This is a genomic window from Olsenella urininfantis (genome assembly GCF_900155635.1).
In the GTDB taxonomy this organism is placed as follows: domain Bacteria; phylum Actinomycetota; class Coriobacteriia; order Coriobacteriales; family Atopobiaceae; genus Olsenella_G; species Olsenella_G urininfantis.
Genome location: NZ_LT732540.1, coordinates 1,180,005 through 1,236,106, shown reverse-complemented (window position 1 = coordinate 1,236,106; position 56,102 = coordinate 1,180,005). Strand labels below are relative to the sequence as shown.

Below are 56,102 nucleotides of genomic sequence, written 5' to 3'. Positions count from 1 at the left end.
ACCGTGAGCTCATCTCCAACCTCTCCACCAAGACCCGGCCGGAGGGCGGGGCGCTCGCGCTCATCCTGGACCGCTGGATCTCAAACGTACAGGCAGAGGTTGCCTCCGCCGGCATGCTGCCCCAAGACCCAGGCTTTGCCCAGGAGGTCGAGCGGCGCATCTACGCCCTCATGCAGGAGCTGCACGAGATGGTCCACGGCTTCGACTTCGCTCGCCTGCTGGCGGCCTACTACCGCGCCCACCTTGAGGCGGACGACGAGACTAAGGCAAACGTGCTCAGGTGGTTTCGCGGGGAGTACCGCACCAAGAGCGAGGTCAAGGCAGAGTTGGGCGTGTCCGTCATCGTCACCGACGAGGACTGGTACGACTACGTGAAGCTCCTCGCCCGCTTCCTGCGCGGGGCGGGATACGAGGGCCTGGTTCTGTTGGTGGACGAGCTGGTTAACCTCTACAAGATCCCCAACGCGGTGTCGCGCCAGTACAACTACGAGAAGCTCCTCGCCATGTACAACGACACCCTCCAAGGAAGGGCTTCCTACCTGGGTGTCATCATGAGCGGCACCCCCCAGTGCGTGGAGGACAGGCGACGCGGCCTCTACTCCTACGAGGCGCTGCGCTCGCGCCTCACCCAGGGGCGCTTCGGCAGGGAGGGCATGCAGGACCTGCTCGCCCCCGTCATCCGGCTGCAGCCGCTCACGCCCGAGGAGCTGCTGGTGTTGGTGGAGAAGCTCGCGGACATCCATGCGGGCCTCTTTGGCTATGGTCGCCGTCTGGGCGAGGATGACCTGGCGCGCTTCCTTGAGCTGGAGCTCTCTCGCGTGGGGGCGGACACCCTGGTGACGCCGCGAGAGGTGATCCGGGACTTCATCGAGCTCTTGGACGTCCTCTTCCAGGACCCCTCGCTGGGGGTGGCGGAGCTGCTGTCATCAGGCTCGCTCGCGCACGCCCGGGCCGACCAGGGTGCAGGCGAGAGGGGAGACGTTGCCCCCGGCTATGCGGAATTCTCGATATAGGGTCCGGGACGCTGTCAAACTGGTTTTTTCGCTCGTCTGGGAGGGGATGCGTCCGTGACAGGGCAAGGGGTATTCGATAGGTTCGCTCCCTTCGTGCGCGACTTCGTCTACGAGCACGACTGGGAGGCCCTGCGCGCCATCCAGGTCGCCGCGGCCGACGCCATCCTCAATTCCGAGGCCAACGTGCTGCTGAGCTCCTCCACTGCGTCCGGCAAGACCGAGGCCGCCTTCTTCCCCGTGCTCACCCAGCTCTGGGAGGACCCTCCCACGTCCGTGGGCTGCCTCTACGTCGCACCGCTCAAGTCCCTGATCAACGACCAGTTCTACCGCCTGGAGGACCTCTGCGAGGAGGGTGGGATTCCTGTGTGGCACTGGCACGGGGACGTGTCGGCCTCGCACAAGGCAAGGCTCATGAAGCGGCCCTCCGGCATCCTGCAGATTACGCCCGAGTCGCTCGAGGCCATGCTGATTCACCGTCACGCGGCCATTCCCAGGCTCTTCGGCGACCTGCGCTTCGTGGTCATAGACGAGGTGCACTCGCTCATCCGTGGGGACCGCGGCGCCCAGACCTTCTGCCTCATCGAGCGCCTCTCCCGCATGGCGCAGGTGAGTCCGCGCAGGATAGGCCTCTCGGCCACCATTGGGGACCTTGACGCCTGCGCTCGCATCCTGGGAGCCCACTCTGGCAGGGACACGTTCGTCCCCAGGGTTGACGAGGGCAGGTCAGGACGCTGGCGCCTGTCTATGCAGCACTTCTTCACCTCTGGTGAGCAGGCTGCGGGCGAGATGCCGCACTCCGCCGGAAAAGAGGGCCCTCTCGCCAACGCCGACCCAGGCCTCGCCTATGTCTTCGAGCATACGCACGGCCGCAAGTGCCTGGTGTTCTCGAACTCGCGCGAGGAGTGCGAGGAGGTCACCTCGACGCTGCGTGCCTACTGCGAGCGTGCCGGCGAGCCTGACCGCTTCCTCATCCACCACGGCAACCTCTCCGCCAGCCTGCGCGAGTCGGCGGAAGAGCTCATGCGCGAGGAGGAGCTTCCCCTCACCACCTGCACCACCTCAACCCTTGAGCTTGGCATAGACATCGGGAGGCTCGAGCGGGCCTTCCAGATGGACGCCCCCTTCACGGTCTCCGGCTTTCTGCAGCGCATGGGGCGCACGGGTCGCCGCGGCCAGCCGCCCGAGATGTGGTTCGTGATGAGGGAGGACCAGCCGGAGCCACGCAGCCTCCTGCCCGAGACTATACCTTGGAAGCTGCTGCAGGGCATCGCCCTGGTGCAGCTTTACCTCGAGGAGCGCTGGGTGGAGCCGCCCCGGGAGGGACGCCTGCCATACAGCCTGCTCTACCACCAGACCATGTCAACCTTGGCGTCATGCGGGGAGCAGAGTCCCGCGGAGTTGGCGGGTCGTGTCCTCTCGCTTGCCCCCTTCGCAAACGTGAGCTGGGATGACTATCGTCTGCTCCTGAGGCACCTTGTGGAGGGCGATCACATAGAACGCACCGAGGGGGGTGGGCTCATCGTGGGGCTGGCGGGGGAGCGCATAACCAGCAACTACCGCTTCTACGGCGTGTTCGTGGAGAGCGAGGAGTATGCCGTGCGCTGCGAGGGCCAGGAGCTGGGCACCGTGGTGCAGCCGCCGCCTGCGGGAGAGAGGCTGGCCATTGCCGGCGGCGTGTGGATTGTGGAAGAGGTGGACCACAGGAGGCGCCAGGTCTACGTCACCCAGGTGAGGGGCCGGGTCCCCGCCTACTTCGGGGAGTGTGCCGGCGACATCCACACACGCGTGCTTGAGCGCATGCGCGTTGTGCTGTCCGAGGGCTGCGGGTACCCCTACCTGCGGGGCAACGCTGCCGTACGGCTCTCTTCGGCAAGGGCCGCCGCTGCTGCGGCGGGCGTGTGCACCTCTTCCTTCGTGAGCCTGGGAGGGGACTCCTGGGCGCTCTTCCCCTGGCTGGGGAGCTACGCCTTCCTGGCGCTGGAGCGCGCCATCAAGCTGCGCATGCCAGCGAGCCTGGGCATCAAGGGGGTGGACGTCTCCCGCCCGTACTTCATGCAGTTCCGCATGGCGGCAGAGCCGGGGGAGCTGGTCGCTGCGTTGCAGGGGCTCTTCTCGTCGGAGCTTGACCCCATGAGCCTGCTCTTTGCGGGAGAGGTGCCCACCTTCGACAAGTACGACGAGTACCTGCCCCCCGAGCTGGTGCGCAAGGGCTTCGCCCAGGGCGTGCTGGACGTTGCCGGCGCGCGTGAGCGCGTGCTCCAGTGGGCAGAAGGGACCGTCTCGCCGACGTAGGGCGCTGCGGCATCGCATTCGTCCACCCGCGAGTGGCGTTTTGGTGGGCCAACACGCCATCGAGAGTCCCTCCCAGCCCAAAACCTGCGCTTTGGCCCGCCTGCGCCCGGGCGCCGTCCCTGCCGCACACGAAGAAGGGGCATCGCCACCAGCGGCGATGCCCCAACGAGACGGCGAGTGCGGCGCAGGTCCCTACTTGGCCTTGCCCTGGTTTGCCACGGCGTTGATCTTGGCCTCGATGGTGGCGGGGTCGCCGATGTAGTGCTTGTCCACGACGTTCCAGCCCTTGTCAAAGGTGTAGGAGCAGGGGATGCCGGTGGGGATGTTGACCTCGAGGATCTGCTCGGGCGTAAGGTGCTCGAGCTGCATCACCAGGGCGCGCAGGCTGTTGCCGTGGGCGGCGATGAGGACGCGCTTGCCGGCCTCAAGCTGAGGCTTGACCTCCTCCTCGAAGTACGGCCAGGCGCGGGCGATGGTGTCCTTGAGGCACTCGGTGTAGGGCAGGTCCTCCTGGGGCACGTCGCGGAACTGGTCCTGGACGTGGGGGTCGCGCTCGTCACCGGCTGCCAGGGCGGGAGGCTGCACGTCAAAGGACCGCCTCCAGATCTTCACCTGGTCCTCGCCGTGCTCGGCTGCGGCATCGGCCTTGTTCAGGCCCTGCAGGGCGCCATAGTGACGCTCGTTGAGGCGCCAGGTCTTGTAGACGGGCAGCCAGGCGCGGTCCATCTCGTCCAGCACGATGTTGAGGGTGTGGATGGCGCGCTTGAGCAGGGAGGTGTAGCAGACGTCGAAGTCGAAGCCCTGCTCCTTGAGGGCCTTGCCGCCGGCAGCGGCCTCGTTGCGGCCGGTGTCGGTGAGGTCGACGTCGGTCCAGCCGGTGAAGAGGTTCTTCAGGTTCCACTCGCTCTCGCCGTGGCGCACGATGACCAGATGCATGAGCTCGTCGTTCTCGGCCATGTTGGCTCCTCTCGTTTGTCCTTGCGGACGTACGCAAAATTGCTGATTGCACATCGAGACGAGATGATTGTACCGCGAGCGGCTCAGATTGTGCCGCAGACGGCAGTTCCCGCCCCGGCACACCGCGCTTGCCTCGTCGGCCGAGAAAGGCCTAGCCCACGTCCTTGGGAGGGGCGACCACATGCACGGTCACGGTGTCGCCGGGCGTGACGGTGGCGCCGATGCCAGGCTCGACCCCGCGCACCGTGCCGTTGGTGAGCTCGTCGCTGATCACGTCCTCGCCCCTGAAGACCTGCAGGCCCATCCCCTCGAGAAGGTCCTGGGCATCCTTGATCGGCATGCCCGCAACGTCGGGCACGGTCAGGGTGGTGACGGCCTCGCGCTCGTTTCCCTCGTCGGCGGCCATGGTGCCTGCGTTGGGGTTGGGCCCGTCGGAGATCACGAGGTCAATCTTGCTTCCCTTGGTCTTTTGCGAGCCCGCGGCAGGTCCCTGGCTTATCACGCAGCCCTCTGGAACGGAGTCGGAGTGGGCGTGGGTTATGTCGTCCTTCACGAACCAGTTGCTTGACGCGATGACGTCAAGCGCCTCCTGCTCGTCGAGTCCGTGCAGGTCGGGGATGGTCTTGGTCTCTCCGGAGCTGCGTCCCACCTTGATGACCACGTTTGCGCCCTTCGCGACCCTGGACCCTGCCTTGGGCTTGGTGGCAATGACCATGCCCACGTCACCCTCCACCTCCGTGGGCTGCTCCTCCACCACCACCACATACCCCAGGTCCTCCAGGCTCGCGCGGGCCTCGTCCTCGCTCTCCCAAACCACGTTCACCAGCTCGGGGTCCGCAAAGAGGCCAAATCCGCGCGTCAGGATCAGCAGGGACAGCACGCAGGCAAGCCCTACGGCCGCAAGGGACGCATGGAACCAGTGGGGGAGGCGCTCCCAGATGCTCCGGGCGTCCTGCGCGCACTCCTCGTAGCTCAGGCTGGGCGCATAGAAGCCCTGTGGGCCTATGCCGTCTTCCGCCGGCCCCTCAGGCGTCTTTGCCTTGGCGGACGCCTCCCCGAAGTCGGGAATCCGCTCTTCAGGTGTGCCGGCCGAGGCGTCAGCCGAGGGGGTGGTCTCCCCAGGAGCAGCTATGCCCTCATCGGCGAGAGAGTCATCACCTGTCCTGGGCCAGGGGCAGGACGGCGCGAGATGCCGCGGCCTCTCGCTTGCCTGCGGCTCGGTTTCCTCGATCGGCGTTTGCGTCTCGTTGTCGTGCGTGTCGCTCACCAGGGTCCTCTCGATGTCCTGCGGGCACGTGCAGGCGAACATTCTATCTTCATGTGCCGCGCCAGGTCCAGCCGCCCCGTCTGTGGCTACATGCAGCGGCAGATGGCGCCCCTCCAGCCGTCCAGGAGCCCCTCGGCCCGCTTCGGGTCCATCTGGGGCAGGAACTCCGCCCCTGAGGCATCAAGCGCGCGCAGCTCCTCCGTGCCGGACCAAAAGCCAGAGGTGAGCCCCGCCAGGTAGGCCGCGCCCAGCGAGGTGGTCTCTATGTTGCGAGGCCGGCAGATGGGGCGGCGCAGCACGTCTGCCTGGAACTGCAGGAGGAAGTCGTTGCGAGAGGCTCCCCCATCCACCTTCAGCGCCTGCAGGGCCACCCTGGAGTCGGCCTCCATGGCCCGCACGAGGTCGTGGCACTGGTAGGCGAGGGCCTCCAGCGCGGCACGCGCTATGTGCTCTGTCGTGGTCCCGCGCGTCAGGCCATAGATGAGGCCGCGCGCGTCGCTCTTCCAGTAGGGGGCGCCCAGGCCGGTGAAGGCGGGGACTATGTACACGCCTCCCGTGTCCGGCACGCTTCGCGCCATCCACTCGGTCTCCTCGGCAGACCTCAGGAGCCCCAGGCCGTCGCGCAGCCACTGGATGAGGGCGCCTGCCACGAACACGGAGCCCTCCAGGGCGTACTCCGTATGCCCCACGTTGGGAGGGGAGGCCACGATGGTGGTCACCAGGTTGTTCTCGGACACGGCGGGCGTGGCCCCGGTGTGCATGAGCAGGAAGCAGCCCGTGCCATAGGTGCTCTTGGCCTGGCCAGCCTCGAAGCAGCACTGGCCGAAGAGGGCGGCCTGCTGGTCCCCGGCGACGCCCGCGAGGGGGATGCCCGCCGGGATGCCGGGGTAGCTCGTCTCGCCGAACACGCTTGCCGAGGGCAGGACCTGGGGCATCATCTGGGCGGGGATGTCAAAGAGGTCCAGGAGCACCTGGTCCCAGTGGCCCTCGTGGATGTTGTAGAGCATGGTGCGGCTGGCGTTGGTGACGTCCGTCGCATGGACCAGCCCACCCGAGAGCACCCACAGGAGCCAGGTGTCAACGGTGCCAAAGACCAGCTCGCCCGCCTCGGCCCTCTCCCGCGCACCGTCCACGTTCTCCAGCAGCCAGCGGATCTTGGAGGCGGAGAAGTACGCATCGGGCAGCAGGCCCGTCTTGGCCTGGATCATGGCGCGCGTCTCGGGGCTCCCGCAGAGCTCCTCCACCATGCCGGCGGTGCGCCGGCACTGCCAGACGATGGCGTTGGCGATGGGCTCGCCCGTGGTGGGATCCCACACCATGGTGGTCTCTCGCTGGTTGTCTATGCCAATGGCGCTTACGTTCTCGTACGAGAGGGAATGCCGGCTCACCAGCTCGGTGAGGGCACCCAGCTGCGAGAGCAGGATTTCCTGCGGGTTGTGCTCGACCCAGCCGGGCTGGGGGTAGATCTGCTGGTAGCTGCGCTGCACGCAGTCAACCATCCTGCCCTGGCGGTCGATGAGCACGGCGCGTGACGAGGTTGTGCCCTGGTCCAGGGCAATGACGTACTTCTTGTCCATGCTTGGCTACCCTTCCCTAGGCCTCTGCCGCAGGGGTTGCCTGCGCCAGTGAGCACCTTCTTGCGGCCCAGGCTATGACGTCGGCGAAGACCTGGGCGCGCCCGTCCTCGTTGAGGATCTCATGTCGCATGCGCGCGTAGATCTTGCAGCTCACATCCCTGGAGCCCGCCCTCGTGGCGAGCTCTGCCGCCTGCTCAACCCCCACGCCCATGCCGCCCACCGCGTCCTCTCCTCCGGCTATGTAGTAGAGGGGCAGATCGGCCGGCACGCGCTGGGCGCACTTTAGGTCGCACACCTCGGCCGTGAGCTCGGTGAGGGTCGCGTACCCGCCTGCCGAGAAGGCAAAGCCGCAGGCTTCGTCGGCAATGTAGCGGTCCACGTTCTCTTGGTTGCGAGAGAGCCAGTCGAACTCCGTGCGTGCGTTGGGGATGGTGCTGGCGTATCCGCCGTCCGCCATGCCCCTGAGAAGCTTGCTCTTGTGTCGCTGACCGCGCAGGCGCGCTATGGCCCGCGCCAGGGCGTTGCCCGCCCGTGACACGGAGACGTCAACGCTGCCGGTGCCGCAGATGATGGCACCCGCCAGCCCCCCTGCGTGCTGGGAGATGTAGGCGCGCGTCACGAAGCTGCCCATGGAGTGGCCAAACACTATGTAAGGGGTACCCTTGCGCAGGTGGCTGGTCATAAGGGCGCGCAGGCGATGGACGTCCTCGACCAGGATGTCGCGACCACCGTGGGCGGGCAGGCACCCCCAGCGCTCGGGCGCGCAGCTCTGCCCATGGCCTATCTGGTCGTGGGCGCACACCACGAAGCCCGCATGCACCAGCGCGCGGGCGAACTCGTCGTAGCGCTCCTTGTGCTCGCACATGCCATGGACGACCTGTATTACCCCACGCGGCGCCAGGCGTGGCCCCACGTCGCCAGGAAGGGCGGACGACGACCACACGCAGGCATGTATCGTGCTGGTCTCGTCGCTTGAGGCAAAGCGCAGGGGCGTGAGGAGCACCTGATCCTGATTCACCTGCATCCCTCCAACCGGGCTGGGGCGGGCGCTGCCCGCAGAACCATGACGTAGATGGAGTATATGGATGCTGCAGACCCTCCAGGGCATCGGCTCCGTGGGCCGTGGCTTGCGGGCGGTGGGCGGACGCCCCCGTCCCGCCGCAAGATGCGAGGGCATGGCCTAGGAAGGAAGCCTACTCGTCGAAGAGGGGGTAGCTGCCCGGGAGCTCAAGCGGGGAGTCCGTTGCCACCACCACGTTGTTGTCCTGGTCGTAGGGCTCATCCGTACCGCAGGGCAGCACGTACACATGCGAGAATACCTCGCCCAGGTTGCCGCACACCTCGCGCAGCAGCGCAGATTCCGGCCCCTCGAGCGCGGAGACCACGTTGGAGAGGTAGCATCCGCCCTGATCCTCAAGGAGCCTGTGAACGCGCCGCGCCGCGTCCGGCCCCAAAAGCGACATCACCGGTTCCTGTCCCGAGAAGCAGTCGTTGCAGATGAGGTCGTAGCGGCCCGACCCCTCCTTCTCCAGGAACTTGCGGGCGTCCATGGCAAGGCTCCGCAGCCTGCCACCGGCATCTGGGCCACCGCAGCGCTCGTCGAGAAGGTCCAGGCCAAAGTAGTCGCGCGCGATCTTGGTGATCTGGGGGTCCACCTCCACCACGTCCACCCTGCAGTCTCCAAGGTGCGTGAGCAGCCAGATCGGCCAGGAGTAGGCGCCCCCTCCAAGCATGAGGACATGGCGGGGAGGCGAGAGAAGAGAGGTGACGTAGCGGTAGATGCGGTGGTATCCAAAGACGAGCTCGCCCCAGCCATCGCCGCGGTAGCAGGCGCTTTGCCAGCCCCCGCCAACCTCGAGAACCCGGATCGGGAGGCCCTCCTCGTCGCGGGTGTCGATCACCCGCGCGCGCCCAAACATTGTGTGTGGGAATTGTGCAGCGTATCGCTGGGATTTCAGCTTACGCAAGGTTCTGAGCAGCAAATCTACCAGCACGTATTCGCTCCCACGGGTCAAAATCATTCAAACAAATTTTTCATTTTATATCCGAGACGTGATTGTCGAGAAAGATATTGCAAGTCTTTTCTGCGAGTGGCATATTCTCCTCTGCGACGCGCAAGGGGCACGCCGTGTCGAAAGGATTGTCATGGCTGGACTGCATTGCGTTGACTGTGTCTTTGCAACTATCGCTCACGATGGGACCACCGGTCTGTGCCAGGGTCGTTGTAGCCGCGGCTACACGCTTGCTGACCCCCACGTGCACACCGCCCCCGACATGTTCTTCGCCGCCAACCCCGAGGTCCTCGTCCCTGTGGTCGACCCTCTGGGAAGGGAGTACTTCAGGACCAAGAACGTCTGCGAGTCCTATATGACCCCGCAGGACGCGATTGCCATCTCCGAGGCGGGCGAGGTCACTGCGAGCAAGACGTCTGCCGTGGCGCAGTTCCGCAGGGCCGCGAGCCGAGTGGCCGCCTCCTTCATCTAGGCAAGCGGAACCACCGGGAGCCACACAAGAGAAGGGCGGGCAACCCCAAAGGTTGCCCGCCCTTTGCATGCGTGCGTCGATGGGCCTAGGCCTTGGCGCCGCCGGGAATCTCGCCTGCGCAGTGGGGGCAGCGGGTTGCGCCCTCCTTGACCTCCTCGAGGCAGTGCGGGCAGACGGGGACGGCGGGGGCCGCCTTCTCCTGCTTTCCCCTGCCAAACCTGCTGGCCTGCTCCTGGAGCTTGTTGAGCGCCTTGACCATGCTGAAGACCACGAGGGCGATGATCAGGAAGTTGATGATGGCGGAGATGAACGCGCCGAAGTCGATGACCGTGTCTGCGTTCACGGGAATCTGCAGGCCAGAGACGCCTGAGGCGCCGCCCGTGATCAGGGTGATGAGTGGGTTGATGATGTTGGTCACGAGGGACGTGACGATGGCGGTGAAGGCGCCGCCGATGATGATGCCTACGGCCATGTCCATCACGTTGCCGCGCGCGATGAACTCCTTGAACTCGCTCATGAACTTCTTCATAGGTCCCCTCCATGGATCGGGCACAAAAAGCCCAAACATCAATGCAAGACAACTATAGCCCCATGGACGGGGCTATAGAGTCGGTGAAAGGCACATTTGATGCAATTTTGCTTACATATGGATGTCATCTTTCCTGACGTCTGGGACGGGTGAGCTCGACGGTGTCCAGGCAGACCGTGAAGGGGCCGTCGTTGACGAGAGACACCTGCATGTCGGCTCCGAAGACCCCCCTGCCCACGTGGAAGGAGTCCCCTTCGGCGAGCAGGCAGAACTGCTCGTAGAGGGAGCTTGCGAGCTCTGGGGCCGCGGCGGAGGTGAAGGACGGCCGTCTGCCCCTCCTGCAGTCCGCAAAGAGGGTGAACTGGCTCACCACCAGGAGCTCTCCCCCCACGTCCCCGAGCGAAAGGTTCACCTTGCCCTGCTCGTCATCGAAGATGCGCAGATGGGAGATCTTGTCCCAGAGCAGCTGCGCCTCTGCCGGCCCATCGCCCGGGGCCACGCCCAGAAGCACCAGGTAGCCGCGGCCGCAGCTGCCAACCTCCCTGCCCTCGACCTCCACCTTGGCCTGGCGCACGCGCTGTATGACCGCCCGCATGCCTAGCCCCTGAGACCGTAGATGTCGGAGAACTTCTCGCTGAGGTAGCTCGTGTAGTGTCGCGCCGAGAAGGGCTCCCCGCAGCTGTCCTGGATGAGCTCGCCGGAGTCCTTGGAGCGGCCGAAGCGCCAGATGCGGCTGCGCAGCCACTCGCGCACGGGGGAGAGATCCCCGCTTGCGAGCACGCCCTCCCAGTCCATCCCCTCCAGGATCATCTGGTGGCGCAGCTGCGCTCCGATGGCGCCGCCCAGGGCGTAGGTGGGGAAGTAGCCAAAGAGGCCGTCAGCCCAGTGTGTGTCCTGGAGGGCGCCCTCTGAGTCGCTCCTGACGTCAACCCCCAGGTACTCCTTGTACTTGGCGTTCCAGATGCCCGGGACGTCCTTGGCCCTGCACTCGCCCGAGAAGAGCATCTGCTCTATCTCGTAGCGGATGAGGATGTGCAGGGGGTAGGTGAGCTCGTCGGCCTCCGTGCGGATGGCCGACCCCTCGGCGCGGTTGCAGGCGAGGTAGAGCTGGTTGGGAGTCACGCGGCCCAGCTGCCCGCGGAAGTGCTTGGCCATGGCAGCCAGCAGGTGAGGGGCAAATGCGCGGTCGCGGCCCACGTAGTTCTCGAAGAAGCGCGACTGTGCCTCGTGCATGCCGGAGGAGGTGCCTCCCTTCAGCGAGGTGTAGCTGTAGCTGGGCTCCACCCCCAGCTCGTAGAGGGCGTGCCCGCCTTCGTGCAGCATGCTGTAGACGTTGGAGACCACGTCGTCCTCGTGCACGTGGGAGGCGATGATGCCGTAGTTCGAGGTCAGCGCATCCGAGTAGGGGTGCTCCGTCGAGGTGAGGAACATCTTCGAGGCGGGCAGGCCCTCCAGCTCCATGAGGTCGCGCGCAAGCTCCCACTGGCGTCTCTCGTCGAAGCGCCCCTCCACCACGGTGCGGGACGGCTGCCACCCCCGAGCGCGTACCTCGGCGAAGAGGGGAACCACGGTGTCCTTGACCTCCGAGAAGAAGCTATCGTAGAGCTTGCGGTCGCTGCCGTGCTCGAAGTCGTCGAGCCAGACGTCGTAGGGGTCGAGCTCGGGGCGCCGCAGCTTGGCCACCTTCACCATGCCGTCCACCACGCGGTCCAGGTAGGGCTCGAAGCTCGCCCAGTCGCCTGACGCCTTGGCGCGCCTCCACACGTCGTCGGACTCCGCCAGAAGGCGCGTGAGGCGGCCCTGCACCTCGCTGGGAACGTCAAGCAGGCGCGCGCGGTCGCGCTTGAGGATCCTCACCTGCGCCTCCTGGGTCTCGCTCAGGATGTGTCCCATGCCCGAGAGGCGCTCGAGCAGAGATCCCGTCTCCGGCGAGCAGAGCAGAGCCTGGTCCTCCTCCTCGAGTATGGCAAGCGCCTCCCCGCGGTCGCGCGTGGCGTCTGCGGGGTCTATGGAGGGACCGTAGCAGGAGATGCCGACCTGTGCGTAGCGGTGCGCGAAGAGGTGGCGCTCAAGCTCGTCCAGGGCGGCGATGTCGGCCTTGGGGTTGGCGATGGCCGCCGGCGCGGGGCGCTCGGGCATGCCGGAAGAGGGCTGCCTGGAGGCCGCCTCGCCGCCCGTGCCCTCGGGAGCTCCCTGCAAGGGCTCGCTGGGGTCCTGCGTGGTCTTGCCGTCTTCCATGGACGTCCGCCCTTCTTCCGGCCGCCGCGTGGCGGCTCTGCTGTTCATGCTGGCACACAGTCTAGCGCGGACGTGTGCCGGACCTCAGAAGCTCCAGCGTTTCTACGGCCGCTTTTGTCGGGGCCGTGGCGCCGGAGGGGGCCGCCAGGAGAGATACTAGAGGCCAGTATCCAAGCGACGAGAGGAGAGGTCTCATGGCTGCACTGGAGCCGGTGTGCGCCGCCTGCGCCAAGAGGGAGAACGCCTGCGCGCTGGGCATCGACGTGGGGGGCACTTCCATCAAGGCGGGTCTTTTGACCTGCACGGGGGAGGTCCTTGCCACGGCAAAGGTCCCCACGGGGAGAATCGTGGGCCAGGAGGCCTTCAAGAAGATCGCCCAGGGTCTTTCTGGGCTGGTGGAACGCGCGGGAAGGGTTGCCGAGGACGTGGTGGCGGTGGGGCTCGACGTGCCTGGGCCCGTGGACGACCGGGGCAACGTGGGCATGCTCGCCAACATAGAGCTTGACCCAGACGGCCTCTGCATGGCCCTCAGGGACGCCTTCCCCGAGGCAACCCTCGCCTTCGTGAACGACGCCAACGCGGCCGCCCTGGGCGAGCTCTGGCGTGGGTCTGCCAAGGGCGTCGACAGCTTCGTGATGGTCACGCTGGGGACGGGCGTGGGCGGCGGCGTGGTCGTGGGCGGACGGCTCGTCCCGGGCGCCTTTGGCGCCGGCGGCGAGATCGGCCACATGACCGTGGTGAAGGAGGGTGAGGGGCGCACCTGCGGTTGCGGCAGGCACGGTTGCCTGGAGCAGTATGCCTCCGCAAAGGGCCTGGTGTGGCTCTACCGCGACGAGTGCGCAAGGCGCTCCTGCGCTCCCGTTGCGCTTGCCCACGAGACGGACGCCCTGGCGGTCTTCGACGCCCTGCGCGCCGGCGACGCCTGCGCGGACGCCGCGGTCTCTCGCATGTGCGAGCATCTGGGCTACGCCCTCGCGCAGGTCTCCACCATCATCGACCCCGCGGTCTATCTCGTAGGCGGCGGCGTCGCGGGCGCCTTCGACCTGTACGCCGAGCGCCTCTCTGCAAGCTTCCGGGCGCACTGCCTGGCCCCCTCCTCCGCCACCCGCATCCTGCCCTGCAGCCTGGGCAACGACGCGGGAATGTATGGCGTGGCATACGAGGCGCTGAGACAGGCGGGCCTCGCCTAGGGCCCGGTCGTTGGTGGTATCCTGTCCCCATGGCTTGCGTTTGGCGAGCAGTCGAGATGCACGGAAGGCGGCCCGGATACCTGGCGGCCCGGCAGCAAAGGAGCAGCCCATGAGAGATTTCGTCAAGGCGTCCCACGTCTTTTTGGACAATCCCGCCAAGAGCGTGGACGAGGCCCTGGAGTTCCTGTCCCAGAAGTCCGTCGAGCTGGGCATCGCGGATGACGCGCAGTCCGTCCTGGATGCCTTCAGGGCCCGCGAGGCCGAGGGCACCACGGGCATGATGGAGGGCTTCGCCATCCCGCACGCAAAGACCGACGCCATCAAGGAGGCCGCGGTCCTCGTCGCCAAGTTCGCTGGCGACATCGAGTGGGAGTCCATGGACAACAAGCCCATCAAAGTGGCCATCGCCCTGTGCGTTCCCGGGGGAGAGGCGGGCACCACGCATCTCCAGCTGCTGTCCAAGGTGGCCATCATGCTCATGGACGAGGGCTTCCGCGCCAGCGCCCTTGCCGGCACGGACGAGGCCTCCATCGCGGAGCTCATCAACGGCGGCCTGGACTAGGCTCCTTCACATGGTCTGACCTCAGGACCCTGCGGCCTTGGCCGTGGGGTCCTTCTCGTGCGAGAGGCCCGCTCGCCTATACTGGGGTACATCAAACAAGACGTCCGCCGCCAAGGAGGCAGCCATGGCACAGGAGCAGGAGACGCTCTACGTCAAGTCAGGCCACATCGTCCTTCCGGGGGGCGTCGTCGCCTCGGGCTACCTTCCCGTCGCCGATGGCGTGTTTCGCCCCGTGACGCAGGAGGCGAAGGCCGGCGCTCGGGTGCTCGACCGCAGCGACCGCTGGATCGCCCCAGGCTTTGTGGACACGCACGTGCATGGCTTTGCGGGCCACGACGTCATGGACTGCGACCCCGAGGGCATCAACGCCGCCAGCCTCGAGCTTGCCCGTCACGGCACCACCTCCTGGACGCCCACGACGCTGACCCAGTCCGCGGATGAGATCGAGCGTGCCTGCGCCAGCGTGCACGAGGCCGCCGACTCGCGCGACGAGGACTTCCTCGGGGCGCGCATAGAGGGCATCTTCCTCGAGGGGCCCTTCTTCACCTGCGAGCATGCCGGCGCCCAGAATCCCGACCACATGTGCGACCCCTCCGTGGAGCTCTTCCGTCGCTGGCAGGAGGCGGCCCATGGCCTCATATGCAGGAGCTCCATCGCCCCTGAGCGCGAGGGGAGCGCAGAGTACTGCGCGCGCATGCGCGAGATGGGCGTGGCCGTGGCGCTGGGGCATTCGTCGGCGAGCTTCGAGGAAGGCATGGCCGCCGTCGCTGCTGGCGCCAACTCCTTCGTTCACGCCTACAATGCCATGAGCGGCCTTGCCCACAGGGCCCCTGGCCTGGTGGGATGCGCCATGGCAGCGGGCGACACCTTCGCGGAGCTCATCTGTGATGGCATGCACGTGCATCCCGGCGCCGTGCGCGCGCTGACCAACGCCAAGGGCTGGCGGCACATCTCGCTCGTCTCCGACTGCCTGCGCTGCGGCGGCATGCCCGACGGCGACTACATGCTGGGAGACTTCCCCATCCGCCTCGCAGAGGGCATCGCGCGCCTGCTGAGGGAGGATGGGGGCGCCGGCAACATCGCGGGGTCCGTGCTTACGCTGGCGGCCGCGGTCAAGAACGTGGTCGACTGGGGCGTCGCCTCTCCTGATCAGGCCATGCGCATGGCAAGCGAGATTCCCGCCCGGATGTCCGGCATAGACGACTGCTGCGGCAGCATCCTCGCCGGACGCTGCGCCGACTTCAACGTGCTCTCGCCCTCCATGGAGCTCGAGGAGACCTACCTGGGCGGCGTACTGGTCAGGTAGTCTCGGGCCGGACGGCTTCGGGGGCGGCCCCGCGCGCCCCCTGCCGGCGCGGCGCGCAGCCCTTTGGGCCTAGCGTCTCTTGGCTAGCCATTCGCAGAGAAGGTCCAGGTAGCGGGTCCTGTCCTCGGCAAAGCACATGTGACGGCAGTTCGCGAAGAGCTCCCAGCGTGAGTCCGCGATGCCATCTGCCAGCTGCTTCGCCACCAGGGGGGAGCAGAGGTCCTGGGTCCCGCTGATGACGAGGGCGGGGCAGGAGACCTCGTCCAGCCTGCCCGCGTACTCGTATCCCGCAAGGGTCCCCGAGGGCATAAGCTCGTTGTCGCCCCAGGCGCACACGTAGGCCTCGCGCCCCGACCTCTTGGGCCTGCGCAGGCACTCGGGGCTGTCCCCGTCGGGCTCCCCGGCGCTGAAGAGCTCCATGAGGCGTGCCTCTGCCGCGCGAAACTCGGGGTCATCGAAGCGGCCGCTCGCCTCGGCCCTCGCGTAGGCCTCCTGCTCCTGCGCGCTCAGGTAGCGCAGCCTTCGGTGGCCCTCCGCAGACCAGAGCGAGGCCGAGGCGAGGGTGCTCGAGAGGATCACGGACTCCACGCCTCGCGCCTTGCGGTCGCAGAGGTACATGATGGCCAGCATGCCTCCCCAGGACTGCCCCAGGAGGTGCACGTGCGCAAGGCCAAGGTCCTCCCGCAGCCGGGCCAGCTCGTCCAGCCAGGTGCCCGCCTGCCAGAGCTCGGGCATGCCCGCCATGCGATCGTCCCACGAGAGGCCGCATCCTAGCTGGTCGTACATCACTATGCTGCGACCGCTCGCCTCGGCAAGCTCGTCGAGCAGCTCGAAGTAGTTATGGGTGGAGCCGGGGCCGCCGTGCAGCAGGACGAGGCTCGCCTTGTCCCGCGCGGCAGACTCCGGCTCCACGATGCGGTAGTAGGTCTCGAACCCCTGCCAAGCCATCTTCCCCTCGCGCACGCGCATGTCTGCTCCTCTCCGGGCGCCTCTGTCTTGAGAGGATTATGCGGCATGTGCGAGGGGCGGCGCCATTCCCGGCTAGCTCCTGAGAGACTGCTCCCTGAGGAAGCCGCCCGTCTCCAGCTCGTGGAAGGCGTCCACGAGCTCCTCGCGTTGGCGGGCCGTCCCAGGCGACGGGCTGGCAGGCCCTTTTCCCATCTCGGACCACCTTCTGCCTACTTGGCCGTCAGTTGGTGGCCTACAGACGAGAGGCCGGCGGAGCCCATCGCACGGTCTTCTCCCAATTCCATGTGACGTCGGCGTGTTGATTCGGCAGACGTTAGCAAAGTTCCTGTCGAGCGGGTATCAGCCCATAAAATGGAATCTAAGTTCATTTTATGGATGAGCGGAGGCCGGGCAGAGGGCCCGACGCAGGCAGGAGATGAGCTGTGGTGGGCGAGAAGCACCCCTACAAGACCAGGCAGCGCCAGGCGGTCTCGGATTTCCTCTCAGCACACAGGGACAGGTACCTCAGCGTGGACGACGTGTTTGGCCTCATGCGCGCCGAGGGCCAGGGCGTGGGTCGCACCACTGCCTACCGCACCCTCGAGTCTCTGGCTACCGAGGGCTGCGTGGCCAAGGTGGTAGCCCCTGGGGGAGGGGAGTCGCGCTATCGCCTGATCGATCCCGAGAGAAGGGACGAGGGCCAGCTCGTCTGCCTGAGCTGCGGTCGAGCGATTCCCCTTGACTGCGAGATGCTTCCCGAGTTCTACCAGCACGTCGAGGGCGAGCACGGCTTCAAGATCGACTTCTCTCGCACGGTCCTCTACGGCCTCTGCGAGAGCTGCCGCAAAGGCGACTAGGCGCCTGCGCCTGTTGCCGGGTTCCCAAGCCAACCCATTCCTAAGGAGGAATTTCATGCACAGCACCCGTAGCACTCGTTTCTTTGGTCCCGTCATGTCCCGTCGCGGTGCGCTTGCCTTTGCCGCCGCCACCGCGCCTGCGCTGCTTGCCGGCTGCGCCGCCTCGCAGCCAGGAGACGGCAAGACCGAGGGCAAGGACGCAGGATCGAAGAAGATCAAGGTGATCGCCAGCTTCTACTCCATGTATGACTTCGCCAGCAAGATTGCCGGAGATCGCGCCGAGGTCAGCTGCCTTGTCCCCTCGGGTACCGAGCCTCACGACTGGGAGCCCTCCACCACTGACCTCAAGTCCCTGGAGGAGGCGGACGTGCTGGTGTACAACGGCGCCGGCATGGAGCACTGGGTGGAGGACACCCTCAAGGGCCTGAGCAACGACAAGCTCGTGGTGGTCGAGGCAAGCCAGGACGTCAAGCTGCTGGAGCTCAGCGCCGAGGCCATGGAGCATGAGGAGCACGAGCACGAGGGCCATGACCACGACCACGACCACGGGTCCACCGACCCGCACTGCTGGCTGGCTCCCTCCAATGCGGCCATCGAGATGAAGAACATCTGCGAGGGCCTCATCAAGGCAGACCCAGAGGGCAAGGAGACCTATCAGGCCAACTTCGAGAAGTGGGAGAAGGAGTGCGTCTCCCTCGACGGCGAGTACTTCAAGAGGCTCGAGGCCCTGCCCGGGAGGACCATCGTGGTGAGCCACGAGGCCTTCGGCTACCTCTGCAGCCAGTATGGCCTCACGCAGATGGCCATCGAGGGCATCGAGGCGGACAGCGAGCCCGACGCCCAGAAGATGGCCGAGATAGTCGAGTTCGTCAAGAAGAACAACGTGAAGGTCATCTTTACCGAGGAGCTTGTCAGCCCCAAGGTCGCGCAGTCGATCGCCGAGGCATCCGGTGCCACCGTCGAGGAGCTCAACCCTCTGGAGGGCCTCTCCGAGGAGGACATCGCCGCCGGCAAGGACTACTTCTCCGTCATGCGCTCAAACCTCGACGCGCTCGAAAAGGCGCTTGCCTAATGCCTGACGGCACCGCGAAGCCGGTGAGCCTGCGCGGCGTCTCGTTCTCCTATCGGGGAACCGAGGTGCTGCGCGGGCTTGACCTGGAGCTCTCCGAGGGCCAGGTCTGTGCCCTGGTGGGGGACAACGGGGCGGGCAAGTCCACCATCGCGCGGCTGGTGGTGGGCGAGCTCGCTCCCGCCTCGGGATCGGTTCTGCTCTTCGGCCAGAACGCCCAGCGCTTTCGCAACTGGGCGCTGGTGGGGTATGTGCCCCAGCTGCCGCCCGAGGCGGTCTCGCGCTTCCCCGCGAGCGTCTTCGAGCTGGTCGACGCGAGCCAGTACGCCAGCGGACGCGGCCTGAGAGCCAGGCAGAGGCGCGAGCGCAGCCTGGAGGCCCTGGGGCGCGTGGGCATGGATGGCTATGGGAGGCGCCTGGTCAGGGAGCTCTCCGGCGGTCAGCTCCAGCGTGTGCGGCTGGCCTGCGCTCTGGTGGGCGACCCGCGCCTGCTGGTGCTCGACGAGCCTGCCAACGGCTTGGACAAGGAGAGCCGCGAGGTCTTCTACCGTCTGGTGAGCCAGGCGCATGCCGAGAGGGGCATGGCGGTCCTTCTCGTCACCCATGACCTGGCCCCCCTCGAGCAGCTGGGCTGCCAGGTGGTGGAGGTCGCGGGCGGCCTTGCGCACAAGAGCCACGGCGCCGCCCTGGGGGTGGTCTAGTTGCTGGGGTACGTCTTCATGCAGAGGAGCCTGCTGGTGGGCGTGCTCCTGGGCATCGTGATCCCCCTCGTGGGCGTGACCGTGGTGCTGAAGCGCCTCTCCATGATCGGTGACGCGCTCTCGCACACCTCGCTTGCCGGCGTTGCGGGCGGCATGGTGGCGGGCGTCAACCCCGTGGCCGGCGCGGTCACGGCCTGCCTGGCGGGAGCGCTTTGCATCGAGGCCATCCGTCGGCGCTTCCGCGAGCAGTCCGAGCTTGCCGTGGCGATCGTGATGGCAACGGGCATCGGGCTTGCGGGCGTGCTGTCTGGGTTCGTGCCCAACGCGTCCAGCTTCAACAGCTTCATGTTCGGCAGCATCCTCACGGTGAGCCCCGAGGAGACCCTCTCCATAGTGGCCATCTCCGCACTCGCGTTGCTGCTCTGCGCCCTGGGGCATCGGGAGCTCTTCCTCATGTCCTTCGACGAGAGGCACGCCCGCGCGGCCGGCGTGCCCACCGATGTTGCCAACGTGGCGTTCGTGGTGGTGGTCGCGCTGGTGGTCGCCGTGGCCTCTCGCACGGTCGGCTCGCTCATCGTGTCCTCGATGATGGTGGTGCCCGTTGCCTGCGCGCTGCAGCTGGCGCGCAGCTGGAGGCAGACCTGCGTCATCGCCAGCCTCGTGGGCGTGCTGACCACCGTGCTTGGCCTGGTGGTCTCGTTCTACGCCGGGCTCAAGCCCGGTGGCACCATCGTCCTGATGGCTGTCGCCCTGCTTCTGCTGGTCTTCCTGGGGAAGAAGCTGGCTTCTCTCGCACGATAGCCGCAGCGCGCGGGCCTGCCTATCGTTGACCTGCCGCCAGGGGCGTCCCCGCAACAGAGAACGCGCCGTGCCAGGCTGGTGGCACGGCGCGCATTCCTCTCCACGGCCAGGCCCCCACCTGGTCGTCCTACCTACCGGCAGCGCCAACGCGTGACGCTGCCGGGTAGAAGGCGAGGGGGTGTGCCGGAGGGCGGGCGCGTGGCCCGGGGAATCCTCCGGCGGGGGCTGCCCTATGGCATGCTACCCAAGTTGGCGGCCGAAAAACCTCCGGGCGTTGTCAAAGAAGATCTTCTGGCAGGTCTCTTGCCCAAAGCGTGCGCGCATGAGCTGCCAGAAGCCTCCCATGGTCTGGGAGCCGTCCAGCCACGTCGGCACCGTTGAGCCGTCGTAGTCGCTGCCCAGCGCCAGAACGTCCTCCCCTCCCAGGTCAAGAAAGTGCTCGACGTGCGCTGCCAGCTCGTCGAAGCTCACCTCGTCCTGGGCGCCGACCGCCTCATGGCCATGGCCAAGCCGCTCGGTGATGAAGCCGCGGTAGTAGTTGAGACCCACCAGCCCACCGCGTGCCACGATGGCCCTGAACTGGTCGTCCGTGAGGTTGCGTGGGTGTCCGCAGACGCTGCGGCTGTTGGAGTGCGATGCCACGAACGGGGCGTCCGTCAGGGCAAGAAGGTCCGAGAAGCCCTGGTCGTTGAGGTGGCTCACGTCCACGACCATGCCTAGCTCGAGCATGTGCCGTACTGCCTCTCTCCCAAAGGCGGAGATGCCGTCTGTGGTGTCGTTCCCGCTGGCGATGGAGTTCTTCCCGTTCCAGCAGAGCGTGACCATGCGCACGCCGTCCTCGTGCATGCGGTCCAGGTAGGAGAGGTCCTCCTGCACGGGGCTTGCGCCCTCCACCGCAAGGAGCGCGGCCACGCGTCCCGCCCCGAGCGCCTTGTCGATGTCCGTCGCGCTGAGCACCTGGCTCACATCATGGGGATGCGCCTCCATCTGGCCCTTGAAGTACGCGCAGGCGCGCTCATAGAAGGCCCGTTGGCTCAGGCCCAGGCCCATGAGGTCGTCGGGCACCCAGATTGCGTAGCACTGGCACCAGCCGCCTTGCGCCGCTGCCGACATGCGCTCCGTTGCAAGCGCCAGGTTGTTCGAGCGGATGTCCCCGCTTGGCCGCTCGGACAGGTAGGGGAGAAACCTCGCCTCGTCAGCCATGCAGAGGCTGTCTATGGTGTCGCAGTGAAGGTCGAACACGCGCATGGGGTCTCCTCTCGTGGGGCATGCTCTATGGCGTCAAACTATAGTCATGCCGTCCCCCCCGGCGCGCCGGCCGCGGGGGACGGACATGCGCTTGCAAACATCTGGAGGAGATTCCATGCCCGAGCTTCCAAGGCCCAAACTGATCCTGACCGACATCGACGGGACCATCCTGCCCTATGGCCAGAAGGCGGTCGGTCAAGAGGTGTTGAGGTCCTTTCACCGGGCGCTGGACGCAGACATCCTCATTGGCCCTGCCAGCGGTCGCGGCAGGCAGTGGGTGGAGCCGCTCCTCTGCCATGACAGCGCCTGCTACGACACGGCCCTCGCGTCCAACGGCATGGAGCTCTACCTGGGTGGTGAGAGGTTCCACGAGGAGCTCCTGCCAACCGAGGCGCTCGGCCAGCTTGCTGAGGAGCTGCGCCATGTGGACGGTGCCGGCCTGCTCTACTTCAGAGGCGCAGACCCGCTGCTGGTGGAAGGCTCCCTCTGTGAGCTTGAGAAGTGCTTCCCAGCCTACGCGAGCCGCGCCGCGCGCGTGGAGAGCCTGCCGCGGGAGCCCACCATCAAGGCCAACGTCTTCCTGAATGCCGGCGTGGACGAGATGCGACGCCTGGCAGACCGTCTGGAGCAGGCCGTCCCCGCACTCAGCTTTGACGTGCCCCAGCCAGGTTGGCTCAACGTCATGACCCGGGGCTGGGGCAAGGCCGCGGCCATCGACCTCATGTGCCAGCGACTGCAGATCGGCCTGGACGAGGTGGTGGCCTTTGGTGACGGCGGCAACGACGTGTCCATGCTGTCCCATGTGCCCAACTCCTTTGCGGTTGCCGGCGCCGTGGCCGAGGCAAGGGAGGCTGCCCGCTGGGTGATCGGTCCCGTCGAGGAGGATGCCGTGCCGGCGGCGATCGAGGCCCTCGTTTGCGGGGAGCTGCCAGACGTCCTCGCCTAGGCATGCCCATGGAACCCTGTTGCGGCTGACGCCCCTTTCCCGCCGCTCACCCCCCCCCTCTGCCGTCAGGCCACCTTCTCGCATGGGCGCTTGGTTGACGTGTGCATTAATTGGTGCACGTTTGGTTGGGAAGGAGACGGGGCGAGGCATGGAAAAGGCGTATTCCCGCAACATTTTTGCCGTGGCATGGAACTTGCTTGCGCTTGCCTGCGGCGTCATCCTCGCCTTCCTCGTGCTGGGACGCTTCTTCGGCATGGTCGCCGGCCTGCTGGGCTCCGGCCTCTTGGCCGTGGCCATGCTTGCGGACATGCTGAGCCACCTGAGAATGCGCGTGGTGGTCAGGGACACGAGCCTCTCCATCTTCAAGGGCAGGGAAGAGTGGCATTTCGACCTTGGCCAGGTTGCCCTGCGCGCGGAGAGCTCGGATGGCCAGTACCTGACGCTCAAGGTTGTGGAGGCGGACGGGGCGGCGCACGACTTCGACCTGACGCTCTTGGGCGTGTCCCAGTACCAAGAGCTCCTGGAGGACCTTGGCGTCACGGGCGAGAGAAGTGCGGTCACGCGGCTCGAGGCCGAGAAGAAGCAGTAGACACACGGGCAGTCATACGGAAAGAGGAGATCAATGCAGGAGTACATCGACGCGTTTTTCGGGATGGGCGTATACGCATACGTCGTCATCGCCATGTTCGTCCTTGCCGCCATCTTCGCGGTGGTGTCCGCAAAGATGAACAAGGGCTCCATCACGAAGTGGAAGGCAGCTCACCCTGGCTGCGTGAAAGTGTGCCTCAAGGCCAACAACAACGTAATCACCCAGCAGGACCTGCGAGCCCAGGTCCTCAGCGGAGAGGCCGCCGTCTTCATGGAGAGCATGGGCTGGGTCGTCTACGCCATGCCGGGCGATGTGGTGCTCGAGGTGACGTATTCCTATACGAGGCCTGGCGTCCTGCACAAGACGGTGACCACCACCTGGGGCCCCTCTAAGGTCGAGCTCCATCTTGAGGCAGGCAAGGACTACACCCTGGCGTTCGACAAGGACGAGGAGCGCTTCAATCTCGTAGAGGACTAACGCGCGTCTTCTCGGCCGAGAGCTACGCCTCTTCCCGTGTTGACCCACCTGTGGCTGCCCCGCAGGTGGGTCAATACTTGGCTTTCTCGCGTGTGGAGCCAAGAATGGCGGATTCGCCCGTCCACAGGTGCCCTACCAGCACGCCTTGGGCCAGCCGTCGTGCTATGATGCTTCGCAGGCAATGACGGAGAGGTTCGCCCGTCGCGTCGCCAGCGGATGAGAGAGGGGGCCCGTGGCTGAGAGGCCCCTCCAAGGCTGACGGACGAAGTTCACTCCAGCAGCCGCAACCTGAACGTGCGCCCGCGCCCGGCTTGGCGCGCCAGTAGGGAAGCCGTCCGCCTCACGGCACGAGGCGCAAGAGCGGCCATCCGCGAGAGACAGCGCGGCGGGCAATCAAGGTGGTACCGCGGAATATTCCGTCCTTGGGCAGCTGGCCCGGGGGCGGTTTTTTATCGAGAGGGGATTTGCGACATGGCGATGTCCGATGAGCTGAGGTCGATTCAGGAGATGGTGGAGAGGGGCGTGCGAGAGGCATCCTCCCTCGAGGAGCTTGAGCAGCTGCGCATCTCTGCGACAGGCAAGAAGGGCTCGCTCACGGCCATCATGCGCTCCATGGGCAAGCTCGCCCCCGAGGAGCGCCCGGCAATGGGCCAGCTGGCCAACAGCGTGCGCTCCGGCGTGGAGGAGGCCATCGCCCGGCGCAAGGCGGAGCTGTCCCGGGCTGCGCTCGAGGCGCGCATCCAGGCGGACGCAGTTGACGTCACCCTGCCGGGACGCAGGCTCTCGCAGGGTACCCAACACCTCATCTCGCAGATTCGCGAGGAGATAGAGGACATCTTCGTGGGGCTGGGCTACACCGTGGAGGACGGTCCCTACGTGGAGACCACCTACTACAACTTCACTGCCCTGAATGCCCCCGAGGACCACCCCAGCCGCTCGGCCAAGGACACCTTCTACGTGGAGGACCGCGCACCCGAGGGCAAGGCGACTCACGTCCTGGGCGAGTCCGACGTGCTCCTGCGCACCCAGACCTCGGGCGTGCAGGTGCACGTGATGGAGGAGAAGGAGCCTCCCATCTACATGATCTGCCCGGGCACGGTCTTTCGTCCGGACACCGCAGACGCCAACCACCTACCCCAGTTCACGCAGGTGGAGGGCCTGGTGGTGGACGAGGGCATCACCTTCGGCGACCTCAAGGGCACCCTCGACTACTTCTGCCGCGAGATCTTCGGCAAGGACCGCGCAACCCGCTACCGCCCACACTTCTTCCCCTTCACGGAGCCCAGCTGCGAGGTGGACGTCTCCTGCGGCGTCTGCCACGGCAAGGGCTGCCGCTTCTGCAAGAACACGGGCTGGCTCGAGATCTTGGGCTGCGGCATGGTCGACCCAAACGTCTTCAGCTACGTGGGCATCAACCCCGAGAAGTACTCCGGCTTCGCCTTCGGCATCGGCGTGGAGCGCGTGGCCGCCCTGCGCTACGACCTGCCCGACCTGCGCATGCTCATGACCGGTGACATGCGCTTCCTGAGGCAGTTCTAGCGGCAGCGCCCCAACCCAAGAAGACCTCTTCGCGCGAGAAGAAAGCGAGACACAGATGCGCGTTTCATACGAGTGGCTCAAGAGCATGGTTGACGTTCCTGAGGACCCCCAGAGCCTGGTTGACGAGTTCGTCCGCACCGGCACCGAGGTGGAGTCCGTCGAGCGCCTTGGCTCCGACATCACGGGCGTAGTGACCTCCCAGGTCTTGGAGAAGGTCCCCCACCCCGACTCTGACCACATGTTCGTCTGCAAGATGGACGTGGGGGAGCACAACGTGGACGAGGGCGGCAGGCCCGTTCCCCTGCAGGTGGTCTGCGGAGCCCAGAACTTCAGCCAGGGCGACAAGACCGTGACGGCCCTGGTCGGCGCAACCCTTCCGGGAGGCATCACGATCAAGAAGGGCAAGCTTCGCGGCATCGAGTCGCGTGGCATGAACTGCTCCAGCCGCGAGCTGGGGCTTGACGGCGACCACGCCGGCATCATGATCCTGCCTCCCGAGACCCCCGTGGGCCTGGAGTTCACGGACTATGCCGGCACGAGCGACACCGTGATCGACTGCGAGATAACCCCCAACCGTCCCGACTGCCTCTCCATGCTGGGCATGGCGCGCGAGGTCGCCGCCATGCTCGACGAGGACGTCCACGTTGACCTGCCTGCCATCAAGGACGAGTCGGCGGCGCACGGCCGCACGGAGGACCTGGTGGACGTGCGCATCGAGGACGACAGGCTCTGCCCGCGCTACACCGCACGCGTGGTGCGTAACGTGAAGATCGGCCCAAGCCCCGAGTGGCTGGCTCGTCGCATCGTTGCCGCGGGCAGCCGCCCCATCAACAACGTGGTGGACGTCACCAACTACGTCATGTACCTCACTGGTCAGCCCCTGCATGCCTTCGACCTGGGCAAGCTCTCCGAGCGAGACGGAAGGCGCCACATCGTGGTGCGCGCGGCCAGGGACGGGGAGACCATCACCACCCTGGATGGCCAGCGGCGCGCCCTCACGGACGACATGGTGGTCATCACCGACGACGGCAAGACGCCCGTTGCCCTCGCCGGCGTCATGGGCGGGCTCGACTCGGAGATCGACGAGACCAGCGTGGACGTCCTTCTCGAGAGCGCCAGCTTCGAGCCTGGCCACATCTCCCGCGCCAGCCGCAACCTCGACCTCATGAGCGAGGCCTCCATCCGCTACGAGCGCCAGGTTGATCCCATGGGCTGTGCCATGGTCTCGGACATCGCAGCCGCCCTGTTCGAGGAGTGCTGCGCGGCCGAGGTCTGCGAGGGCATGGTGGACGCCTGTCCCGTCGAGCCCGAGCCCGTGGAGCTGACCCTGCGCCCCCAGCGCGTGCGCGGCCTCTGCGGGGCGCCCATCACGACGGAGTTCATGGCAGGCCGGCTCTCCAGGCTTGGCTGCGAGGTGACGCGTGGTGCGGGCGAGGACGAGGCGCTTGCGGTGCGCGTGCCCAGCAACCGCCCTGACCTCAGCCGAGAGATCGATCTGGTGGAGGAGGTCCTGCGCCTCTGGGGCGAGGGGGACGTGAGGCCCACGCTCCCGGCCGCCCGCAACCATGCCGGCGGACTCAGGCCAGACCAGCGGCTCCTGCGCAAGATCGGCTCTACGCTGCGCGCGGCGGGCCTCTCTGAGACCAGCACCTACAACTTCGCCGACCCACGCGACCTCGAGAGGCTGGGAATGCCAGGCGTCGGTCGCGGCGTGCCCGTGAGGATCTTGCGCCCCCTGGTGGCGGACCAGTCCGAGATGAGGCGCGACCTCCTGCCGGGCCTCCTGCGCTCCGTTGCCTACAACAAGGATCACGGCGTGAAGAACGTGCAGCTCTACGAGCTGGGCCGCGTGTTCTTCGGTCACGAGCACGCAAGCCAGCCCGAGGAGCCCAGCTACGTGGCCGCGGTCCTCTCGGGTGCCTGGGACGATGACCAGTGGTCCTCCAAACCTGCCGGCCTGGACTTCTTCGACGCCAAGGGCGTGGTCGAGACCCTGCTCGACGCCCTGCGCATCACCAAGGTGCGCTTCCGCGTGGCCGAGAGGGAGAGCTACCCCTGGCTGCAGCCCGGGCGTGCCGCCGAGGTGCTCGCTCAGGGAGAGCTCCTGGGCTGGGTGGGCAACGTCCACCCCAACGCCCTTGCCAACTTCGACCTCGAGGACGACGTGGTTGCCTTCGAGCTCAGCGTCGCCGCGCTCATGCGCCTGGCCCAGCGCGAGCTGCCCTTCGAGGACGTGCCCACGCTTCCCGGCGTCTCCATCGACCTCGCCCTGGTGGTGGACGAGGAGCTGCCCTTCGAGCAGGTGCTCCAGCGCATCAGGAGCGCGGGGGGCAAGCTCCTGGCGGACGTGCGCCTCTTTGACGTGTACCGTGACGAGCGGCGCGTTGGCGCGGGCAAGAAGTCCCTGGCCTTCTCGCTGACCTACCGTGCCGAGGGCCGTACGCTCACCTCGGAGGAGGTTGAGAGGGCGCATAGCAAGCTCGTCGGCAAGGTCACCAAGTCAACGGGTGGCGAGGTGCGCGGCTAGAGGCCAAGAGATGCCCAGCTGGAACATACATCTTGCCCAGGCAGAGGCGGCCCTTCGCGAGGCGGCCGCTTCTGATTTGGGGATCGAGGACGAGAACGCCTTCCTCTTCGGCAACCTGGTGCCCGACGTCTACGTTGGCTACATGGTGCTGCCCCTGCCGTACCGCATCGGCTACTGCGAGACGCACTTCGCCGATCCGGGCCACGTCCCCGAGCCGCGCTACTGGGAGTTCTGGGGGCACTTCGGCCTGCCCAGCGCCGACGAGCACGGCAGGGTGTCCGACGTGGTCCTGGGCGCGTGGTGCCACCTTCTGGCCGACAACGTCTACAACCACAACGTGAACGTCTTCCGCCAGGCCCATGGCATTCCCCGCGGGGAGGAGACCCGCATTCGCAAGCAGGCGGACTTCGAGCTCTTTGGGCGCACCCTCGAGCTCTCGCGGACCTGCCACGAGACGGAGTGGCTCAAGGAGGAGGCCCTGGCCTTTCCCCAGTACGGCATCTACCCGGACGAGCTGCGCCTGAGCATTCAGGTGGCAAATCAGATGGTGCTCGACAACCAGCTGGGGCGGCCTCAGGGGAGGCCCAGCTACAGCATGCTGACGGCCGAGCTTTTCGACCAGACATTCGACGAGGTGCTGAGCCGCATGGTGGCAGGCCTCAAGGCGTATGCGCGCGAGGGAGCATCAGCTCCTGAGCTCAGGGAGGAGAGGCCCCATGCCTAGGGCAAGGATGTCCGCACGCTTCGACAGGACGGAAGGGGAGCTCCTCTACGTCCAGGTCTCTGACTTCGTGCGCGAGAAGATCTACTCGAAGGACTGGGGCGTGAACGAGCCCATCCCCTCCGAGCACGAGCTCATGGGCATGCTTGACCTCTCGCGTGGCACCGTGCAGAAGGGAATCCGCCAGCTGGTGGACGAGGGCCTCCTGGTGCAGCAGCGCGGCCGCGGCACCTTCGTGGTTCAGCCGGTGATGGCCCGACCCAGCTCCAACCGCCTTCTCTCCTTTGGCGAGTCCATGTCCAGCCAGGGGATAGACTACGAGACGCGCGTGGTGGAGAAGAGCGTGCGCACGGCCAACGACGCCTGCGCGGAGAACCTCCAGATCGCCCCGGGCGACGGCTACCTCTACCTCTGCCGCGTTCGCTACGTGCGCCGCCGCGCGGTCATGTTCATCGAGAGCCACCTCAACCTCTCCGTCTGCCCCGGGCTGGCCGAGGTCGACTTCGAGGCGGAGGCGCTCTTCGCCGCCGTCGAGCGCACGAGCGGACGTGGGATCGGCCGCAGCGAGATGGTCTACACGGCCCGCGTCGCGGGCAAGGAGCGCGGGCGCTACCTTGAGTGCGACGAGCACGCCCCGGTGCTGGAGCTTGACCAGCTGGTCCGCCTGGACGACGGCACGCCCTTCGAGTGGGGCAGCGTCTGGCTGCCGGCCAACCGCTGCGTGATCAGCAGCGAGACGCGCCGCGGCTAGCCGTCCACCACATCCAGGAGCGACTCTATGAGCAGGCCCTGGCAGGGGTCGAACTGGCTGCGGCTGAGCCTGACCATCTCGCGCACGGCGTCGAGCGCCGCCTGGGCTGCAGACTCCAGCGTCTCCTCCTGCAGGAGGTGCCCTAGGAGCACGGCGCTGAAGGCGTCACCGGTCCCGGGGAAGCTCACTCCTATGCGGTCGAAGGGAAGCTCGAAGAAGTCGTCCAGCTCGTAGTCGTGGCCAATGACGCAGTCGCGTCCCTCCACCTTGCAGCCGGTGATCACGACGGACTGCGCCCCCAGCGCGTGCAGGCGCTCAACCAGGGTGCGCGCGTCGCCCTCGCTCAACGGGCCCTCCTGTGCGGGGGTTCCCGTAAGCAGGCATGCCTCCTGGTAGTTGGGCCTGATGATGGACGAGCGTGGGACCAGGCTGCGCATCCCCTCCAGGCGCAGCTCGTCGATGAGCCCGTCAGGTCCCCAGGGGTCTTTCAGGATGGGATCCACCAGCACGCAGGCGTCCTCCCGCATGAGCCTGCCGCAGAAGCCCCGCATGACGCGAATCTGCTCCAGGGAGTGCAGGTTGCCGGTGATGACGGCATCAAACTCCAGGCCGAGCGTGTCCCAGGCATCAAGGGTCCGCTGGAGGTGCTCGGTGGTGTCCATGGTGACGTTGCAACCGTAGCAGGAGGGGTTGGAAACCAGCGACGTAGGCAGCGTGTGCAGGGCGTAGCCCATGTACGAGAGGATGGGGACCATGGCCCCCAGGGCCACCTTTCCCGACTCGACCAGATCGTGTACGAGCAGTATCTGCCTGTCCATGGGCCCCCCTCGGCCGCCTGCGTTGCGGCCGGTCAGTCAGCGTCCTCCAAGAGAGTGCCCCCTAGCATAGCCACATGCCTGGCATTCCTGAAAGCTCCGACGCCCCGCCTTCGGTGAGCGGGCAAGGGACTCGCGCTGCCGTCCGCCTCCTCTTGCCAGGACGAGGGGCCCGCAAGAGGAGGTCTTGCGGGCCCCTCGGGAGGTGCCTTCTGAAGGGGAGGTCCCCCTTGGAGGGGCGCTCCTCGCCCTACTGAATCTGGGACACCATCGTCATGTTGGTGGACGTGATGTAGTCGCCCTGGGAGGGCGAGGTCTGCGGGTCTCCTGCGGTGATGACCACCAGGTCCCCGGTGTCCACCAGGCCCTGCTCCTTGGCCACCGTCAGGGCGTTGTAGCAGGTTGAGGAGAGCGAGCCCTGCTCGGTGGTCTTGTAGGCGTAGACGCCCCACATGAAGCAGGTCTTGCGGACGGCGTGGTTGGAGGGAGACATCGCATAGATGGGAAGCTTGGGACGGTAGTTAGAGATCAGGCGGGCGGTGCGGCCGGAGTGCGTGGGGCAGATGATGCACTTGGCGCCCACGCGGTCCGCCACCTCGACGGCGGCGGCGCCGATGGCGGAGTTCACGTTGCGCAGGCCGCCGCGGTCGTAATACTCGAGCACGCGCTCGTCCAGGTAGTTCTCGGACTCGCGGGCGATAGAGGCCATCATCTTGACGGCCTCGATGGGATACTTGCCCGCCGCGGTCTCGCCAGAGAGCATGACGCAGTCGGTGCCGTCGTAGACCGCGTTGGCAACGTCGGCGACCTCGGCTCGGGTCGGGCGGGGGTTGCGAATCATGGAGTCAAGCATCTGGGTTGCGGTGATGACGGGCTTGTAGGCAGCGTTGCACTTCTTGATGATGGTCTTCTGCACGTGGGGGACCTGAGAGGGGGGAATCTCCACGCCCAGGTCGCCTCGGGCGACCATGATGCCGTCGGAGTGCTCCAGGATCTCGTCGAAGTTCTTGACGCCCATGGCGCTCTCGATCTTCGGCAGGATGTAGATGTTGCGCATGCCGCTGTCGGCGCAGATCTTGCGGATCTCGTCCACGGCGGCGCCGTTGCGGATGAAGGAGGCGGCGATGGCGTCGATGCCCAGCTCGCAGCCGAACATGATGTCCGCGCGGTCCTGCTCGGTGACGGAGGGCAGGCTCACGTCCACGTTGGGGATGTTGACGCCCTTGTGCTCGCCCAGCTCGCCGCCATTGATGATGTTGCAGTGCATGTCGTTGCCCTCGACGTGGTCGACCTCCAGGCCGATCAGGCCGTCGTCGATCAGGATGATGGAGCCCTTCTCCACCTCCTGGGGCAGCGCCTTGTAGTCAAGCGAGAAGCGCTCCGCGGTGCCCACCACGCCCTCGTCGGTGGTGACGATGGTGGTCTCGCCGGTGGTGAGGGTCACCTTACCGTGGTTGGCGAGCTCGCCGGTGCGCACCTCGGGGCCCTTGGTGTCGAGCATGATGGCAACGGGGATGTGCAGCTCGTCGGAGATGCGACGGACGCGCTCGATGTTGTTGCGGTGGTAGTCGTGGCTGCCATGGCTGAAGTTGAAGCGGGCGACGTTCATGCCGCTCTTGATCAGCTCGCGCAGAACCTCGTCGCTCTCGGTCGCGGGACCCATGGTGCAGACGATCTTCGTCCTCTTGATTGGCATGTGCTTCCTCTCGTTCTCTTGCCTCGTGACCGCCGGCACGCGCACCGGCGGGTTAGTCTCTCCTGGTGCCATCGATGCTCCTGGCAAAAAGGCACAACTGTCTAGAATAGGCCCTTGGCTAGCACACCACGCTGCGCTCGACGAAATCCGTCCCATTTTCAAATGCCAGGGCGTTGTCCAGGGTCACGCGGGCAATCTGCGAGAGGGCCTCGTGCGTGAAGAACGCCTGGTGAGAGGTGAGGACCACGTTGGGGAAGGAGCAGAGGCGAGCCGTGGGGGAATCGATGACCTCGCCCGCGCGGTCCTGGTAGACGTTGGGATTCTCCTCCTCGTAGACGTCCAGGCCGGCGGCCCCGATCTTGCCCGAGAGGATGCCGCGGATGAGGGCCTCGGTGTCCACCAGGCCTCCGCGGCCGGTGTTCACGAAGATCACGCCATCCTTCATCTGGGCTATGGTCTCGTCGTTGATCATGTGATAGCTGTCCTCGTTGAGGAAGGCGTGCAGGCTGATGAGGTCGGCGCGACGGTAGAGCTCGTCGTACTCCACGTACTCGTCCACCACGTGCTCGACGTCAACGAGGGCCTGGTTGGGGTAGAGGTCGGCGCCCAGGACGGTCATGCCGAAGCCCTTGCAGATGCGGCACAGGGCCGCCCCGATGCGTCCCGTGCCCACGATGCCCGCAGTCTTGCCGTGCAGGGTCTCTCCGACCAGCCCGGCAAGGGAGAAGTTGTTCTCGCGGACGCGGTTGTAGCCCTTGTGGATGCGGCGGTTCGCCGTGAGGGCAAGGCCCATGGCGTGCTCGGCTATGGCCTCGGGGGAGTAGGCGGGAACGCGGGTGACGCGCATGCCCAGGGACTTCGCGAAGTCCACGTTGACGGCGTCGAAGCCGGCGCAGCGCATGAGCACCAGGCCCACGCCCAGGCCGCGCAGTACCTCGAGCGTCATGGCTGAGATGTCGGCGTTCACGAAGGCGCAGACCGCGTCGTAGCCCCTGGCCAGGGCGGCGGTCATGGGGGTGAGGTTTGTCTCGGTGAAGTCAACCTTGATGCTGGGGTAGTCCTTCAGTTCCTGCTCGAAGGACTTGCGGTCATAGCTCTTGGTGCCAAAAAAGAGAAGCTTCATGGGAGCCCTTTCTTCCGGGGGCAGCCTCGCGGCGGCTCCAACCAATGCGCTTGGACAGCTCTGATTCTATCGCAGCCGGTGGGCGTGCTGGATGTGCTGCGCGGGCGTGCGGCCAACATGCGAGCCGCGCGCCGCCAGTTTGGGGCGGTTTCTCCGTGCGATTCCGGTGCGAAACGCCCCAACTGCGATTCCGCGACGGAAACACCACCCCGACCTTGCCTCCCGCGGTGCCGAGAGGGTCGGCTGCTCTACACGCGGGGCCTCTCTTGTAGAGCGCCCTCTCGCCACCTGGGGTTTTGTGGCCCCGCTCTACACGGGAGCGCCGTGCTGTAGAGCCCGCAAGTCGTCGAGCGAGAGAAGCCAGGCCATCTTTGCTTGTGGCTTATCACCTTTAGGACCCTTGTGCCAATTGTTTGGACTGCATAGTCCTAGAGCATACCAAGGGGAAGGTGTTCCTACTTGCGACGAGTAGGCGCCTCATACGGCGAGAGCTTCAATAAGGCCGTCCGGCAGTCTCCAAAGATCTTTATGCCAAAGTATCGCTCGAATTTTATAGCGCTTTGTGACAGGTGTTAATTCAAATAGCAACCATTCAGTTGAATTATCGGCATGCTTACCGCAAAAGTATGGTCGAAGCCCATCCGGTGTTGCATTCTAAGAAAAAGCCTCTGTTAGACCACAATTGACATGATCTGAAAAATGAAAGGGGTGTACGCCCCTTTCATTGATTTATTGCTTTGATGCGGATGTCTCCCGATCTCAGATCCTGGAACGGGCTTCCGTGGCCCTGCCTGACACTCAGCCAACCAAGGTCCTTAAGCTCGCCCAGGCTCATGAGCTGGCAGTTGGGCAACCTCTCGGAAGTCCAGGCGCGAAGAGCCCTTTGAATCGAGGGGTCGCAGTACTGCGGTACGCCGATGAACGACTCGGTGAGTGGCGTGCTGGTGACAAATGAGGCCGTGCTGGTCTCCCCGTCATCACAGAGGAGGCAGTCCACATCGGAAGCGGCGACGTCATCGACCTCGCCCGTCCTCGTCATGGACAAGGAATCGATGCGATACAGGGTCTCGCCGTCCTTGTTGATGCCGATTGTGAGCGCATTGGAGATCCAGGTTTTTCCGCCGCACGACCAGTAAGCCTGTTTCTCGATTGGCGGCTCCTTCCCGCCGCGCTTCTTCGAAAATACGTAGAAGTTGGTTTTCGCCCGGCAGAACCCCTGGAAGGCCTCCATGGGCATATTGAGAACGCCCTTTAGCACGAAGCGCTCGTCTAGCCATTTCCTGAACCAGGAGTAGCTCTTGGAGAAGAAGTACGTCTCGGGAAGGACTATCCCAAGCCTTCCTCCCTCGTGAAGGAGCCTGTGTGCGCGCTCGACGAACACGATGCCTATCTCCGTCTGCATGTACTCGTCTGCTCTCTTGCCTGATTTGGTGCGCTTGCAGATGGAGTATCCTCATGCGCTCGCCTCGGCCGTGTTTACGGTCAGATTCTGCCCGAACAGAGGATTGGTGAGGACCACGTCGTAGCCATCGTCATCGATGGCATCTTCAAGACCGCGCCTGTTGCTTTGCCATTTCGATTGCCTGATGGAGTTGCCCAGCTTGATATGGGTTGACCCATCGCCCATTCCGACCATCAAAGCCCCCGCGAGCTTCACGTTGATGTCGTCGAGGTCGACGCCGTAAAGCCTCGCATTCGCCCATCTGGCCGCATCCGCCTCATTTATCTGGGAGGAGACCTGGAGGTAGGCCTCTCCGAGAAATCCGCCGGTCCCGCAGGCGGGGTCGAACTGGACTCCGAAAATGATAAATGCTGGGTTGCGTTAGCGAGTACCTACCGAGGGGTCTGCTCACTGAGTTGCGTTGGCGCGCATATGGGTAAGAAAAAGCCCGCACGCAAGGCGGGCAAGATTTCTCGAAAACCTTAAAGGCTGTCGACGATGTCGCTTCCGGTTTTGAAGGTCATCCACCGCGCCCTCAAGACGTCCTGCGTCCTTTGCCGCACCCTTGGCATTATCCCCAGCACCGTCAGCCTCGTTCCCGAAATCCGAGAGGGCATCGTTGTTGGCTTTCAGCTCGCCTTCGAGCCGGTTGAGTTCAGCACCTGCGTTGTTGAGCTTGATCTGCCAATTCTTTGTACGGCTATCGTTCTCATCAAACGATGAGGCAGAGTTTTCGAGCGCGGCACGCAGAGTCTCGATCTTGGCTTTCTGAGCCTTGATCTCTTTGCCCTGCACCTGGTTACGGGCGGTGAGTGCTTCGGCGGACTTATCGTTATTATCGAACGAGGAGGCTACGAGCTTCATCTCACTGCCGAGCACCCGCATCTCACGGTTAATATCCGTGATCGTGCGTTTGAACTCCCGCTCGCCCTCAAGCCCGATCTTCAAACCAAAAGTAGAATCAGACATGACAAGGTCACCTCCTCGAAGGGATAATGAAAAGGGATCAAATTGCTAAGCGAAGGGGGAAGCTATGGACATGAGCTCGGAAGATTTCGGTGCAGTTCTTGGCGAACTAATCGTTCCAACACCCTTATCTGACATATTCGAAGCTCGTTATCCTCAAAACGAAAACGACCGCTGGTGGTTTACCACCCGGATGCATTGCGCTGGATTTTTTGTTTCTAAACCCGTTCAAGTAGATGCCTGCGATAAGCGCAATAAGCACTTGCTAATTGCAAGTAAGACTTGGAGGGGAATGAAACGGCCAGAGATGTATCTTTGGATTCTTGAAGCTTTAGGCCTACAAGAGGAAGCAAAGGCACTCTCTGATCTCATGCATGCGGAGCTTGATAAAGGCGAATGCGACTTGAATACCCTTGTGGAAATAGCGAAGGGCGTATTTAACTGGGACAAGGTCGAAAAGGCTGCACGTAAGGAATTTGATCGTCTCGTGAACGAATCGCCCATGTCACATCGACCCATTTAGATCCTTGCGGGGATGACGTCGTCGATGAACCATTGACGCAGCGGCTGGGCGCGCCCGGTTTCTAGCTGCCAGCAGTCGACGAGGTCGAGGAGTTCTCCGAATACGGTCAGGCCCACCTCCACACGCGTTAGGTGAAGGTGGGCCATGCCGATATAGGTCAGCCGCGTGAACACAGCCTGATTGTTGTCGACTACGCGTCCGCTGCCGGTGCTTTTGGGGCTGGCTCGGTGAGGATGTCTCGGCGTGTGCCGCGCTGGAGGGCTTCGGCGATCGTGCCACGATAGTCCGCCAGATCAGCAGGCACGGTCAGCAACTCGACCTCATCCTCGCCCAACTCTGGGCGCTTATCGTCTGGGTGGCGGTGGTTATGGATCTGGACTGACTGGTTGGCCAGCAACGTGATCAGCCAAATCACCTCACCGAGCGTCTTGCCCAGATCCTCGGAGGATTCAAGTGCGTTACTCAGGTGTTCGAGCCCACCGTAACGCTCAGCAATTAGACGGGTTGCTTTCGTAGTGAGAACCCGCTCGTAGTCCTCCCCGCCGATGCTGACGGTGGTGGAGCGCCCTGGTTCCACTGGGGGACGGCCATGAGATCGCGTTCATGCACAACCACCCCGGGAGCTCGATTCCGTCCGCCACCGACTTCGAGAGCCTGAGGAGAAGCGGTGCGTCGTTCGGCGTAATCGCCTGCCATGACGGGTCGATGTGCCGGCACTCCGTTTTAGGGAAGCCTATGCCAGGGTATGATGCCAGCGACCAGGCCCTTTGGAGGGCGATTTGGCAGAGGATGTCCAATGGCAAGAGCGAGGCGGAGGCTCTGAAGTTTATCGAGGACGGATGGGGGGTCAGGATTGAGCATATTGGCAAGGATTGACGCTGAGTTCAACAAGGAAAAGCTCTTGCACAACGACGACCTCGACATGAGGCCGCTGCTCGATGCGCTCTCTCCGGACGAGCTGAGAACGTGGACGAAGGAGGCCGAGCTGTGCGAGAGCCTGTACCCCGAGTTCGGTGGGCGTCCAGACTTCTACGACATCGTGGAGCGTGAGATCTACGCAAGAGGCATAGAGACCGCCTAGCCAGGAAATTCAAGAACGCCGTACAGCCAAGCCGCCCCAGGGCGGCTTTTTTCATGCCCAGACGCCGAATCTCACGCCCGCCGGACAATCACCCCGAGGCGCCGCACGGCGCACCAGCGAACGTGGCGTCCCGCACGGGACGCCGATGGCCGCGAAGGCTGGAAGGGGGACGTGGCATGGAAGACGACCAGGGGCTTGCGCCCGATGGGTCGCAGGGCGCCGAGGAGGAGCCCGACTACAAGGAGCTGTACGAGAGGGCCAAGGCGAACTCCCGCAAGTGGGAGTTGGAAAGGTGCGCTAGCGGTTGTTTGTGCTCCCGCTGATTGACTGCCCCTAGAACAAGGGCGGGGAGATGCACCTAACTAGTTCTTTCTCGCATGCGAAGACGGGCGCCTGCCCTACACGCGGGCGCTCCTCTGTAGAGCGCTCCTCTCGCTAACTGGGGTTTTGTGAGCCTGCTCTACACGGGAGCGCCCACGTGTAGGGCAGCCCCTTCCCCAGCGGCGCACCACTCTTCCAAGACGAAACCCATGTACAATAAAAAGATTAAGGTGCCTGGCACGGCAGCCTTGGTGAGCCCTTGCCCCTCCTGGGGAATTATGATCGGGCATCAATCTGCCAGGCGCGCAGTGGCGGCAGCGGGGGCTGCCGCATGACCCAGGAGGGAAGGAACGTGAGAGAGTATCTGGTTCCCGCAGCAGACGTGCTCGAGGAGTACGCAAGCAATGCGGAGCAGGGCATCGGTGCCGGCAGGGCGGAGGAGCTTCTCGCCCAGAAAGGCCCCAACAAGCTCAAGGAGGCCGAGAAGGACCCGCTGTGGAAGCGCTTCTTCCAGCAGATGGCAGACCCGATGGTCATCATGCTCATCATCGCCGCGGTCATCTCGGCGCTCACTGGCATCATGCAGGGCGAGGCGGACTTCGCCGACGTGGTCATCATCATGTTCGTGGTCATTCTCAACTCCGTGCTGGGCGTGGTCCAGGAGGCCAAGAGCGAGGAGGCCCTGGCCGCGCTCCAGGAGATGGCGGCGGCAACGAGCAAGGTGGTCCGTGGCGGCCAGCTGCTCTCGGTGCCCTCCTCCGATCTGGTCGTGGGCGACATCGTGATCTTGGAGGCGGGAGACTCCGTCCCCGCGGACTGCCGCATCCTCGAGAGCGCCTCCATGAAGATCGAGGAGGCCGCCCTTACGGGCGAGTCTGTGCCCGCAAGCAAGCACTCCGAGGTCATCGCCCTTGAGGAGGGCGCGGACGACGTGCCCCTGGGCGACCGCAAGAACATGTGCTACATGGGCTCCACCGTGGTCTTCGGGCGCGGTCGAGCCGTGGTCGTGGCCACGGGCATGGACACCGAGATGGGCAAGATAGCCGACGCCCTGGCCCAGGCCGAGGACGGCCAGACGCCCCTGCAGGTCAAGCTCGACGAGCTCTCCCGCGCCCTCACCATCCTGGTGGTCGCCATCTCCGCCATCGTCTTCCTCACCGGCTTCGTGAAGAACGGCCTGGGGTTCATCTCCGACCTTGGCCTGGTGCTCAACACCTTCATGATCGCCGTCTCTCTTGCCGTCGCCGCCATCCCCGAGGGGCTGGTGGCCGTGGTCACCATCGTGCTCTCCATGGGCGTGACCAAGATGAGCGAGAAGAGCGCCATCATCCGCAAGCTCAGCGCCGTGGAGACCCTGGGTTGCACGCAGATCATCTGCTCCGACAAGACGGGCACCCTCACCCAGAACAAGATGACCGTCGTGGAGCACGCCACCGAGGACCTCACGGCCCACGTGCGCACCATGGCGCTTGCCTCCGACGCCAAGTGGGACAGCGAGGCGGGCGTGGCCACCGGCGAGCCCACCGAGGCCGCCCTCGTGGCAGACGCCGCCAAGGAGGGCTACACCACCGTAGCGTTGGCAGAGAGCCGCCCGCGCGTGGGGGAGGCGCCCTTCGACTCCGGTCGCAAGATGATGTCCGTGGTGGTCAAGGACCACGATGGCTATGAGCAGCACACCAAGGGCGGCCCTGACGTGGTTCTGGCCCGCTGCACCCGCTACATGGGCGCGGACGGCATCGTTCCCATGACCGACGAGCTGCGCGAGAGGGTCATGGCCCAGAACAAGGCCATGGCCGACCGCGCCCTTCGCGTCATGGCCTCCGCACGTCGCGACTGGGGCGGCCAGATGCCCGAGTCCTTCGAGCCCTCCCTCCTCGAGCAGGACCTCACCTTCGTGGGCCTCTCGGGCATGATCGACCCCGTCCGTCCCGAGGTGAAGGCCGCCATCGAGGAGGCCCACTCCGCCGGCATCCGCGTGGTCATGATCACCGGAGACCACATCGACACCGCCGTGGCCATCGCCCGCGAGCTGGGCATCATCGAGAGCCGCGAGCAGGCCATCACCGGCGCCGAGCTCGACCGCATCACCGATGAGGACCTGGCGGACGAGGTGGAGCGCTTCGGCGTCTACGCCCGCGTCCAGCCCGAGCACAAGGTGCGCATCGTTGATGCCTGGAAGAAGAAGGACAAGGTCGTCGCCATGACCGGTGACGGCGTGAACGACGCCCCCTCCATCAAGAAGGCCGACATCGGCGTGGGCATGGGCATCACCGGCACCGACGTCACCAAGAACGTCGCCGACATGGTCCTGGCAGACGACAACTTCGCAACCATCATCAATGCCTGTGAAGAGGGGCGTCGCATCTACGACAACATCCGCAAGTGCATACAGTTCCTTCTGAGCTCCAACCTGGCCGAGGTCATATCGGTCTTCGTCGCCTCGCTCGTCGGCTTCACCATCCTCGAGCCCACCCATCTGCTCTGGATCAACCTCATCACGGACTCGCTGCCTGCCCTGGCCATGGCCACCGAGGGGGCGGAGCCCAACATCATGGGGCGCAAGCCCCGCGACTCCAAGGACGGCATCTTCTCAAACGGCATGGGCGTGGACACCGTCGTCCAGGGCACCATCATCGCGGTGCTGACCCTCGTTGCCTACCTCATCGGACTTCGGCACGCGGGTGTGAGCGTGGCCCAGGCCGTCGCGGACCCGCACGCCGGCCTCGAGGGCATGACCATGGCCTTCCTCACGCTGTCCATGGTGGAGATGTTCCACTCGCTCAACATGCGCAGCCGTCGCGAGTCCATCTTCAAGCTCAGGAAGCAGAACGCCTGGCTCTGGGGCGCCTTCGCCGTGGCCCTGCTCCTGACCTTCGTGGTCATCGAGACGCCGCTTTCCGAGGCCTTCGACTTCGCCGAGCTCGACCTCGTCCACTACGCCATCTCCATGGGCCTGGCCTTCCTCATCATTCCCATCGTCGAGGTGGAGAAGGCCGTCATGCGCTCGCTGGAAAAGAACAAGTAGGAGAAGAGGGGCCTCTCGTTGGGCAAACGCGCTCAGAAAAGCAGAGACGCCAGAGGAAGGGGGAGCGTCGGTGGGGCCGAGAGGGTCCTGCCGGCGCTCTCCTCCCTTACGGACCTGCCGCGCTGGGGCGAGCTCTCCCCAAGCGAGCGTCAGCGCATGGAGTTCGGGGGGCTGAGGGAGCGCCTTGCGGGCGAGCTCTCGCTTGACGCCTCGGAGCTGGCGTTGGGCTGCGTGGTCCGCCTGGACCGCGGCTTTCCGGCCGTGCTCTCGGAGAGGGGCGTGCTGCGAGCCGAGTTCGCGGCGCGCCTGAGCAAGGCCGGCTACTCACGCGTGGCTGTGGGTGACTGGGTCTGCCTGCGCCTCCCGGCAGGCCATGACATGGGCCTGGTGTGCGAGATCCTCTCGCGAGAGAGCGACGTCGCGCGCTGGAAGGGCAAGTCTCGAGGCGAGAGGCAGACGCTGGCGGCCAACGTCGACGTGGTGCTGGTGGTGCAGGCGCTGGGCGACGAGCCCGTCTCCTGCGACCGCATCGCGCGCTCCGCTGTGATCGCGGCAGACTGCGGCTGCGAGGTGGCCGTGGTGCTGACCAAGGCGGACAGGGCGGGCGAGAGTGGCCTCAGGCGTGACCTGGGCCTGGTGCGGGAGCTGCTGGGCGAGGGCGTCGGCCTGGTGGCCACCTCTTCCGACGCGTCCGCCCAAGGTCTGGAGGCGGAGGCGGTGGAGCTTGGGGCCGGGTGGGGGGAGGCCGCGGTGCGTGCCCTGGTTCCCGAGGGGCGCGTGGCCATCGTGCTGGGTGAGTCCGGTGCGGGAAAGTCCACCCTGCTCAACGCCCTCTTGGGTCGCGCGGTGCTGGAGACCGGGGCCGTGCGCAGCTCGGATGACAGCGGCAGGCACACCACCGTGGCCCGACGTATGGTCTCGCTCCCGGGGGCAGGGGTCATCGTGGACGAGCCAGGGCTGAGGAGCCTGCCGTTGGTGGGGCACGAGCACGGGCTTGCCAGGGTGTTCCCCGAGGTGTCTGAAGCTGCCCAGGGGTGTCGCTTCAGGGACTGCAGCCATACGCACGAGCCCGCCTGCGGCGTGCGCGCGGCGCGGCTTGACGGAAGTTGCGGCCCCGTGAGGGTGGATGCATACGTCTCGCTGGCTCGCGAGATGCGCGCCAGCGCCCAGAGTCTGGACCCCGACATAGTCCTCTAGTTTTGACCTGCCCCTTTGTGTGCCTAAAGGGTGGGCGCTCGGCCATTTCCCAAAAGGGGCGCCTTCGGGCGCCTCGACTTTTTTCGTGCCTCTGGGCGGTCTTGCCCGTTTTCCGCCGATGTCCCTAGCTGCGCATCCGTTGCCCAAATGCAAGCCAGCCGCAAGCTATGCGCAAGTGGCCGCCAAGCAAGGGAGAAATAAATACCAGCTCAGAGGGCTTGTGCACCGACAATTTCCCTACGGGTTTCCACTTGATCGGGGAGGTTGTGATGTCGCTGCGCTTCAGGCTCGTCTTTGCGCTGTCCTGCGCCGCCCTGGCGGCACTCCTGTGCGTCTCGTATGCCACAACGGTGAGGGCGGAGGCGGAGCAGCTGCGCGCGGATGCCATCGCGCGCTACGGAGGCGAGGTGGTGGGCGTGGTGGCAGCGGTCCATTCCCTGGAGCCCGGGGACGTCATAGGGGCTGCGGACGTGAGCCTGCGCGACTGGGTGACAGACCTCGTCCCCGAGGGCGCCATGACCAGCCTGGATGGCGTGCTGGGAAAGGAGGTGGCCGTTCCCGTTGCCAGGAACTCCCCCGTCACGGAGCTGACCTTCAGGGACGAGACGCACATGGCCGAGGTGCCGCGAGGTCATGTTGCCATCAGCGTCCCCATCACGGACAAGCTCGGCGTCCCGCGCAGCATCAGACAGGGTTCCAGCCTCGTCGCATATGGCGTGGGGAGGGAGGCCTCGGAGCTCCTCTCGGCAGACATCGAGGTGCTCTCGGCGCCTGCGGCGGGCAGCTCTGCCTCGGGGCTCCAGCTCAGTCTGGCCGTTCCCGCAGACCGGGTGGAGAAGGTCCTCTCTGCCAGCGCCAGCGGAGACCTCAGGCTGGTGGTTCCCGCCCGTGGGGTGGAGCTTGCCCCTGAGGGGGAGCCGGCGGCTCCCGAGGCCGTGACCGACGGTGGGCTGCCACAGCCCGCGACGCAGGGAGAGGAAGGCTGATGGCTGGCATCTGGCTGGGATGCACGGGGACGTCGGGGCGCAGGGAGCTTGAGCGTGCGCTGAGGTCCGTGGATCCGCGAGCGACGCTGAGCCTGCTCGCGACGGGACTCGCGCTGAGGGAGGGACTCAGGGACGAGGAGCCTGGCAGCGTTGGCGCCATAGTCGGCCTCAGCGAGGAGGGCGTCTCCGATGTGAACCTCGCTGCCGCCCTCGCCGCCGACGGACTGGCTCGCGAGGTGGTCCTCGTTGTGCGGCGCGCCTCCGGGTCCTTGCGCTCTCGCTCTGCGCGTGCGGGCATCGATAGGGTCATAGACCTCGATGAGCTGGGGGGCCTTCCCCGCGGCGGCACGAGTTCCAGCGACGCCGAGTCGCTTGGGCAAGGTTGGCCGCCATGCGTGCCGCCGCGGGTCGGGGAGCCTGCGGATGGTCCTGGGCCCGACGACCGGCCGTGCGTTGCGCCCTCGCTCGCCTCTCTTGGGGATGGCGCGCCCGTTCTGGCCTTTGCCTCCGGGCGAGGTGGCGTGGGCAAGACGGCGATCGTCTCCTGCTGCGCGGCGCTTGCCGCGGCCTGGGGCATGCGCGTGGCCGTGCTCGACCTTGACCTCTCATGCGGAAACGTCCACAGCTGCTTTGGGTTGCGCCAGGGGTCCGACCTGGCGGGCCTTGCCAAGAGCGGATTGAGCGACGAGCGCATGGGGCGCTCCTGTGCGCGCCTTGCCGAGAATGCCTACCTCTGGGGGCCCTGCGAGCGGCCTGAGGAGGCGGAGCTCTTCATGCCCCACGCGGCAGAGCTCATTTCCTACCTGCGCGGTCGACATGACCTTGTGCTGGTTGACTGCTCCACGACCTTCACCGAGGGAATCGCCCGTGCGCTGGTCTGTGCGGACCGGTTGATCTTGGTGGGAGGGCCCGAGGCGAGCGCGCTCGGCCCTCTGGGACGCACGAGCGCCCTGGCAGTGCGCCTGGGCGTGGCTCGGACGCGCATAGCTCGCGTGGAGAACTTCGCAGACCTCCGTGTGGAGCGAGAGCCCACCTTCGGCAGGGCGGAGGTAGGTCTGGAGAGCGCCCGCGTCTTCCGCATCCCTGACGGGGGCTCGGAGCCAGGGGAGCTGCTCGCCGCGGGGGAGGCCGTGGCGCTTGCCCTCTCCAGGGGCGAGTTTGCCCAGGCCGTGTCATCCCTGCTGGCCCAGCTGCTCTCCGAGCTTGGGGCGCTTCCCAACGTGGAGGCCGCCGAGGACGCGCTGAAACTGCGTCTGGGAATGAGGCGCTTCTCCCTCTTCGGGCGCAGAAGGGAGGCGTAGGCCGTGTCTCTGCTTCAGATGGTCAGGGAGCAGGAGGGGCAGGTCGCGGGAGCGTCGCCTGCGCCCGCCGTCCCGTTCCCCTCGTCGGAGCTTTCCTCTCGGCTCAAGGCAGACCTCGTGGAGAGGTTGGGCCTGGATACAGTCGCGCGCGTGGCGGCAGGGTCTGACATTGCCCACGCCCGTTTTGAGTTGGCCGTGACCTGCGAGGCAATACTGAACACCCAGCGATATGCGGACGTTTCGCAGGAGACACGAGCGTCCTTGGTGCGTGGCGTGTTGGATGACATCTGCGGCCTGGGACCCCTGCAGCCCCTGCTCGAGGACGATAGCATCAGCGAGGTGGTGGTCAACGGAACCTCAGGGCTCTTCTTCGAACGGGACGGGCGGCTGCAGCCCGCAGAGTGCGTGTTCGAGACGGACGAGCAGATCCTCATGGTCCTCGACCGCATCCTGGCGCCGCTGGGTCGAAGGCTGGACAGGGCCAGCCCCATCGTGAACGCACGCCTTGCGAACGGGGATCGCGTGAACGCCGTTGCCGCCCCCATCTCCATCGATGGGCCGGCAGTTACCATCAGGAAGTTCTCGCAGCGCATTTCCACGCTGTCGCGGCTCGTGGAGCTTGGAGCGCTGCCCGCGTGGTACGCGGAGCTGCTCTCCTGGTCCGTAAAGGCCCGGCAGGACATGGCCGTGGCGGGTGGCACGGGGTCTGGCAAGACCACGCTGCTGAACGCCCTCTCGTGCGAGATAGGGCTGGACGAGCGCATCGTCACCATTGAGGATTCGGCCGAGCTGCGCTTTGACAGCCATCCCGACGTGGTGCGCCTGGAGGCTCGTGCCGCCTCAATCGAGGGCACGGGAGAGGTGAGCATCCGCGACCTGGTGAAGAACGCCCTGCGCATGCGCCCAGACCGCATCGTGGTGGGGGAGTGCAGGGCGGAGGAGACCATCGACATGCTCCAGGCCATGAACACGGGCCACGATGGGTCTCTCACCACCTTGCATGCGGGCACGGCGCGCGAGGCGGTGCTCAGGCTGGTGCTCATGTCCCGCTTTGGCATGGACCTTCCCACGGACGTCATCGAGGCGCAGATAGCAACTGCCCTTGACCTGCTGGTGATGAGCCATCGCTTTCCGGACGGCACGCGCATGATCGGCAGCATGAGCGAGGTGGGACTGGGGCGGGACGGCCTGGTTGAGCTGAGGGAGTGCGTCGCGTTCGACGAGGCGAGTCGTTGCTGGGAGCTTGCGGCAGAGCCTCGCTTCGTTGAGGCGTCGCTGGCGTCGGGGCTCCTTGCCGAGGAGGAGGTGGCGCGGTGGAGGGGCTCTTTTGCCTAAGCGGGTCCGCCTTGGCCTTCTCGGCCGCCTTCGTCCTGCTGGGCCCCGGGGTGTCAGGCGTCACACAGCGGCGAGCGAGGCAAAGGCTTTGGGCGCGGCGCGCCCTGCGGAAGCTGCTCATTGCGCTTGGCGGCACATGGCTGGTCTCGGAGCTGCTGAGGCTACCGTCCTGGGGCTTTGCCGCAGGGGAGCTTGCGCGCGTGGCGCCGTCATCGATGGGCCCCATCACGCGTGAGCAGGGATGTGCGCTCCTGTTGCTTCTGGGGTTGGCTCCCGTTCTGTTGATGAGGTCTCCCGTTGCCCTGCTGCTTGCTTCGCCGTGCCTCGCCCTGTCCGTCTCGATATGGCATTCCTCGTGGATGCGCTCGCGAGCCCGCCGCCTCTCCCGCGAGATGCCTGGCGTCTTCAGGGCCCTCTCCATGGCAATAGGTTCGGGAGAGACCCTGCAGCAGTCGATCGAGTACCTTGGCGCTCACTTCGAAGGTCCCGTCTCGGAGGCCTTTTCCGCTGCGGCCCTGCGCCTTCGCTGCGGAGAGTCCATTGAGTCCGCCATGGGGCGCCTGCGCAGGGAGCTCGACGCGCCTGGAACCGCGCTGCTCTCCACCGCGCTCGTCATCTCGCAGAGAACGGGCAGCCCGCTCAAGAGGCTCTTCGAGCACGCAGCTCGGCTGGTAGAGCGGCAGGGTGAGTTCGAGCGTCTGCTTGCGGTCAAGACGGCGCAGGTCAGGCTCTCGGTGCGCATCGTGTCGCTCCTCCCGGCCCTGCTGATCGCTGCTCTCTCGGTGCTTTCGGCAGACTTCCGCGCGGGGCTTGCGAGTCCCACGGGGAGTGCCTGCATCCTGGTTGCGGCGGGGATGGACCTGCTGGCGCTTGCGATCATTCGCAGGCAGATGAAGGGGGTGCTCTGATGCCTCTTGGCTCCGCAGCCCTTTGCGCGGGCATCTCCGCGTCTGTGGGAGGCTCTGCCTTCCTGCTCCTGGGAGGCGATTCACCCGTGCGCCCGATGTGTCTGGGGAGCTGGCGTCGCACGCTTATTCCGCTGAGGCGCTGGGAGCCGCTCCGGCGCCTGATGGACGGCAGCGAGAGGCGCGCCCTGAGAGCTGGCTGCCTGAAGGAGCTGCCTCGCATGCTGGACGTGGTCACCCTGGGGCTGCTCGCGGGCCTCTCGTTCGACTCCGCCCTGGAGCTCTACTGCGAGAGCTCCGAAGACGGTCTCTCACGCGAGCTTGGCGCCTGCCTGCTCAGGTGGCGCATGGGCCTGGGGAGCAGGGAGGGGGAGCTTGGGAGGATTGCCGGCGAGCTGGGCGTGTCCGCCTTGGGGAGCTTCGCGGCCGTGGTCTCCCAGGCGCTGAGCTTCGGAGCGCCCCTGGCGATCGCACTCGAGTCACAGTCGCAGGCGATACGAGAGGAACAGCGCAGCGAGCTCGAGGAGGAGCTCGAGCGCCTGCCCGTGAGGATGCTGATTCCCTTGGGGACCCTCATAGTCCCCGCGATGCTTCTGGCGATCCTGGGACCCCTTCTGGGGAGCTCCCTGGTTCTTGCGTAGTTCAGTCACTTCGATGATGGGAGGTCTGACATGTGCGGCATGAACGTGCGTCTGGGACGGTGGACGGGGACCCTATTTGACCATGTTGGCGAGGAGGACGGCCAGGGCACGACGGAGTACGCCATCTTGGTGGGCGTGCTGGTGGTCATCGCCATCCTTTCCATCATCACCTTCAAGGGCAAGGTCCAGGAGCTGTGGGACGCCATCTCGTCGGGCATAGGCTCTCTGTGAGAAAGCCCTCCCGTCGCCTGCGATGGCCAATTGCCGCCTTGGCCGCCTTGTCTGCCGCGTGCGTTCCGGTTCTGCTCATGCGGGTGGTCGGGGGCGGAGCCCTGGGGCAGCAGGTTGATCCCGAGGCCATCTTGCGCGAGGAGGAGGGGCGAACGCGCCTGCCCGTGCAGCCGGTCGATGGCCCCTCCAACCTCGCTCTGGAGGAGGCGGCCTCGGAATGTCTGCGCCGCTATCAGGAGCAGGGCGAGGCGGTGCTTGCGAGCGCGGGATACCTCGATCTGCTGGGCAGGGTTTGGGGCTGCACGATACAGGGAGACGGCTGGGTGGACGTTTGTGTGATCAGGTCGGATGAGGGTGGTGGCAGCAGCGTGCGGGTTGGGCGCCTGGAGGTTGATGCCTGGGCAAGGGAGCTTGGTTTCGTGGTGAGGGGAGGGGAAGATGCGCCGCCGCAGCAGCAGGAAGGAAGATGGTCAGTCCACAGTTGAATACGCTCTGGTCCTGGTGGCCTTTCTCTCGGCTCTTTTGGGCATGTCCGCGCTCTGGCGGTGGGTGTCGGGTGGTGGCCTGCTCGACCTCGCTCTGTCTGCGGCCTCCCACGTCTGGGGAGGTGGCGGACTTGTGGGCCTGTCACAGGACCTGCTCCTCTACTGAGACGCTCCGAGGCCAGCTGGGGCAGGCGAGCGTGGAGGCCGCGCTCGTCCTTCCCATGCTGATGCTTGTGCTTGCCCTGCTGCTGGAACCCGTTTGCATGGGATACACCTTGTCGGTCATGCGCGGTTGCGCCTCGGAGCTTGCGCGCATCGCGCTGACGGACGTGGACGGAGACCTCTCGGAGTGCCAGTCGTTCGCGAGGAGGCGCCTTGCCGCCGTGCCCGAGGTCGCGCCCTTTCATGTGGGTGGCGAGGGAGACTGGGACGTCCGCGTGACGCGCGAGGGAGGAAGGGTGGATGTGCGCATCAGGGGGCATCTGCGCCCGCTGCCCCTGCTGGGCGTCATCGCCTCCTCCTTTTTCGCGTCGGACGGTCAGGGTGTGGTCCTTGAGGCGGAGGCACACGAGAGTCTCAGGCCAAGCTGGTTGGGAGGTAGCTATGAGGGCTGGCAGCAGGTGTGGGGGTAGGGATGAGGAGGCCGCCTGGCCTTCGGTCCTCTCCCTCTTCCTGGCAGACGAGGGCGGCTACACCACGGTGGCAATGGCGCTGGCACTCCTGCTGAGCCTGAGCCTCGTCTTCGGTCTCGCCTCGGTGGAGTGGTCCTCGGCGCGTGCAGCCGACGTTCAGGAGGTGGCGGACGCCACGGCTCTCGCCGGGGCGAACGTGGTGTCCGCCTACGCAACCGTTGCGCAGCTGGTGGACGCCTGCGTCTTGAGCCTGGGCTTGACGGGGACCATGGTCTGCGCCGCGGCACTGGTGGTGGCGGCGATTCCGCCGCTCCAGTCCTATGCTCCTGACCTGCTTGACCTGGGCAGGAATATCCTTTCCACGCGCAGATCCCTCGCCCGGAGCGCCTCGGAGGGTCTCTCGCGCCTTGAGGGCGCCCTTCCCGCCCTGGTTGGGCTCAACTCCGCCTCCTGCGCCTCGGCGAACTCGGAGGGGTCGATCGAGTATCTGGGGATGGCCGTGCCCCTTCCCCTGGAGTCGCGCAGCGACTTCTCTCACCTGGACGACGGGCTGGATGCCCAGGAGCTTGCAGAGAGGGCCGAGGAGCTCAGGAAGGCAAGCGAGCTCAAGGAGGAGTCATCGAAGAGGGCGGATGCCGCCAGGGAGCGCGCCTGGAGGGCTGATAACGTGGATGACCCCTCGTGCCTCAGGAGCAGGGCAGAGAGTCTGGCGGGCCTCACCCCTCAGCAGAACCCCCGCTACGAGAGCAGCCAGGGCTGGAGCTTCGAGCATGCGAGGGCCCGCGCAAAAAGCTACTACCTGAGGAGGTGGCAGGCAGAGCCGGCGGACGGTTCCACGCCCGACGAGCTGCAGAGGTCCTGTGCGCGCAAGGCATTCTATCGCTTTGCGTACGAGGAGATCTCCTCGGCGACCTGCGTTGACGCGGACGTGGTGGACATGAGCCTGCCCGATCTTCCCCATACCACCGAGACGGTGCGTGCCAGCTCGCTTTACACAGACCAGATTTGGCCCTGCACCATGGAGGGAGGGCGGCGCGTCCTGCACTGCTCTGAGGGCTGCCCCGGTGCCACGGGCGTCCCTGCCGGCCTTGCGAGCCTCGCCGACATCGACTCTGGTGCGGCAGAGAGATGCGAGGTCTGCCACATGGATGCATCTGCCATGGGAAACGTTGCGGACGCATCCACCAACATCAGCAATGGCTTCGAGCATTACTGGCACGTCATCGTAGACGCGTCCCGCGAGTACCAGGATGCCGTCGAGGAGGGAAGGGAGGCGGAGAGGAGGATGCGAGAGTGTGCCGAGAAGGGGGCAGATGCCTTCGAGAAGGCGCTTGAGATCCTCTCGGTCGAGCGTCCCAAGCTGCAGCCGCCGGGGTGCTTCGGCTGCGTCTCCGTGGTGAGGCGTGCGGAGGCGGAGGTCCCCTCCTCCCTCACGGCCACCTTCCTCTCGCCGGCTCTGCTGCCGGCGGGATATGCGATCTCGGCGGCGACGCTCGCTCCTGACGATGCGAGCGATGGGAGCAACGTCCTTTCGAGCTTGGTGGATGGCCTGCGTGAGAGAGGGGCCGGGGCGGGGGTCTCGCTTGTGGGCGATGTGGGCGCGCTCTGGGGCAGGCTCCTTATGGGCTATGGATCCGCCTTCGAGTCAACGGCCGAGGTGGGCTCGGACTTCCTCGATGGCGTTGGCTCGGTCTTCGGAGAGAAGGTCGCCTCGTGGTTGAGGGGGCGAATCGATTCCGTCCTTGAGCAAACGGGCTTGGCGCCGGCGGACCTGCGCCTGCGCAAGCCGGTGCTGGTCAACAGCCAGCAGGTGCTCGACAGGGCTGGATATGACAAGGCGTCAAAGGCGCGCGAGTTCATCGAGTCGCTGCCAAACGACAGGGAAGGACAGGTGAGGGCATGCATGGACCGGGTGAGGCAGGAACTGGGTGGCCTGGAGCTCACGGTTGCAGAGATTCCCATCCCAGGGCTCGAGGGGCAGAGCATCCCCCTGACCATCACGCTGAGAGATCTTGCTTCCCCTTAGCCCGCCTCTTGCACGACGAGTCTGGTCAGATGGTGGTCGAGTTCGCGGTGATGGTGCCCGTCGCCATCGCCGTTGGCCTGGTGGCGTTCAACCTCGCGAGGTTCACCTGGCTCTGCGCCGCGTTCGACAGGGCGTCTCTTGACATCGTGGTCGCCCATGGCGTCTCGCCCGAGGGGGAGCAGCGCCTGGGGGTGGCGACGCAGCAGGTCAAGTCCGCGCTGGAGGAGGCGATGCCCGGTTCTGGCGTAGAGGTCGGGGTTGAGGCGGAGGATCTTTCGCAGGCGGCGGCGGGCGGGCAATCCTCGGCCTCCACCCTGTCGTTTCCCATCTCGCCCTTGTTGACGCGCTTTCGCTGCACCTTGCGCTACCAGCCCTGGCCGGCAATCGACGGCTTTGCGGGAGTGCGCATTGGCACCCCGCTTGCCTTGGAGCACCAGCGCTCGATCGTGGTCGATAGGTTTCGCCCAGGGGTGGTGGTCTAGATGGTGGTCGAGCTGTTTTGGAGACAAGGCGAAACGCCTGTGGGCCGCTTTCGCGTCCTTGGCAGCTGGGCCGATCGCCTGCTGGGACTTCTGGGGACAAGGCGCGACGCCATGCCGGTGCTCATCGTGCCCTGCAGATCCATTCATAGCTTCGGCATGCGTTATCGCATAGATGTCGCCCTCGTGGGAGATGGAGGCGTGGTCCTGAAGTCACGCAGGGATCTGGTGCCCGGCAGGGTCTTCTCTCACGGCCGTGCCATATACGCGCTGGAAAGGCCCAGCTCTCGTCGCCCGTGGCCAAACGCTGGGGACGTCCTTGTCTGCCCCAATTTGGAATCTGGTGTAGAAGGGAGATTTTCATGACGGTGACCTGGGAGTTTGGAACCGCATCGAGAGCTTGCGAGGAAGGCGAGACCGTGGAGACGTCCCTGCAGGACCCCATGCAAGAGGCCACGAAGACCTGTCCCTGCTGCGGGGCGCGGCTCTTCTCGGACATGCAGGTTTGCTACGAGTGCCTCTACGACTTCTCGCGCACGGAGCCTTCCGTGGGCCTGCCCTCCTGTGACCTGGACGATTTGGATGAGCCTGACGGGGACGATGGGCTGCCCATGACCCTCTCGCCCGAGGACACCCTGGGCCTACCTGCTCCCGACCTGAGGCTCTCGGAGAAAAATGGCGCCTCTCGGCAGGTGCTGAGGCTCCTTGTGCGAGGCCAGGCGGTGGACTTCTCGCTTCCGTTGGGAGAGGGGTGGTTGGTGGTGGGCAGGTCGTCGGATTGCGACGTTGTCCTGCACTCTGCCGCCGTTTCGCGCAGGCACGTGCGATTCCGCCAGGCGGGCGAGGGGGCTTGCGTAGAGGACTTGGGAGCGACGAACCCGGCGCTCCTTGGGGCCCGGCCCCTGGAAGGGAGGTCGCCGCTCTTGCCGGGAGACACGGTGGACGTCTGCGGGACCCGGTTCACGCTTGTGGGCGCGTAGAAAAGGGGCGCCACCTCATGGTGGCGCCCCGGGAAGCACGGGCCGCGCATGCGAGGCGGTTACCTACATGGGCATGGTGGGGGCGTTGAAGACGCGAGTCTGGTACTCGCGGTCAAGCTGGAAGAGACCCTTGGCGTCGCTGCCGAAGAGCTCCATGTTCTTGACCATGTCGGAGGCGTTTGCCTCCTCCTCGCCCTGCTCCTTGACGAACCAGTCGAGGACCTGCATGGTGCGGAAGTCGTGGACGTCGTAGGCGGCCTGGTAGCACTCGTTGATGGAGGCGGTGATGTACCTCTCGTGCTCGAGGGCGGCCTCGAGCGGGGCAAGGTCGTTATCGAAGGTCTTGTCGGGCTGGGCGATGGCGAGCATCTTGACCTGATGCTCGTTGTCCAGGAGGTAGCGGCGCAGAATCTTGGCGTGTGCGGTCTCCTCCTGCACCTGGATCATGTACCAGTTGGCAAAGCCCTTCAGGCCACGGTCCTCGTAGTAGTCGGCGAAGGTGAGGTAGAGATACGCGGAGTAGAGCTCCTTGTTGATCTGCGTGTTGAGAAGGTCTGCGACCTTGGCGTCAAGTGCCATTTTCTGTCCTCTCCGACCGCCCCTTGCGGTCATTTGTGAATCTGCGGGAATGCAGCGCAAACTCGCACGTTTCTGGCTTTGATATATTTGTATCCAGGAACACTTATCTTCTACCCAAAGGGGATGCGGCAATGACATGGCGTCCGAGGTTCTTCGAGCTTCGCGCGAGGCTCCTACTCCTTCCCTGCTTGCTGGTGTTGGCGGTCACACTCTTTCCCGTGCGCGCTTCTGCGCGGGACTACAGCATAGACCGAGTTGACATCGATGCGACCGTGTCATCTGATGGCTCCCTTTCGGTCAACGAGATGAGGGAGTTCAATTTCGATGGCCTCTATCATGGCGTCTACTGGAAGATTCCCACGGGCAGCTATGATGGTCGGGCGATCGCCACGAGCATCGGTGCCGTGGGCGAACTTGTGGATGGCAAGTTCGTGCCCTTCGTCGAGTCTGATTCTGCGAGGAACGGCACCTACACCATCAGAGAGTACTCGGATTACATAGAGGTCAAGCTCTATTCGGAGCATGAGGACGAGACGGCTCGCTTCGTCATCAACTACACGGACAGGCTCCTGGCGTCCAGCTACCCGGATACGGCAGAGCTCTACTGGAAGTTCGTCTCCGACGGCTGGGACGTGGAGTCCAAGAACATCACCTGCAGGATTCACCTGCCTGTTCCCAGCACCGCCACGGTCAGCCCCGGAGAGAACGTGCGCGCCTGGGGGCATGGGCCCCTGGACGCAAGCGTGAGCTTTGATGGCAGCGACCCCGTTTTCTTCTGTCCTGGCGTTGGCGGCTCCGAGTTCGCCGAGGCGCGCATAGTGTTTCCGAAGGAGTGGGTGCCCAACGCAGTTCCCAGCAGCTCAAGCAGCCTGGGGGAGATTCTCTCCCAGGAGCAGCGCTGGGCGGACGAGGCAAACCAGAGGCGCACTATCGCCCGGTCCGTGGGCTATGGCGTCTTCGGACTGGGCATCCTCTCGTCGGTGGGAACCTTCCTGCTTGGGCTGAGGAAGTATCGGGGCTACAAGGAAAGCCACACTCCGCAGTTCAAGGACAAGTACTTCCGGGACGTCCCCACTGACGATCACCCCGCCGTGCTCGGGGCCCTGCTCAACGACGGCAAGCCCGCAGGGACCGACCTTACCGCATCGCTGATGCGCCTGACGGACATGAAACTCATCAGCCTCGAGCTGGTCAAGTCCAAGACCAAGGGCTTCCTGGGCATGGAAAAGGTGAAGGACGACTACCGCATCACACGCACGCCCACGATGGGTCCCCTCGAGGTTGGGGTAAACGGCGTCACGGCGGTGGACCACGCCACGCTCTCCTTCCTCTTTGACAAGCTCTCTCCCAAGACAAAGCATGGTGGTCACAAGGAGCTGTACTTCAGCGAGATAGACGATGCCGCCAAGGAGCATCCGGAGGCATATTCCAATGCATACGAAAGGTGGGAGGACCGCGTTGCCGCAGAGAGCGCAAACAGGGGCTTCTACCTTGACAGCAGCGCCAACGGATCCGATTCTGTCATGGTCTTGCTCGGCGTGAGCATACTGACGGCCGTCGTGGCGGTGCTGTGCATGGTGTTCGGCTTCGTTCCCCTCCCGCTTGGCTTGGTCGTCGTTGCCTCCTGCGTCGCGTCGGCGCTTGCGCTTGCGCGCTTCCTCTCCAAGATGGATCGCAGGTCCAAGGAGGCGGTAGAGATCATTGCCAAGCTTGAGGCGCTGCGCAACTGGCTCAAGGACTTCACGCGCCTCGAGGAGGCTGTCCCCAGGGACGTGGTCCTGTGGAATCGACTGCTGATCATGGCCGTGGTGCTGGGCGTGGCGGACGAGGTCATAAAGCAGCTTGAGGTCGCGGCGCCCGAAGTCCTCCATGACGAGCTCATGACCCCGGTCTACGGCTGGTACTACCACCACGGCGCTATGGGCATGCCCCAGGAGGTCTTCTCCAGCTCTCTCTCCCATGCTCACAGCGTGAGCATGGCGGAGGTTGCCGCCTCCACGTTCAGCAGCAGCGGTGGCGGTGGCGGTGGGTTCTCCGGCGGAGGAGGAGGGGGCTTCGGTGGCGGCGGTGGCGGCGGTGCGTTCTGACGCCCGCGGTCATCTCCATCGCGGACGTCCTTGCGCTGGACGAGGAGCTGCAGGCCGCCGACATTCCCCTCAAGCTGCATTTGCGCGATGCCTGCGGCGGGCAGAGCTGCTGGCTCGAGTTCTTGGGCGAGGAGCATGGTCCGTCCGAAAGGGAGGACGCCCTCTTTCGTGCGCGCGAGCTTGTGCAGCGGCACTTCTCGGGCATGCGTGCGAGCGTGGCATTCTCGGCGGACGGAGAGAGCTTCTGGCCTGCGCCCTAGGTCCCGCCAACATTTTTCGAGAGATTCGAGAAGAAAGTTGACGCCCCGAGATTCTTTGCTATAGTTATCAAGCTTGCTTTCGAGCGGCAATTCGGCTGGGTAGCTCAGTTGGTAGAGCAGAGGACTGAAAATCCTCGTGTCAGGGGTTCGATTCCCTTCCCCGCCACCACAAGACAGGCCCGCCTACCTGCAATAAGGTAGGCGGGCTTTTTGTTTGGCGCAGCGCGTGCACCATGGCGTACACCACCGCGCCGTCTCGTCGCAACTCGCCGTGCGCGGGTGGGCAGAAGCGCACTTCTCGGGCGTAAGGTGGCCTTTGCGCCACATTCGCCCACCGTATCGACCCCTGCAGGTGGGTAGACGCGCCCCTTGGGCTGTCCAGGGGCCCCAAACCGCACGTGCGCCCACCCTTGGGGGGCCAGCGGTGGGCGAACGCGTCGTTTTTTGTGCCTACGGGACCGAGAGGTGCGGATTGACCCACCTGCGAACCACGCCCGACCTCCCGTCCCTAGAACCGCACGCGAAAGCCCGCCTCTCCCGTGACGGGCTTCACGTCGTCCTTCTCGGCAATGCGATAGTCAGGCGTCCGCCCCGTGCCTGCCCATAGCGCGGAAAGCCCGCCAAACCAGGCACTGACCTGGTCGTCGGTACCTTGGAGCTCCATGCTCACGCTGCCGTCAGCCTCGTTTCTCACCCAGCCCGTGCATCCTGCGCGCTCGGCAACCACCCGGGAGGCCCAGCGAAACCCCACGCCCTGCACCTCCCCGCAAAAGCTCAGCCGCAGGCGTCGCAGCGCCTTGCTGGTCTTATGCTCTCCCATGCCCGACTCCCGTCTTTCGGTTGGCCTTGCGCGTACAATAGCATCAGCTTTCAGTTGTCACGAGACAGGAGACTCCAACGGTGCCTGCCAAGTTCTTCCTCATGACGGATTCCCCTTGCGACTTCACCCAGCAGATGGTGGAGGAGGCGCAGATCGGCTGCCTGCACTTCAGCTACACGGAGGCCAACGACCCCAACGGCCTCTCCGGCGAGGACGACCTCTTCCAACAGCGCGACCCGCACGAGTTCTACGAGGCCATCCGCAAGGGAGCGTGCCCCATGACCTCACAGCCCTCCCAGCTGGAGTTCGAGAGGGCCTTCCGTGCCGCCGCCGAGCGTGACACGCCTACCGTCTATCTCTGCTTCTCCAGCGGCATCTCCGGCTGCTACGAGGGGGCCCGCACGGCCCTCGCCCGCCTCGAGGAGGAGGCCGGCGGCAAGCTCCCCATCTCCATCGTTGACCTGAAGCTGGGCTCCACCGCGCAGTACCTCTTCATGGTGGAGGCCATCCGTCAGCGCGACAAGGGCCTCACGGCCGAGGAGATGGTCCTTTGGGCAAAGGAGGCGCGCTACTTCGTCCAGACCATATTCATGGTGGACGACCTGGCGGCCCTGCACAGGGGAGGGCGCGTGCCCAAGTCCGTCGCCGTGATCGGGGGCGCCCTGGACGTGAAGCCGCTGCTCACCTTCGACCTGGACGGCGCCCTCAGCGTGGTGGGCATCTCTCGCGGTCGCAAGAAGGGCCTCAAGAAGCTGGCGTCCTTCTACGAGAAGAACCGCAACATGGACCTCTTCTCCAACGTGGTCGCCATCGGCAACGCGGACTGCGAGCGCGACGCCGAGCGGCTCTCGGACATCATCCACAAGTCTGAGGACAGCGCCGTGACCATGGTCTCCACCATCGGCCCCACCATCGGCTGCCACGTGGGGCCCGGCATGGTCTCGTGCTGCTTCTGGGGCGCGGACCGTCGCAAGAGCGCCTCGGTGTCGGACCAGATCTCCCAGAACGTGCGCGGCAACTAGTCCGCCAACCTGTCAGGAGGACCCATGAACGTCTCCCGTAGGAACTTCCTCGCCCTGGCCGCGGCAGGCACTTCCGCAGGCCTTGCCGGCTGCGCGCGCAGGGAGCAGGCGCCGGCCGCGGACCAAGGGGACGCCCAGGGCGAGGAGCCGCAGCTTGACCTGAGGAAGTACGAGAAGCTCAAGCTGGACATGGGGGCCTGGAAGTACGACAAGGTGCACGACTGCTACTACCAGCTGGGCCTGACCTACTGCCTGAATCCCGTGAGCGCAAGCTACGAGTCCCTGGCCATCTTCGTCCCCGGCGCCTACTTCGATGCCGAGAAGAGCGGCGAGTCCTTTGCCTGTACCGTCAAGAAGGACGCCTCAAAGGGCGGCTTCACCCCCGCCACGGCTCCCATCGCCATGCCCATCAACTCCGCGCACCTCTCGGCGCAGGCCAGCCCCGCGGCCTACAGCTATGACGGGCTGGCGCGCTACCTTGATGCTGGCCTCGTCTACGTCTACGCGGGCTTCCGCGGACGCTCGGGCGGCTTTGAGAGCAACTCCCGGGAGATGT

56 protein-coding genes and 1 tRNA gene (2 of these 57 cut by a window edge) are annotated in these 56,102 nt (G+C 65.5%); 38 read left to right on the top strand and 19 right to left on the bottom strand.

Annotated features, from left to right (window positions below):
- Positions 1–1,013 carry the 3' portion of an ATP-binding protein gene (locus tag CZ375_RS05715; RefSeq protein WP_077598300.1) on the top strand. The gene continues 343 nt to the left of window position 1, outside the view, so the window shows 1,013 of its 1,356 coding nt (coding positions 344–1,356); the start codon falls outside the window, past its left edge; its stop codon occupies positions 1,011–1,013.
- A 54-nt stretch (positions 1,014–1,067) separates the two neighbouring features.
- Positions 1,068–3,305: a DEAD/DEAH box helicase gene (locus CZ375_RS05710; RefSeq protein WP_077598299.1), complete on the top strand. Its 2,238-nt coding sequence runs from the start codon at positions 1,068–1,070 to the stop codon at positions 3,303–3,305.
- Positions 3,306–3,497: 192 nt separating this feature from the next.
- Here CZ375_RS05710 and gpmA read toward each other — a convergent pair whose 3' ends face one another.
- The 5 genes from gpmA to CZ375_RS05685 form a co-directional block, all read right to left on the bottom strand.
- Positions 3,498–4,262: a 2,3-diphosphoglycerate-dependent phosphoglycerate mutase gene (gpmA, locus tag CZ375_RS05705; RefSeq protein WP_077598298.1), complete on the bottom strand. Its 765-nt coding sequence runs from the start codon at positions 4,260–4,262 to the stop codon at positions 3,498–3,500.
- Positions 4,263–4,413: 151 nt separating this feature from the next.
- Positions 4,414–5,571: a PASTA domain-containing protein gene (locus CZ375_RS05700; protein ID WP_077598297.1), complete on the bottom strand. Its 1,158-nt coding sequence runs from the start codon at positions 5,569–5,571 to the stop codon at positions 4,414–4,416.
- A gap of 44 nt (positions 5,572–5,615) precedes the next feature.
- Complete coding sequence (gene glpK, locus CZ375_RS05695) at positions 5,616–7,106, bottom strand: glycerol kinase GlpK (protein WP_077598296.1); 1,491 nt, start codon at positions 7,104–7,106, stop codon at positions 5,616–5,618.
- A gap of 16 nt (positions 7,107–7,122) precedes the next feature.
- On the bottom strand, positions 7,123–8,124 hold the full coding sequence (locus CZ375_RS05690) for an alpha/beta fold hydrolase (protein ID WP_234966903.1): 1,002 nt from the start codon (positions 8,122–8,124) through the stop codon (positions 7,123–7,125).
- Between the two features lie 175 nt (positions 8,125–8,299).
- Entirely contained in the window at positions 8,300–9,007 is a 708-nt protein-coding gene (locus CZ375_RS05685) for a spermidine synthase (protein WP_143803083.1), read from the bottom strand.
- Positions 9,008–9,251: 244 nt separating this feature from the next.
- Here CZ375_RS05685 and CZ375_RS05680 point away from each other — a divergent pair, with 244 nt between their 5' ends.
- The gene (locus CZ375_RS05680) at positions 9,252–9,590 is read left to right on the top strand and encodes a hypothetical protein (RefSeq protein WP_200799704.1); all 339 of its coding nucleotides are present in this window, start codon (positions 9,252–9,254) and stop codon (positions 9,588–9,590) included.
- A gap of 85 nt (positions 9,591–9,675) precedes the next feature.
- Here the strand turns inward: CZ375_RS05680 and mscL are convergent, their stop codons facing one another.
- From mscL to CZ375_RS05665, 3 genes are all read right to left on the bottom strand, one after another.
- Entirely contained in the window at positions 9,676–10,119 is a 444-nt protein-coding gene (gene mscL, locus CZ375_RS05675; RefSeq protein ID WP_077598293.1) for a large conductance mechanosensitive channel protein MscL, read from the bottom strand.
- A 124-nt stretch (positions 10,120–10,243) separates the two neighbouring features.
- Complete coding sequence (gene dtd / locus CZ375_RS05670) at positions 10,244–10,714, bottom strand: D-aminoacyl-tRNA deacylase (RefSeq protein WP_077598292.1); 471 nt, start codon at positions 10,712–10,714, stop codon at positions 10,244–10,246.
- A gap of 2 nt (positions 10,715–10,716) precedes the next feature.
- Entirely contained in the window at positions 10,717–12,357 is a 1,641-nt protein-coding gene (locus CZ375_RS05665; RefSeq protein WP_097677387.1) for a carboxypeptidase M32, read from the bottom strand.
- A 194-nt stretch (positions 12,358–12,551) separates the two neighbouring features.
- Here CZ375_RS05665 and CZ375_RS05660 point away from each other — a divergent pair, with 194 nt between their 5' ends.
- The 3 genes from CZ375_RS05660 to nagA all read left to right on the top strand — a co-directional run bounded on the left by CZ375_RS05660 (position 12,552) and on the right by nagA (position 15,415).
- On the top strand, positions 12,552–13,547 hold the full coding sequence (locus CZ375_RS05660) for an ROK family protein (RefSeq protein ID WP_077598291.1): 996 nt from the start codon (positions 12,552–12,554) through the stop codon (positions 13,545–13,547).
- Positions 13,548–13,656: 109 nt separating this feature from the next.
- On the top strand, positions 13,657–14,109 hold the full coding sequence (locus tag CZ375_RS05655; protein ID WP_077598290.1) for a fructose PTS transporter subunit IIA: 453 nt from the start codon (positions 13,657–13,659) through the stop codon (positions 14,107–14,109).
- A 124-nt stretch (positions 14,110–14,233) separates the two neighbouring features.
- Positions 14,234–15,415: an N-acetylglucosamine-6-phosphate deacetylase gene (nagA, locus tag CZ375_RS05650; RefSeq protein WP_077598289.1), complete on the top strand. Its 1,182-nt coding sequence runs from the start codon at positions 14,234–14,236 to the stop codon at positions 15,413–15,415.
- A gap of 69 nt (positions 15,416–15,484) precedes the next feature.
- On the opposite strand, the gene pepI is transcribed toward nagA, so the two are convergent.
- Positions 15,485–16,384 (bottom strand): proline iminopeptidase, encoded by a 900-nt coding sequence (gene pepI, locus CZ375_RS05645; RefSeq protein ID WP_077598288.1) that lies wholly within the window; start codon positions 16,382–16,384, stop codon positions 15,485–15,487.
- A 425-nt stretch (positions 16,385–16,809) separates the two neighbouring features.
- On the opposite strand from pepI, the gene CZ375_RS05640 reads away from it, so the two are divergent.
- From CZ375_RS05640 to CZ375_RS05625, 4 genes are read left to right on the top strand one after another with little or no spacing between them, the layout of a single operon-like run.
- Positions 16,810–17,220 (top strand): Fur family transcriptional regulator, encoded by a 411-nt coding sequence (locus CZ375_RS05640; protein WP_077598773.1) that lies wholly within the window; start codon positions 16,810–16,812, stop codon positions 17,218–17,220.
- 55 nt (positions 17,221–17,275) lie between these two features.
- A complete protein-coding gene (locus CZ375_RS05635) occupies positions 17,276–18,292 on the top strand; it encodes a metal ABC transporter substrate-binding protein (RefSeq protein WP_077598287.1) in 1,017 nt (338 codons plus the stop codon).
- Complete coding sequence (locus tag CZ375_RS05630) at positions 18,292–18,990, top strand: metal ABC transporter ATP-binding protein (protein ID WP_077598286.1); 699 nt, start codon at positions 18,292–18,294, stop codon at positions 18,988–18,990. The genes CZ375_RS05635 and CZ375_RS05630 overlap by 1 nt, the downstream gene beginning before the upstream one ends.
- Positions 18,991–19,791, top strand: coding sequence for a metal ABC transporter permease (locus tag CZ375_RS05625; RefSeq protein WP_097677385.1), 801 nt, complete (start codon positions 18,991–18,993; stop codon positions 19,789–19,791).
- A 240-nt stretch (positions 19,792–20,031) separates the two neighbouring features.
- Here CZ375_RS05625 and CZ375_RS05620 read toward each other — a convergent pair whose 3' ends face one another.
- Positions 20,032–21,039: a dipeptidase gene (locus CZ375_RS05620; RefSeq protein WP_077598285.1), complete on the bottom strand. Its 1,008-nt coding sequence runs from the start codon at positions 21,037–21,039 to the stop codon at positions 20,032–20,034.
- A 115-nt stretch (positions 21,040–21,154) separates the two neighbouring features.
- On the opposite strand from CZ375_RS05620, the gene CZ375_RS05615 reads away from it, so the two are divergent.
- The 7 genes from CZ375_RS05615 to CZ375_RS05585 all read left to right on the top strand — a co-directional run bounded on the left by CZ375_RS05615 (position 21,155) and on the right by CZ375_RS05585 (position 28,589).
- The gene (locus CZ375_RS05615; protein ID WP_077598284.1) at positions 21,155–21,985 is read left to right on the top strand and encodes an HAD family hydrolase; all 831 of its coding nucleotides are present in this window, start codon (positions 21,155–21,157) and stop codon (positions 21,983–21,985) included.
- A 148-nt stretch (positions 21,986–22,133) separates the two neighbouring features.
- The gene (locus CZ375_RS05610) at positions 22,134–22,574 is read left to right on the top strand and encodes a hypothetical protein (protein ID WP_077598283.1); all 441 of its coding nucleotides are present in this window, start codon (positions 22,134–22,136) and stop codon (positions 22,572–22,574) included.
- Positions 22,575–22,607: 33 nt separating this feature from the next.
- A complete protein-coding gene (locus tag CZ375_RS05605; RefSeq protein WP_077598282.1) occupies positions 22,608–23,051 on the top strand; it encodes a hypothetical protein in 444 nt (147 codons plus the stop codon).
- Positions 23,052–23,522: 471 nt separating this feature from the next.
- Positions 23,523–24,590, top strand: coding sequence for a phenylalanine--tRNA ligase subunit alpha (pheS, locus tag CZ375_RS05600; RefSeq protein WP_077598281.1), 1,068 nt, complete (start codon positions 23,523–23,525; stop codon positions 24,588–24,590).
- 55 nt (positions 24,591–24,645) lie between these two features.
- Positions 24,646–27,117: a phenylalanine--tRNA ligase subunit beta gene (pheT, locus tag CZ375_RS05595; protein WP_077598280.1), complete on the top strand. Its 2,472-nt coding sequence runs from the start codon at positions 24,646–24,648 to the stop codon at positions 27,115–27,117.
- 10 nt (positions 27,118–27,127) lie between these two features.
- The gene (locus CZ375_RS05590; protein ID WP_077598279.1) at positions 27,128–27,841 is read left to right on the top strand and encodes a hypothetical protein; all 714 of its coding nucleotides are present in this window, start codon (positions 27,128–27,130) and stop codon (positions 27,839–27,841) included.
- On the top strand, positions 27,834–28,589 hold the full coding sequence (locus CZ375_RS05585) for a GntR family transcriptional regulator (protein WP_234966902.1): 756 nt from the start codon (positions 27,834–27,836) through the stop codon (positions 28,587–28,589). The genes CZ375_RS05590 and CZ375_RS05585 overlap by 8 nt, the downstream gene beginning before the upstream one ends.
- Here CZ375_RS05585 and CZ375_RS05580 read toward each other — a convergent pair.
- The 6 genes from CZ375_RS05580 to CZ375_RS05555 form a co-directional block, all read right to left on the bottom strand.
- Positions 28,586–29,407: a PfkB family carbohydrate kinase gene (locus CZ375_RS05580; protein WP_077598277.1), complete on the bottom strand. Its 822-nt coding sequence runs from the start codon at positions 29,405–29,407 to the stop codon at positions 28,586–28,588. The two genes, CZ375_RS05585 and CZ375_RS05580, sit on opposite strands and share 4 nt — an antisense overlap.
- 247 nt (positions 29,408–29,654) lie before the next feature.
- The gene (gene pyk, locus CZ375_RS05575; protein WP_200799703.1) at positions 29,655–31,100 is read right to left on the bottom strand and encodes a pyruvate kinase; all 1,446 of its coding nucleotides are present in this window, start codon (positions 31,098–31,100) and stop codon (positions 29,655–29,657) included.
- 118 nt (positions 31,101–31,218) lie between these two features.
- On the bottom strand, positions 31,219–32,223 hold the full coding sequence (locus tag CZ375_RS05570) for a 2-hydroxyacid dehydrogenase (RefSeq protein WP_077598276.1): 1,005 nt from the start codon (positions 32,221–32,223) through the stop codon (positions 31,219–31,221).
- Positions 32,224–32,944: 721 nt separating this feature from the next.
- Positions 32,945–33,625, bottom strand: coding sequence for a DNA methyltransferase family protein (locus CZ375_RS05565; RefSeq protein ID WP_077598275.1), 681 nt, complete (start codon positions 33,623–33,625; stop codon positions 32,945–32,947).
- 51 nt (positions 33,626–33,676) lie between these two features.
- Positions 33,677–34,027: an N-6 DNA methylase gene (locus CZ375_RS05560; RefSeq protein ID WP_234966935.1), complete on the bottom strand. Its 351-nt coding sequence runs from the start codon at positions 34,025–34,027 to the stop codon at positions 33,677–33,679.
- 45 nt (positions 34,028–34,072) lie between these two features.
- Positions 34,073–34,633 carry a hypothetical protein gene (locus tag CZ375_RS05555; protein WP_200799702.1) on the bottom strand — a complete coding sequence of 187 codons (561 nt, stop codon included), beginning with the start codon at positions 34,631–34,633 and terminating at the stop codon, positions 34,073–34,075.
- A 64-nt stretch (positions 34,634–34,697) separates the two neighbouring features.
- Between CZ375_RS05555 and CZ375_RS05550 the strand changes: the two genes are divergently transcribed.
- A complete protein-coding gene (locus CZ375_RS05550) occupies positions 34,698–35,153 on the top strand; it encodes a hypothetical protein (RefSeq protein WP_077598273.1) in 456 nt (151 codons plus the stop codon).
- A gap of 190 nt (positions 35,154–35,343) precedes the next feature.
- On the opposite strand, the gene CZ375_RS05545 is transcribed toward CZ375_RS05550, so the two are convergent.
- Complete coding sequence (locus CZ375_RS05545) at positions 35,344–35,730, bottom strand: hypothetical protein (RefSeq protein WP_077598272.1); 387 nt, start codon at positions 35,728–35,730, stop codon at positions 35,344–35,346.
- 276 nt (positions 35,731–36,006) lie between these two features.
- On the opposite strand from CZ375_RS05545, the gene CZ375_RS05535 reads away from it, so the two are divergent.
- The 15 genes from CZ375_RS05535 to CZ375_RS05465 all read left to right on the top strand — a co-directional run bounded on the left by CZ375_RS05535 (position 36,007) and on the right by CZ375_RS05465 (position 50,778).
- Entirely contained in the window at positions 36,007–36,234 is a 228-nt protein-coding gene (locus CZ375_RS05535) for a membrane magnesium transporter family protein (RefSeq protein WP_234966901.1), read from the top strand.
- A 176-nt stretch (positions 36,235–36,410) separates the two neighbouring features.
- Positions 36,411–36,557 (top strand): hypothetical protein, encoded by a 147-nt coding sequence (locus tag CZ375_RS08255; protein WP_159438382.1) that lies wholly within the window; start codon positions 36,411–36,413, stop codon positions 36,555–36,557.
- Positions 36,558–36,907: 350 nt separating this feature from the next.
- Positions 36,908–39,580 carry a cation-translocating P-type ATPase gene (locus tag CZ375_RS05530; RefSeq protein ID WP_077598770.1) on the top strand — a complete coding sequence of 891 codons (2,673 nt, stop codon included), beginning with the start codon at positions 36,908–36,910 and terminating at the stop codon, positions 39,578–39,580.
- 18 nt (positions 39,581–39,598) lie between these two features.
- Complete coding sequence (gene rsgA, locus CZ375_RS05525) at positions 39,599–40,777, top strand: ribosome small subunit-dependent GTPase A (protein ID WP_234966900.1); 1,179 nt, start codon at positions 39,599–39,601, stop codon at positions 40,775–40,777.
- Between the two features lie 269 nt (positions 40,778–41,046).
- Positions 41,047–41,763, top strand: coding sequence for an SAF domain-containing protein (locus tag CZ375_RS05520; RefSeq protein WP_077598269.1), 717 nt, complete (start codon positions 41,047–41,049; stop codon positions 41,761–41,763).
- Complete coding sequence (locus CZ375_RS05515; protein ID WP_077598268.1) at positions 41,763–43,064, top strand: CpaE/TadZ family protein; 1,302 nt, start codon at positions 41,763–41,765, stop codon at positions 43,062–43,064. Before CZ375_RS05520 ends, CZ375_RS05515 begins: the two co-directional genes overlap by 1 nt.
- A 3-nt stretch (positions 43,065–43,067) precedes the next feature.
- Positions 43,068–44,399, top strand: a complete 1,332-nt coding sequence (locus CZ375_RS05510) for a TadA family conjugal transfer-associated ATPase (protein ID WP_234966899.1) — start codon at positions 43,068–43,070, stop codon at positions 44,397–44,399.
- Positions 44,378–45,307, top strand: a complete 930-nt coding sequence (locus tag CZ375_RS05505) for a type II secretion system F family protein (RefSeq protein ID WP_077598267.1) — start codon at positions 44,378–44,380, stop codon at positions 45,305–45,307. The genes CZ375_RS05510 and CZ375_RS05505 overlap by 22 nt, the downstream gene beginning before the upstream one ends.
- Entirely contained in the window at positions 45,307–45,945 is a 639-nt protein-coding gene (locus CZ375_RS05500; protein WP_077598266.1) for a type II secretion system F family protein, read from the top strand. The genes CZ375_RS05505 and CZ375_RS05500 overlap by 1 nt, the downstream gene beginning before the upstream one ends.
- Positions 45,946–45,984: 39 nt before the next feature.
- Positions 45,985–46,176 carry a Flp family type IVb pilin gene (locus CZ375_RS05495; RefSeq protein WP_077598767.1) on the top strand — a complete coding sequence of 64 codons (192 nt, stop codon included), beginning with the start codon at positions 45,985–45,987 and terminating at the stop codon, positions 46,174–46,176.
- Between the two features lie 77 nt (positions 46,177–46,253).
- A complete protein-coding gene (locus CZ375_RS05490) occupies positions 46,254–46,661 on the top strand; it encodes a hypothetical protein (RefSeq protein ID WP_143803081.1) in 408 nt (135 codons plus the stop codon).
- Between the two features lie 131 nt (positions 46,662–46,792).
- Positions 46,793–47,293 carry a TadE/TadG family type IV pilus assembly protein gene (locus tag CZ375_RS08335; protein ID WP_234966898.1) on the top strand — a complete coding sequence of 167 codons (501 nt, stop codon included), beginning with the start codon at positions 46,793–46,795 and terminating at the stop codon, positions 47,291–47,293.
- Entirely contained in the window at positions 47,265–49,319 is a 2,055-nt protein-coding gene (locus tag CZ375_RS05475) for a hypothetical protein (protein WP_077598263.1), read from the top strand. Before CZ375_RS08335 ends, CZ375_RS05475 begins: the two co-directional genes overlap by 29 nt.
- Before the next feature lie 29 nt (positions 49,320–49,348).
- Positions 49,349–49,801 (top strand): hypothetical protein, encoded by a 453-nt coding sequence (locus tag CZ375_RS05470; protein WP_077598262.1) that lies wholly within the window; start codon positions 49,349–49,351, stop codon positions 49,799–49,801.
- 359 nt (positions 49,802–50,160) lie between these two features.
- Positions 50,161–50,778, top strand: coding sequence for an FHA domain-containing protein (locus CZ375_RS05465; protein WP_077598261.1), 618 nt, complete (start codon positions 50,161–50,163; stop codon positions 50,776–50,778).
- 63 nt (positions 50,779–50,841) lie between these two features.
- Here the strand turns inward: CZ375_RS05465 and CZ375_RS05460 are convergent, their stop codons facing one another.
- Entirely contained in the window at positions 50,842–51,357 is a 516-nt protein-coding gene (locus CZ375_RS05460; RefSeq protein ID WP_077598260.1) for a ferritin, read from the bottom strand.
- 131 nt (positions 51,358–51,488) lie between these two features.
- Here CZ375_RS05460 and CZ375_RS05455 point away from each other — a divergent pair, with 131 nt between their 5' ends.
- The 3 genes from CZ375_RS05455 (at position 51,489) to CZ375_RS05445 (ending at position 53,873) form a co-directional block, all read left to right on the top strand.
- Complete coding sequence (locus CZ375_RS05455; RefSeq protein WP_077598259.1) at positions 51,489–53,444, top strand: DUF2207 domain-containing protein; 1,956 nt, start codon at positions 51,489–51,491, stop codon at positions 53,442–53,444.
- Positions 53,441–53,704, top strand: a complete 264-nt coding sequence (locus CZ375_RS08540) for an RDAC family protein (RefSeq protein ID WP_456093731.1) — start codon at positions 53,441–53,443, stop codon at positions 53,702–53,704. Before CZ375_RS05455 ends, CZ375_RS08540 begins: the two co-directional genes overlap by 4 nt.
- A 93-nt stretch (positions 53,705–53,797) precedes the next feature.
- A tRNA-Phe gene (locus tag CZ375_RS05445) sits at positions 53,798–53,873 on the top strand.
- 339 nt (positions 53,874–54,212) lie between these two features.
- On the opposite strand, the gene CZ375_RS05440 is transcribed toward CZ375_RS05445, so the two are convergent.
- Positions 54,213–54,524 (bottom strand): acylphosphatase, encoded by a 312-nt coding sequence (locus CZ375_RS05440; protein WP_077598257.1) that lies wholly within the window; start codon positions 54,522–54,524, stop codon positions 54,213–54,215.
- Between the two features lie 80 nt (positions 54,525–54,604).
- On the opposite strand from CZ375_RS05440, the gene CZ375_RS05435 reads away from it, so the two are divergent.
- Complete coding sequence (locus CZ375_RS05435; protein WP_077598256.1) at positions 54,605–55,546, top strand: DegV family protein; 942 nt, start codon at positions 54,605–54,607, stop codon at positions 55,544–55,546.
- 24 nt (positions 55,547–55,570) lie between these two features.
- On the top strand, positions 55,571–56,102 hold the 5' portion of the coding sequence (locus CZ375_RS05430; protein WP_077598255.1) for a subtype A tannase. Its footprint extends 1,382 nt past the window's final position; the window shows 532 of its 1,914 coding nt (coding positions 1–532); its start codon is at positions 55,571–55,573; the stop codon falls past the right edge of the window.

Bases quoted from the DNA above. Each gene is read 5' to 3' on its own strand.
- gpmA (WP_077598298.1), bottom strand. From the start codon at position 4,262: ATGGCCGAGAACGACGAGCTCATGCATCTGGTCATCGTGCGCCACGGC.
- CZ375_RS05700 (WP_077598297.1), bottom strand. From the start codon at position 5,571: ATGTTCGCCTGCACGTGCCCGCAGGACATCGAGAGGACCCTGGTGAGC.
- glpK (WP_077598296.1), bottom strand. From the start codon at position 7,106: ATGGACAAGAAGTACGTCATTGCCCTGGACCAGGGCACAACCTCGTCA.
- CZ375_RS05680 (WP_200799704.1), top strand. From the start codon at position 9,252: ATGGCTGGACTGCATTGCGTTGACTGTGTCTTTGCAACTATCGCTCAC.
- mscL (WP_077598293.1), bottom strand. From the start codon at position 10,119: ATGAAGAAGTTCATGAGCGAGTTCAAGGAGTTCATCGCGCGCGGCAAC.
- dtd (WP_077598292.1), bottom strand. From the start codon at position 10,714: ATGCGGGCGGTCATACAGCGCGTGCGCCAGGCCAAGGTGGAGGTCGAG.
- CZ375_RS05665 (WP_097677387.1), bottom strand. From the start codon at position 12,357: ATGGAAGACGGCAAGACCACGCAGGACCCCAGCGAGCCCTTGCAGGGA.
- CZ375_RS05660 (WP_077598291.1), top strand. From the start codon at position 12,552: ATGGCTGCACTGGAGCCGGTGTGCGCCGCCTGCGCCAAGAGGGAGAAC.
- CZ375_RS05655 (WP_077598290.1), top strand. From the start codon at position 13,657: ATGAGAGATTTCGTCAAGGCGTCCCACGTCTTTTTGGACAATCCCGCC.
- nagA (WP_077598289.1), top strand. From the start codon at position 14,234: ATGGCACAGGAGCAGGAGACGCTCTACGTCAAGTCAGGCCACATCGTC.
- pepI (WP_077598288.1), bottom strand. From the start codon at position 16,384: ATGCGCGTGCGCGAGGGGAAGATGGCTTGGCAGGGGTTCGAGACCTAC.
- CZ375_RS05635 (WP_077598287.1), top strand. From the start codon at position 17,276: ATGCACAGCACCCGTAGCACTCGTTTCTTTGGTCCCGTCATGTCCCGT.
- CZ375_RS05630 (WP_077598286.1), top strand. From the start codon at position 18,292: ATGCCTGACGGCACCGCGAAGCCGGTGAGCCTGCGCGGCGTCTCGTTC.
- CZ375_RS05620 (WP_077598285.1), bottom strand. From the start codon at position 21,039: ATGCGCGTGTTCGACCTTCACTGCGACACCATAGACAGCCTCTGCATG.
- CZ375_RS05615 (WP_077598284.1), top strand. From the start codon at position 21,155: ATGCCCGAGCTTCCAAGGCCCAAACTGATCCTGACCGACATCGACGGG.
- CZ375_RS05610 (WP_077598283.1), top strand. From the start codon at position 22,134: ATGGAAAAGGCGTATTCCCGCAACATTTTTGCCGTGGCATGGAACTTG.
- CZ375_RS05605 (WP_077598282.1), top strand. From the start codon at position 22,608: ATGCAGGAGTACATCGACGCGTTTTTCGGGATGGGCGTATACGCATAC.
- pheS (WP_077598281.1), top strand. From the start codon at position 23,523: ATGGCGATGTCCGATGAGCTGAGGTCGATTCAGGAGATGGTGGAGAGG.
- pheT (WP_077598280.1), top strand. From the start codon at position 24,646: ATGCGCGTTTCATACGAGTGGCTCAAGAGCATGGTTGACGTTCCTGAG.
- CZ375_RS05590 (WP_077598279.1), top strand. From the start codon at position 27,128: ATGCCCAGCTGGAACATACATCTTGCCCAGGCAGAGGCGGCCCTTCGC.
- CZ375_RS05585 (WP_234966902.1), top strand. From the start codon at position 27,834: ATGCCTAGGGCAAGGATGTCCGCACGCTTCGACAGGACGGAAGGGGAG.
- CZ375_RS05580 (WP_077598277.1), bottom strand. From the start codon at position 29,407: ATGGACAGGCAGATACTGCTCGTACACGATCTGGTCGAGTCGGGAAAG.
- pyk (WP_200799703.1), bottom strand. From the start codon at position 31,100: ATGCCAATCAAGAGGACGAAGATCGTCTGCACCATGGGTCCCGCGACC.
- CZ375_RS05570 (WP_077598276.1), bottom strand. From the start codon at position 32,223: ATGAAGCTTCTCTTTTTTGGCACCAAGAGCTATGACCGCAAGTCCTTC.
- CZ375_RS05565 (WP_077598275.1), bottom strand. From the start codon at position 33,625: ATGCAGACGGAGATAGGCATCGTGTTCGTCGAGCGCGCACACAGGCTC.
- CZ375_RS05555 (WP_200799702.1), bottom strand. From the start codon at position 34,633: ATGTCTGATTCTACTTTTGGTTTGAAGATCGGGCTTGAGGGCGAGCGG.
- CZ375_RS05550 (WP_077598273.1), top strand. From the start codon at position 34,698: ATGGACATGAGCTCGGAAGATTTCGGTGCAGTTCTTGGCGAACTAATC.
- CZ375_RS08255 (WP_159438382.1), top strand. From the start codon at position 36,411: ATGGAAGACGACCAGGGGCTTGCGCCCGATGGGTCGCAGGGCGCCGAG.
- CZ375_RS05520 (WP_077598269.1), top strand. From the start codon at position 41,047: ATGTCGCTGCGCTTCAGGCTCGTCTTTGCGCTGTCCTGCGCCGCCCTG.
- CZ375_RS05515 (WP_077598268.1), top strand. From the start codon at position 41,763: ATGGCTGGCATCTGGCTGGGATGCACGGGGACGTCGGGGCGCAGGGAG.
- CZ375_RS05500 (WP_077598266.1), top strand. From the start codon at position 45,307: ATGCCTCTTGGCTCCGCAGCCCTTTGCGCGGGCATCTCCGCGTCTGTG.
- CZ375_RS05495 (WP_077598767.1), top strand. From the start codon at position 45,985: ATGAACGTGCGTCTGGGACGGTGGACGGGGACCCTATTTGACCATGTT.
- CZ375_RS05490 (WP_143803081.1), top strand. From the start codon at position 46,254: ATGCGGGTGGTCGGGGGCGGAGCCCTGGGGCAGCAGGTTGATCCCGAG.
- CZ375_RS05475 (WP_077598263.1), top strand. From the start codon at position 47,265: ATGAGGGCTGGCAGCAGGTGTGGGGGTAGGGATGAGGAGGCCGCCTGG.
- CZ375_RS05470 (WP_077598262.1), top strand. From the start codon at position 49,349: ATGGTGGTCGAGTTCGCGGTGATGGTGCCCGTCGCCATCGCCGTTGGC.
- CZ375_RS05465 (WP_077598261.1), top strand. From the start codon at position 50,161: ATGACGGTGACCTGGGAGTTTGGAACCGCATCGAGAGCTTGCGAGGAA.
- CZ375_RS05460 (WP_077598260.1), bottom strand. From the start codon at position 51,357: ATGGCACTTGACGCCAAGGTCGCAGACCTTCTCAACACGCAGATCAAC.
- CZ375_RS05455 (WP_077598259.1), top strand. From the start codon at position 51,489: ATGACATGGCGTCCGAGGTTCTTCGAGCTTCGCGCGAGGCTCCTACTC.
- CZ375_RS05440 (WP_077598257.1), bottom strand. From the start codon at position 54,524: ATGGGAGAGCATAAGACCAGCAAGGCGCTGCGACGCCTGCGGCTGAGC.